Consider the following 56,565-nt stretch of genomic DNA (forward strand, 5'->3'; position numbering starts at 1 on the left):
GGGGCCGCGGGGGCGTTCGGCTAACTGCGGGAATGGGCTATTTGCTCAATGTGTTCGGCTGAGATCGGAAATCAACCATGGCGTATACACGAGAGAGATATGGAGGTGCAGTGACAGAAAAAATTTATCTTAACAGGGTTGCTTTTGGGAATTTGATATGCTATACTATAAAAATTCAAGCAAAGGAGTTTATCAATATGCGGCAAGGTATTCTTAAATAAAATTTGATAATGGGAACAAAGACAAACGTCCTCAAGGAGAGGGCTTGGTTTTTGTACCCAATTTAAGAATACTTTTGCCTTTTCATTTCATATCGTGATAGACAACGGCCAGCCTTGGCCGCAGTTTTCATGTGTGTCCTACCTATCATCCCCAGCGGTAAAAGTATTTGTCGCTGGGGATTTTTGCGCCCTTCTGGGCCTTGTATGGAGGACAATCATATGAAAATCATCAATATTGGCATTCTTGCTCATGTAGACGCAGGTAAGACGACCTTGACGGAGAGCCTGTTATATACCAGCGGAGCAATCGAGGCGCCCGGCAGTGTGGATCAGGGAACAACGAGAACGGACACCATGTTTTTAGAGCGGCAGCGTGGAATCACCATTCAAACGGCGGTCACTTCCTTTCAGTGGCACGATTGTAAGGTCAACATTGTGGATACTCCTGGGCATATGGATTTCTTAGCGGAGGTCTATCGCTCCCTTGCCATTCTTGACGGAGCGATTTTGGTTGTTTCTGCAAAAGACGGCGTTCAGGCGCAGACCCGTATTCTGTTTCATGCTCTGCAAGTAATGAAAATCCCAACTGTTATCTTTATTAACAAAATCGACCAGGACGGGATTGACCTGCCAGGTGTGTATCAGTCTATCCGAGATAAGCTCTCCGCAAATATGATTATTAAGCAGAACGTGCAGCTTTCCCCGGATATATCCATCATGGAAAACATGGGGCTGGAGAATTGGGATACCGTGATTGCGGACTGTGATGAATTGTTGGAGAAATATATTGCCGGAGAACCAATGGACAAAGAAGAACTTCTGCGGGAGGAAAACAGGAGAATCCAAAGCGTCTCTCTGTTTCCGGTCTATCATGGCAGTGCCAAGGTAAACTTGGGAATCCGACAACTCATTGAAGCGGTCACAGATACATTCCAATCACCCACCGGGCAGAACAGCTCTGAATTGTGCGGAACTGTGTTCAAAGTTGAGTACGCAAACCAGAGCCAACGCCTTGCCTATCTGCGGTTGTATAGCGGTACGCTTCATTTGCGGGATTCCGTAGCCTTGGCAGGGAAAGAAAAACTGAAAATTACGGAAATGCGTATCCCCTCAAAGGGTGAGATTGTCCGAACAGAGATTGCCCATGCGGGCGAGATCGTCATTGTACCCTGCGACAGTTTGCGGCTGAATGATGTGCTGGGAAACAAACTGCTGCTGCCCCGTGAAACGTGGAGCGACAATCCTCTCCCTTTGCTGCGGACAACAATTGCACCAGAGAAACCAGAACAGAGGGAACGCTTGTTAAACGCCTTGACAGAAATTGCGGATACCGACCCGCTTCTGCGCTATGAAATAGACGCTGTGACCCATGAGATCATTCTCTCCTTTTTGGGCCGGGTACAATTGGAAATTATCTCTGATCTTCTGGTGGAAAAATATCAGCTCAACACAACTGCAAAAGAACCTACCGTCATCTATATGGAGAGGCCATTGAAAGCGGTAAGTCACACCATTCATATCGAAGTGCCGCCCAATCCATTCTGGGCGTCCATCGGGCTGTCCGTCACCCCTCTCCCCCTTGGCACCGGAGTGCAGTATGAGAGCAAAGTTTCCGTTGGATACTTGAATCAGAGTTTTCAAAACGCTGTATTGGATGGTATCCGCTACGGTCTGGAACAAGGCGTGTATGGATGGAAGGTAACGGACTGTAAAATCTGTTTTGAGTATGGGCTTTATTATAGTCCGGTCAGCACTCCCGCAGACTTTCGGTCATTGGCACCTATTGTATTGGAGCAGGTGTTGAAAAAGGCGGGGACGCAGCTATTGGAACCATATCTTTCTTTTACACTCTATGCGCCGCGGGAATATCTCTCCAGAGCTTATCATGACGCACCAAAATATTGCGCGAGTATTGAAACGACCCAGGTTAAAAACAGCGAGGTGATTTTTACTGGCGAAATCCCTGCCCGCTGTGTGCAAGAGTACCGCAATGACCTCACCTTTTATACAAACGGGAGAAGCGTTTGTTTAACAGAATTGAAGGGGTATCAAATCGCCAGCGGCGAACCAGTTTTTCAGCCACGCCGCCCAAACACCCGGATTGATAAGGTGCGCCATATGTTCAACAAAATTCTCCCATCAATGATGGACTTATAAAATCCCTTTGGAACAAAGGGCGCACTTCTATACATGGTCTGCGACCATGTATCGTGCGCTCTGCGAGGCTACGGCCCGGACTTCCGAAAGTCCGGGCCGTTTGCGTCGCTCCGCTCCGTACAAGGGGCTGCGCCCCTTGCGCCGCTTTGCGGCTATCCCTGCGCCCTCGCTGGAAAGGTACATCCGCTCTGCGTCTGCACCTTTCCAGCGAGGCTAAAACCGAATACCGTTACCCTTGACCGTTTACCCGACACAGCAGGTAGACGGTCTTTTGTTTTGCCAAGAAGGAGGTCAAACACGATGGACAAGTCACGCGAAGAATTAGAGAAAGAGTATGCTGAGGCCACCGCTAAGTTGGAGCAGTACCAGCACAGAGGCCAGCGGTATGAGAACCGCATCCGCTACTACACCCAAGGCGAAAGGAAGAAGCGAAACCACCGACTTATCACCCGTGGCGGAGCGGTGGAGAGTATCGCCCCGGAGGTGCGCGGCATGAGCGAAAGGGCCTTTTTTCTTTTGATGGAAAAGGTCTTTTCCCTGCCGGAAGTTGCCGCCCTGGTGAGCCAAGCCACTGACCAGCAGGAAAGCGGATAATTGGCCCTGTTCCATCTCCACGTTACCCAGGTCAAACGGAGCGCGGGACAGTCGAGATCAGGAAGCTGCTGCCCAAGGGCCGCGGCCTCAGGTTCGACCGGCTCGCCCCGGCCGACCTGGCGCTGGCCATGTCGCACGTGAACTCCGAGCCCCGCGGCGCGCTCGGCTTCGCGACGCCCGCCCGCGCCTTCCGGGCGATGCTCGGCGGCGACGCGGCGGCGCTGCTCGAGGCGTACGGCGTGGAGGACGTGCCCGTCGAGGAGCTCGACCTGACGCCGGGGCTCATCGAGCGGGCGCGCGCGGAAAGGGGCGATGCCCCGCTGTCCTAGCCTAGAAGGAAAAACGGAATAGACGGACCGACCGTCCGGCTGAGTCTGGGAAGAGGCGCCGGGCGGCGGGCGGAGCATGGCCACCGGACCCATCGAAACACATCTCCACCGTTCCTTCAACTGGGAAAATGCCGCCCCCGGACCCCGGGAGGGGCCGCGGGGGCGTTCGGCTAACTGCGGGAATGGGCTATTTGCTCAATGTGTTCGGCTGAGATCGGAAATCAACCCTCTGGAAACCGAATCCCATTAGAAATGACGAGTTGTTTACGCTTCTTTTGGGCTCACCGTACTATCATGGTTCGAATTGAGTGTGAATGATGATGGGGAGCGCCTTTTTATGATTGAGCTGCTCAGGCGTTTTGGTGGCAAGTTTCGCCGGTATATGGTGATTGGCCCTGCGTGCAAGCTGATCGAAGTGATTTTTGACCTGCTGACGCCGCTGGTGATTGCCCAGATGATCGATAAAGGCATTGGGGCGCACGATGTGGACGCCGTTATCCACTACGGCATGGTACTTGGCGCCATGGCTGTGATTGGCATCTCGTTTACGCTCGTCTGCCAAAAGATGGCGGCGCTCACCTCGCAGGGCATGGGCACCGACATCCGCGGCGCGCTCTACGGGCACATCAACAAGCTGAGTTACGCCGAGCTCGACCGCTTCGGCACGCCGTCGCTCATCACCCGCATCACCAACGACGTTAACCAGGTGCAGCTCGCTGTGGCGCTGGGCGTACGCATGCTCATCCGCTGGCCTTTCCTGGCGGTGGGCTCCATGGTCGCGGCCCTTGCCATCGACCTTAAGCTCGGCATCATCTTTTTGATCTGCACGCCCGCTATCGGCCTGGTGTTTTGGTTTGTCATGGCGCGCTGCATTCCCTACTACAAGCAGCTGCAGGCAAAGCTCGATTGCATCGCGCTTATCTGCCGCGAAGGTCTTTCGGGCGCCCGCGTGGTTCGTGCGTTTGTGCGCGAAGACCACGAGCGCGAGCGCTTTGCCCAGGCCGCCGACGACCAGGCCAATACCGCCATCGTGGTGGGCAAGCTTTCGTCGATTCTCAACCCTGTCACGTTTCTCGTGATGAACCTGGGCGTGTGCGCCATCCTGTGGGTGGGCGGCATCCAGGTCAACGTGGGCGAGCTCACGCAGGGCCAGGTCATGGCGTTTGTGAACTACATGACGCAGACCCTGACCTCCATCGTGTATGTCGCCAACCTGGTCGTGGTCTTTACCAAGGCGAGCGCCAGCGCGTCGCGTATCAACGAGGTGCTCAATTGCGAGCCGAGCATCACCGACGAGGGCAACGAGCCGGTTGCACTGCCCGAGCCGGGCAATGTCGCTCCAGTTCCTGCGCTGAGCTTGAGCCATGCGAGCTTCTCGTTTGGCGCCGGCGCGGCAAATGCCGTGAGCGATGTGACCCTGGAACTGCCGCTGGGCAAAACGCTCGGCATTATCGGCGGCACGGGCAGCGGCAAGTCCACGCTCGTCTCGCTCATTCCGCGCCTGTACGATGCGAGCGCCGGCAGCGTGAGCGTGATGGGCGCAGACGTGCGCGCTTGGCCACTCGATCAACTGCGCCACGTGGTCGCGACCGTCCCGCAGCGCGCGTCGCTGGTGAGCGGCACTATTCGTAGCAACCTGACCTGGCGCGACGAGGCAGCAACCGACGAGGAGCTCTGGGCGGCGCTCGATATGGCGCAGGCCAGCGAGTTCGTGCGTAACAAGCCGCAGGGACTCGATGCCCCGGTCGAGGCGGGCGGCAAGAACTTCAGCGGTGGCCAGCGTCAGCGCCTGACTATCGCGCGTGCCTTGGTGGGTTCGCCTCAGATATTGATCATGGACGACTCCGCCTCGGCGCTCGACTTTAAGACCGATGCGGCGCTTCGCCATGCCATTCGCGAGCGCAGCGTGCGCGGTGCCGCCGAGGTCGGGCTGCCGCTGGCTACGGTCATCGTGAGCCAGCGCGTCTCGACCGTGCGCGACGCCGACATGATCTGCGTGCTCGATCACGGCTCGGTCGCGGGCCTGGGTACGCACGATGAACTGTACGCGACCTGCCAGCTCTATCGCGAGATCTGCCAGTCGCAGCTGCGCCGCGAGGAGCTCGAGGGTCAGCAGGGGAGTGCGGCGCCCACGTCCGCTCCGATCGCCTCCGCATCCGTTTGCGCAAAGGAGGGCTGCTAAATGAATCCGTATACTTCTTCCGGTTCGGTCGCCACGATGACGGCCAACGTGTCCGGCAACGATAACCTCAACGACTTGGGTGACGGCCCGCGTCAGCCCGGCGACCCCGAGCGCTACCCCGTGGGCGCGGTAACTCGCCGCCTGCTGGGCTACGTCCGCCCGCATCGCATTTCGTTTACGGCGTCGTTTGTGAGCGCTGCCATCTCGGTGATCTTACAACTCTATACGCCCATCCTCATCGGCGAGGGCATCGACCTCATCGTTGCCGCCGGGCAGGTGGACTTTGACGCGCTGCTGCCGCTCGTCACCAAGCTTGCGATTGTCGTGGTGGGCGCGGCGGCCTTCCAGTGGCTGCAGGGCTACTGCGTCAACCGCCTGTCCTACGAGACAGTGCGCGACATGCGCGTGGAGGCGAGCGACAAGCTCAGCCGCATGCCGCTCAGCTTTATCGACAGCCATGCCCATGGTGACCTTATGAGCCGCGTAGTCAACGACGTCGACCAGGTGGGCGATGGTCTGCTGCAGGGCTTCACGCAGCTCTTTACCGGCGTTATCACCATTGTGGGCACGCTCGCGTTTATGCTCTCCATCAACCTGACCATGACGCTCGTGGTGGTGCTCGTCACGCCGCTTTCCATCTTTGCGGCCGGCGCCATCGCCAAGCTTTCCAACAAGAGCTTTACTGCCCAGCAACGCATTCAAGGGCAGCTCGGTGGTCATATCGAGGAGTACGTAGGCGAGCAGAAGCTTGTCGACGCCTTTGCCTACGGCCCCAACGCCCAAGTGCGCTTCGACGCGCTCAACGCCGAGCTCTATACGGCAGGTGAGCGCGCGCAGTTCATGGGTTCGCTTTCTAATCCCGGCACGCGCTTTATCAACAACATCATCTACGCCGTTGTCGCTGTGATCGGCTGCGTGGGCGTGATCACGGGCGTGCCGGCGGCGCTCACGGTGGGCGGCGTGCAGATTTTCCTGTCCTACGCCAACCAGTACACCAAGCCGTTCAACGAGGTCACCAACGTCATTACGCAGATCCAGACCGCGTACGCCTCGGCGCGCCGCATTTTTGCACTGCTCGATGCCCGCGAGCAGGAGCCCGATGCGCCAGATGCCGTGGAGCTTGCCGCCCCGCAGGGCGAGGTGACCTTTGAACACGTGGACTTTAGCTACGTGCCCGACCGCAAGCTGCTGCAGGACATCTGCATCGAGGCTAAGCCCGGCATGCGCTTTGCCCTCGTTGGCCCCACAGGCTGCGGCAAGACAACGCTCATCAATTTGCTGCTGCGTTTTTACGATATCGATGCCGGTCGCATTGCGGTCGATGGCCGTTCCTCGCGTGACTACACGCGCGCAAGCCTGCGCCGCGCCTTTGGCATGGTGCTGCAAGATACCTGGCTGTTTGAGGGCACGGTGGCGGAAAACATCGCCTACGGCTGTCCCGACGCCACGCGCGAACAGGTTATCGAGGCCGCCAAGCGCGCGCATGCGCACAAGTTTATCGTGCAGCTGCCAGGCGGCTACGACACGGTGATCGGCGAGGACGGCGGCACGTTTAGCCAGGGCCAAAAGCAGCTGCTGTGCATCGCACGCGTCATGCTTACCGACCCGGCGATTTTGCTGCTGGACGAGGCGACCTCGAGCATCGATACCCGCACCGAGTTGCAGGTGCAGGCGGCATTCGACGAGCTCATGGCCGGTCGCACGAGCTTTGTCGTGGCGCACCGCCTGTCGACGATCCGCAACGCCGATTGCATTTTGGTCATGCGCGATGGCGAAATTATCGAGCGCGGCACGCACGACGAGCTGCTGGCGGCAGACGGCTTCTATGCCGAGCTCTACCGCAGCCAGTTCGCCCAGTGAGCAAGCCCGTGGGGCAAATTAATCAGGTTTGTTTGTCCCATAGAGCGATCTTGTTATATAGCGTTCTACCAGCGCGTGAAACATTTTGACGATACTCCGTGACGCAATTTGACGGCGTTTTGTGAAACAGTTTTTCGGCCATTCGTGAAACGTTCTGTGGCGGTTTCAATCCGAAGTACATACTGTTCGAAATCTGTCCAAAGATGTCGTCTGCGTCGCCAATCGACAGACGGTGGTTTACATCTGTCACGTTAGTACTAAGATATTCATCTAATAAATTGCATTAGTGGCTTTAGTTTTGGGGGAAACGAGGCAACGTGACTATGACGTGCTCTTTGGTGGTTAACAGCAAGAGCGGTAATACCAGGATGGTTTCGGGCGCGATCAAGCGCGCTCTGCAGGCTGCGGGTGTTGAGTTTGTCCATGCCGCGGCGTTGAGCGACGATGCGGATGCAGATCAGGTTGCGCTCGAGGCGCAGGGCGCCTGCACGGCCGACACAGTGCTCGTCGGTTTTTGGTGCGACAAGGGCGCGTGCACGCCTTCGGTCGCGGCGTTGCTCTCCGCCTTGCACGGCAAGCGCGTCTTCCTGTTTGGCACCTGCGGCTTTGGGGCCGACCAGAGCTATTACCAGCAGATTATCGATCGCGTAACTTCCAATTTGGCTGGGGATGCCGAGCTTGCGGGCTGGGCGATGTGCCAGGGCAAGATGGGTCCTGCCGTAAAGCAGCGCTATGAGGCAATGCTCGAGCAAGATCCCGACAATGCCCGCTTTAAGATGCTGCTCGACAACTGGGTTGCCGCGAAGGATCACCCCACCAAGGAGGATCTGGACAACATGGCTGCGGCCGCTAAGAAGGCCGTGCTGGGCGAGTAGACCTACCGCTGTCGTGCGTGCGAAATAATACTAGAAGTGAAAGCCTCGAAATCCTCGAGGCTTTTTTCTTGACACTCGCGGGCGCAACCGTGGCAAGCGTTTGGGACGACATTTTCCATCACCCCGATGACGAGGCCGTCCTGGACGACACACTCGCATGCGTTCTCTGGATGTATTCAGAGTGGGACGGTCTTCCCGGATGCAAAAAAGGCCACATGACGTGGCCTTCAACTTATATATGTTGCAGTTACCACCCCATGACAGGCCGCGCTCCAACAACAAGGCGTCTGTCCGGGCGGAGGTATGTAAGGTTCATCGCGAGTTCCGCACGCAAAGGAGGCCACTTAATGTGGCCTCCGTCTTGCGCAGGACTGTTCGAGCAGGGAACCTTACATACCTCCGCCCGGACAGACGTTTCAGTTATGAACTCGCAGCTAGTCGCTATTTGATCTTGGTCGTACCCGGCGCCAGGTTGGGGTCGGTCTCGTTGGCCTCGGTCTGGAAGTGCTCCGTATAGACGTTCTTGCCGTCGCGGAACATCTCGTAGTACTGCATCTTGGCGTAATCCTCGCGCGCCTTGGTGGCGGCTGCGGCAGCGGCGTCGTCACCGGTGACGTTGGAGGAGAGCGCCCAGCGCAGGCTGGCGTCCTCGTAGCCCACGGAGTTGATGGCGGGCAGCGACTCGCGCGGCGTCATATGCGCCTTCTGGTAGTCGGTCAGCGGTGCGCCGATCAGCTGCATAAGCTGCGTGGACAGGTAGTTGGTGGACAGGTCGTCGACCTCGCTCGTCTGGTCGCAACCGGCAACGTCGTAGTTGGCCCAGATGATGTAGTCGGTCTGCCACAAGCGCTCTTGGTGGGTGGCGTCGTCCTCGCCGGTAAACCACTTATCGTTGAACTTGGACGGGAAGAACGGCTGGTGGTCGCCCCAGAACACCACGACTACCTTACGGTCGAGCTTGCTCAGGGCGTTGAGGAAGTAGCGAAGCGCCTGGTCGGACTGCTCGATGCACGAGACGTACTCGTCGACATCGGACAGCGTGCCGTCCTCGACGGTCTTGGCGTCCAGATCGGTCGTGTCGATGTTGAGGTGCATCTGCTTATCTGCCGGCAGCAGGCCCGTGTCGTAGCCCGAGTGGTTCTGCATGGTCACATCGAAGATGAACTGCGGGTCGGCGTTCTGGTCGAGCAGCTCCAGAATCTTGTCGTAGGTAGCCTGGTCGGTCACCATGCCGCGCAGGGTATCGGCGCCCTGGAAATCGTTGATGGACAGGAACTGGTCAAAGCCAAAGTCCTTATAGACGTTCTCGCGGTTCCAGTTGGTGGCGTGGTTGGGGTGCATGGCCGTGGTGGAATAGCCGAGCGATTTGAACTGCTCTGCCAGGTTCCCAGTCGTTTCCATGTTGTAGATGGTGTAGGGGTACACGCCCGAGCCCAGGTTGGCCATGGAGTTGCCGGTCATAAACTCAAACTCGGTATTGGCGGTACCGCCGCCGTAGGCGCTCACATAGAGCTTGCCGCGGCTGAGGCAGTTGGACAGGTTCTTAAAGTACTGCGGGCCCTCGTAGCCGGCGCGCATGTTCTGGTAGATGGACAGGTCCGAGAAGGTCTCGTTCATGATGGCGATGACCGTGGGCTTCTCGCTGTCGAACTGCTCCTTTGCGGCGGTGCGCTCGTCGCTCTTGGCGGCGTCGGACTTGTCGTAGGCCTTGGCGTATTTTTTGAGCGTGGCCTTGGCATCGTCGACGGAGTAGTCGGCGGGTTTGGGCGGCTTGATGGACTGTGCTGCACTAATAAAGGCAGGCAGATAGCCCTCGCGCCAGTAGCTCTCGAGCGGGCGCCAGGTGTAGACGGTGATGCCGAGAGTGTTGTAGTAGTCGATAAGCGTGACATGCGCGGTCACGCCGCCCAGGCACAGCACCGCCACGAGCAGGTTGATGAGCAGCATGCGCTTGGCGTTGGCGGCACCCTTTTGACGGTGCGGTGCCACCAGGCCGGCGTACTCGCATAGCAGCATGGCGATGGCGGTAAAGCCCATGGACAGCACGCAGAACAGCGAGATGGAGAAGGTGTAGCCGTTGCCGGCGACTGCGGCGGCGGTGGAGATGGCCGAAAGGTCGCCCGGCTGGATGGGCATGGATTTAAACGTGATGACAAAGAACTCGGCAATGCCCAGGACAAAGAGGGCAAAGGCCAGGACCGCGGGAGCCGCGCCGTGGCGCTGGAACAGGAAGAACAGGCCGACCATGAGCGTGGTGATGATGGCCCACTCGAGCAGGATGCACAGGGGGTAGACCCAGGTAAAGTCGTGGTTGGACGAGACCTCCATGCCCAGCAGCGCAAAGACGCCGGCGAGCAGCAGGCACAGGACGGCGGCGACGAGCGGTTTGCCCACAAAGGCGCCGCGCAGACGGGCGAGCTTGCCGGTGGGAGCGGGGGCGTCGGGCGCGGCGAACGCAAAGACGCGCGGGGCGATGCGGTCGCGTGCGATGCTGGCCCAAGCGCAGCCGGTGAGGATGGCGTTGGTCAGGATGAGCATCACAAAGGCGAGCGGCTCGTTTTGAGCGACGAGGCCCACGGCGCCCCAAATAGTCAAAAAGACCTGGAACAGGCCGAAGACGACGCTCCACCCAAGAGCGCTTTTGGCAACGGTTCCCGACTGAGCGCGAATGGCCTTGGCCTCGCGCAAGACAAGGTAGACGGTCGCCGCAAGACCGACGAGCGAGATGGCGGCAGCGAACATGCTGAGACTCCTCACAAACTAAAACCTACGAAAGCGGGGGTTTACCCGATTGTTACCAAGATATGCGCTGCATTTGGTGACTGCGCACAACAACCAGCCATATTAACGCGCGCGTGTGGCAGTGTTGCGCAATGTTGTGGCGACCTGCGCGATAATGGACGGGAATTACACGGAAACGTAAAGGCTTCTTAAAGAAATGGCAGGGATGGGGCTATGAGCGAGCAGATGAGCGAGCAGGTTTGTGCGACGGCTGTGGATGTGTGCGGCTATCCGGTCGAGACTACGGGCAACGCGGTACTGGACGCGCTGGAACACCGCTCCTCGACGCGCGCTTTTGCGCGCGATGACGGCGGCCGTCCCGTGGCAGTGACCGACGAGCAGCGAGCGGCGATTTTGCATGCGGCGAGTCGCGCACCGTCGGCGGGTGCCATGATGATGTATTCCATCGTGAGCATTCGCGAGCAGGCTACGCTGGACCGTCTGGCCGACCTGTGCGATCACCAGCCCATGATCGCCAAGGCGCCCTGGGCACTTATATTTGTGGTCGATTATGCCAAGTGGATCGATCTGTTTGAGCACGTGGGCTGCTTTGAGCACGATTTTGTCGAACGCACGGGCAAGGCGCCCCGTCGTGCACCGGGTCTGGGTGACTTTGCCATCGCGGCGCAGGATGCCGTGATCGCCGCTCAAAACGCCGTGGTTGCCGCCGAGGCCCTGGGGCTGGGGAGCTGCTACATCGGTGATATCGTCGAGAACGCCGAGGAAGTTGCCGCACTGCTGGACTTGCCTGCCTATACCATGCCGCTGTCGATGCTCATCATCGGCACGCCCCGTAAGGAGCGCCCGGCAATCGCGCATCCCGTGGTGAACCTGGTGCACGAGGAGCGTTATTGTCGCGCCGACGCCGCGACGATGGATGCGCAGGTGGCCGAGATGGATGCGATGTTTCGCCCGCACGCCCGCGAGGTGGGCGAGCGCGTCATCGACATCTACACCCGTAAGCACACGAGCCCCTTTATGGCCGAGATGAGCCGCTCTATGGAGTGGTGGTTCAAAAACTGGCTCGGAAAATGACGAATGTGACAAAGGGGGCATCCCTTTGTCACATTCCATATCGCCGCGGTGGCCTAAAGGCCGCATAAATGTTTATCTAGCTGGGAAAACGGTGCCATTAAAATATGGGCTGATTACATATAATCCCGTCGAACGTTAAAATTGGGAGGAAACCGGCTTATGGAACAAAAGGCAAAGGAAGTAGCCTCGCACGCTGCGATTCCTGTGAGCATCTCGGCGATGCTCGTCACGCTGGGCGTGGTGTATGGCGATATCGGCACCAGCCCCATGTATGTAACCAAGGCGCTCGTTGCCGGCAACGGCGGCATCGGAAGCGTCACGCAGGAGTTCGTGCTCGGCGCGCTCTCCCTTGTCGTGTGGACGGTCACGCTGCTGACGACCGTCAAGTACGTGCTGATCTCGCTGCGCGCCGACAACCACGGCGAGGGCGGCATCTTTGCCCTGTACAGCCTGGTCAAGCGCTGCGGCAAGTGGCTCATCATCCCCGCCATGCTGGGCGGCGCGGCGCTCCTCGCCGACGGCATCCTGACGCCTGCCGTTACCGTCACCACGGCCATCGAGGGCCTGCGCACCATCCCGGCGGTCCATGCCGTGCTCGGTGACGACCAGGGTCGTGTCGTCGCCATCACGCTTGCCATCATCATCGCGCTCTTCTTGGTGCAGCGCATCGGCACGGCCAAGATCGGTCACGCCTTCGGCCCCATCATGACGCTGTGGTTTTTGTTCCTGGGCGGCACGGGCCTGTTCTTTGTCTGCCAGTATCCCGCGGTGCTGCTGTGCCTCAACCCGTTGCGTGGCATCGCTTTTCTGCTGAGCCCCAACAACCACGCGGGCATCATGATTCTGGGCAGCTGCTTCCTTGCCACCACCGGTGCCGAGGCGCTCTACTCCGACATGGGCCATGTGGGCCGCGGCAACATCTACGCCACCTGGCCGTTCGTTAAGTGCTGCCTGCTGCTGTCCTACATGGGCCAGGGCGCGTGGCTTATCAACAACGCCGGCAACCCGGAGCTCATGGGCATCGCCGACCTCAACCCCTTCTACCAGATGCTCGCCCCGGGTCTGCGCCCCTTTGCCGTCGGCCTTTCCACCGTCGCGGCCATCATCGCCTCGCAGGCGCTCATCACCGGCGCATTCTCACTGGTGTCCGAGGCCAGCCGCCTGGACCTCATGCCGCATATGCAGGTCTTCTATCCTGCCGAGACCAAGGGCCAGCTCTACATCCCCATGGTCAACAACGTCATGCTCGTGGGCTGCGTCGTCGTGGTGCTGCTGTTCCAGAACTCGGCGCACATGGAGGCCGCCTACGGCCTTGCCATTACGCTGACTATGATGTGCACCACGCTGCTGCTCTTCTTCTATCTGCACGTGGAGCGCAAGCTCAAGATCGCGCCGTGGATCTTTGCCGTCTTCTTCCTCATGCTCGAGGGTTTCTTCTTTGTGAGCTCGCTCACCAAGTTCTTCCACGGTGGCTATTTCACCATTCTGATGGCCATGCTCATCATGGGCATTATGGTGTGCTGGTACAACGGCACGGCGGTCGAGCAGCGCCAGTTTACGCTGCTGCCGCTGCGCAGCTACCTGCCGCAGCTCAAGCGTCTGCGCGAAGACGACCGCTACGAGCTCATGAGCGACAACATCGTGTACCTGACCAAGGACTCCAACACCGACTATATCGACCGCGATATCGTCTACTCGATCTTGGATAAGCATCCCAAGCGCGCTCGCGCCTGGTGGTTCGTGAATGTCGAGACCATGGAGGAGCCGCATACCTTTGCCTACTCGGTCGAGACGTTCGGCACCGATTACGTGTTCCGCGTGCACCTGTATCTGGGCTACAAGATCAACCAGCGCGTCAATGCCTATCTGCGTCAGGTTGTTCAGGATCTGGCTGCCAGCGGCGAGTTGCCGGCGCAGACGCATGACTACTCTGTCTACAAGGACCCGGGCAACATCGGTACGTTCAAGTTCGTCATGATCCGCAAGCTGCTGGCGCCCGAAAGCGACGTGGAGCCCAGCGAGCGTACGGCCATCACACTCAAGTACATCATCCGCCGCGCCGCCGGCACGCCTGCGCGCTGGTACGGCTTGGAGAACTCCAACGTGAGCTTTGAGTACGTGCCGCTGTTCACCAAGTTTAAAGCCGTGAGCAAGATGCAGCGTCTGGCCCCCGACGAGCGCCCGTAGTCGACGTCTGCTGTTTGTCTAGCGACCGCAGGCTGCAAAGGCTATACACTTGAAACCACCACAAGGAGGCCACCACCGCAAAGGTGCCAGTCCCCTTTGTGGTGGTTTTTGTTTTTGAGAGAGGGGCGGGGCGCTGATGGACGTCCGTGCGGACGGCGATATTGCCGAGAACTTTTGGTGGCGGCGTACAACGCTGACGCGTCGCAGTCCTCTGTATGACGCCTGCGTATCGGCGGGGCTGCTAGCCGCGGCGACGATTGTGGGCGCGCTGCTCGACCATCCGGGGCTCGCGCCGAGCATCATGATCGTCTATGTGTTTGCCGTGCAGCTGTGCGCTTTCTTTACCTGGAGCCGCCTGTACTGCCTGCTGAGCTCGGCTGCCGCCGTGGCGCTCTACAACTTCTTGTTTGTCGACCCGCGCTACGCGCTGTCGTTTATCGACCGCGTCTATCCCGGCATGTTCTTTATCATGTTTGCGGTCTCGCTCGTATCGAGCTCGATCGCGCTGGCCCTGCGCCGCGCCTTGGCGCAGGCCGCCGCCAGCGACCGTCGCACGCAGATGGTGCTCGAGACCAACCGCATGCTGCAGCGGTGTGGCGATCAGCAACAGATTGTGCACGCTATGGCAACGCAGCTGGCGCGTCTTTCGGACTGTCCGGTCGTGTGGTATAGCGCCGATGCCGATAACGATGACCTGCTGCCGCGCACGACGTACACGGCCGTGGGCGATGCCGCGCCGGTACACCAGCTGGCGCCGCAGATGCCGCCGCGGCTCTCGGCGTCCGCCTATGTGGGAACGCCGCTCGATGCCACCTATGGCGCCTCGGCGTTCTACGGCATATACCTGACCGTGCGCTCGGGCGACACCATGGTGCGCGCGGGCGATCCCGCCTCGGTGGTGGGGGTGTTCGCCATTGTCGCCGAGCCCGATGCGCTGACGCCCGAGGAGCGGACGCTTGCCGATGCCATCGTGAGCGAAGGCGAGCTGGCGCTCGATCGCGCCCGCGCCATGGAGGCTCGCGAGGAAGCGGCGGTGCTCGCCAAAAACGAACAGCTGCGTGCCAACTTGCTGCGCTCCATCTCGCACGACCTGCGTACGCCGCTCACCAGTATTTCGGGTAATGCCGACGTGTTGCTCGACCAGGGCTCGACCGGCACGGCCGTGCTCGACGACCAGACACGCCGCGGCATGCTCCTATCCATTCGCTCGGACGCGCAATGGCTCAACGCCACTGTCGAGAATCTGCTCGCCATCACCAAGCTCGAGGGCGACGGCATGCATCTGTCGACTACGCTCGAGCTCATGGACGATATCGTCGAGGAGGCGCTGCGCCACGTAAACCCGGCCGTGCGCGAGCACGACCTTAAGGTGGTGGCGTGCGATGAGCCGGCGCTTGTCAACGTCGACGCGCGCCTGATGGTGCAGCTGGTGGTCAATCTGGTGAACAACGCCATCGCCTATACGCCTGCGGGCTCGCATATCGTGATCTCGATTGGCGTCCATGATGGATACGTGGCGTGCTCGGTGGCTGATGATGGCCCGGGCATTGCGCCCGAGGACCGCGAGCGAATCTTTGAGTCGTTCTACACCGCCAACCATGGCCTGGCCGACAGCTGCCGCAGTGTGGGCTTGGGGCTTTCGCTCTGCCGCTCCATTGCGCTGGCACATGGCGGTAGCATAGAGGTTACCGCGGCGGACCCTCACGGTTCGGTCTTTACGATTGAGCTTCCCGCCGCCGACGTTTCGTTTGATAAGGAGTAACGCTGTGCCGAACTCTGCTGTGAAACCGCTTATCTTGGTCGTTGAGGACGATCCCGCCGTCCGCAACCTTATCGTTGCCGCGCTCGAGGCGCACGGCTTGCGCCATATGGCTGTGGAGACCGCCCACGCCGCCATCGCCGCCGCCTCGTCGCAGGCGCCGAGCATTGTGCTGCTCGATCTGGGCCTGCCCGATATGGACGGCGTCAAGGTGGTGGAGTCGGTGCGCGCGTGGTCGGGCATGCCGATCATCGTGGTCTCGGCACGCAGCGAGGACGCGGACAAGATCCGTGCGCTCGATGCCGGTGCCGACGATTACCTGACCAAGCCGTTTTCGGTCGAGGAACTGCTCGCACGCATCCGCACGACGCTCAGGCGCCTTTCGTATGCGCAAACGGGCGGTGTTGCCTCCGAGGGCTCGTTCGATACCGGCGAGCTGCATATCGATTTTGATGCCGGCATCGCCACGATGGATGGCGAGGAGCTGCATCTGACGCCGATTGAGTACAAGCTTTTGTGCTTGCTGGCGCACAACGCCGACAAGGTGCTGACGCACCAGTTTATCTTGCACGAGATTTGGGGCACGGCGACCAAGAGCGACCTGGCGAGCCTGCGTGTCTTTATGGGCACGTTGCGTAAGAAGATCGAGTCCGACCCCGCGCATCCGCGTTACATCCAAACCCATGTAGGCATTGGCTACCGCCTGGTCACCCAAGGCTAGATCGCCAACCACCATCCCAATATGAGTTGCGGTGAAATACGGTCTAAATTTGCCTAATTCCAGGCAAAACAGTCCGTATTCCACCGCAACTTTGTTATCTGCCCTTAGGCTTGCTGGCGTAGAACTTCTTCTTTTTGGGCTTGCCGGCGGGGGAGGGTTTGCCGGCAAAGTTGGACTTGCCGTTGCCGGCCTGCGCGTGCGCGGGTACTGCCGCACGGGGCTTGCGGGCCTCGGGGTTGCGCAGCTCCTCGGTTCGCTCGGCAATTTCCTCGGCGCTAAAGCCGACCTCGGCCATGGCGTCCTCGATGGGCAGGCGGCGCACGATATAGCAATGGTGCACCTTCTGGTTGCGTGCGAAGTCCTCGGGGATGGTCTGCGCCGTAATGTCCTCCAGCACCACGCCCGCGCGTGCGAGCTTGCGTGTCTCGGGGCGGAAGCCTCGCAGGTTGCAGCTAAAGATGGCATGGCCGCCCTGTGCGAGCAGGCGCGATACGCCGGCCAACAGCTCAACATGGTCGCGCTGGACATCCCAGGTGCGGCGGCCCATCTTGGACGAGTTCGAGAACGTGGGCGGATCGACAAAAATCAGGTCCCAGCGGTTGCGCGTCTGGCGCTGGTCGCGAATCCAGGCGAGCACGTCGTCGCGCACAAAGTGGTGTTGCGATCCCACAAAGCCGTTCTGGCGCATGTTGCGCTCGGCCCAGTCCAGGTAGGTGTTGGAGAGGTCGACCGTCACGGTTTCCTCGACGCCGCCGTCGGCCGCATAGCAGGTAGCGGTGCCGGTGTAGGCGAACAGGTTGAGGAAGCGGCGCGCATGCTTGGCGTGCTCGCGCACCAGATCGCGCGTGACGCGGTGGTCCAAGAAGATACCCACGTCCAGGTAGTCGTCAAAGTTGACGGCAAAGGTAAGACCGCCTTCCTCGATGAGCGGCAGGCGGCGGCGCGCGATGTTGGCGCGCTCGCCCGAGCCGCCCTTGCCGGCGCCCTGCTTGCCGTACTGCGAGCCACCGCGCGAACGCATGCGGGCCTTGGCGTGCACATGCTCGGCCGGAACATCCAGGATGCGCGGCGCGATGGCCAAGATATCGAGCATGCGGGCCTGGGCCAGCGCCGGGTCGATGGTCTTGGGTGCGGCGTATTCGGCGATGACGAGCCAGCGGCCCGGCGTCTGCGGGCAGCCCTCGTATAGGTCGATGGCGGCGGAGTAGTCGGGCAGGTCGGCATCGTAGACGCGGTAGCAGCTCACGCCTTCGCGCTTTGCCCACTTGCGACGCAGGCGGGCGTTTTTGCGCAGGCGGTTGGCGAATTGCTCGGACTCGGGAATGAGCACGGGCAGCGGCTTGCCGTCACCCAGGTCGAGTGTGGCGGCAGGTTCGGGCATGGCGGAAGCGGCGGCTTCATCGTTGACTTCGTTGGCATCCGCAATCTCGGCCTCGGCATCCGCACCGGTCGCAGCCTCAAACGCTGCGGCGGCGTGGTCGAGCGAGGGCCAGACTTCGACGGTCGCCTCTTCGTTGTTGGGCATGACGGCGATCGAGCACTCGGGCTCGGTGTGGAGCGCGCGCGCCAGCAATCCGTCGTGGGTGAGCGCGGCGACCGGTGCCGAAGCGAGTTCGGGCGCGCGGCGCAGCTCGCCGACCAGCGTCATGGCGTCGTGCATGAGCGAAAGCGGTGTCTCGGTCGTATCCGCGACCACGGCGGCGCCGGCGACAGCGCCCGCGTGGTCCAGTACGGTGGCGGACTTGGCGGCGCAAAAATCGACAAAGCGCTTGTAGCCGGCACATTTAACCATGCGCTCAGCGGTCTTACGGGCGGCGGGGTCAACATCCACGGCCACGATGCGCGCCTGGCGCTCGCGCGCTGCCGCCTCGCGCTCGCGCGCCTCGGCAAGCAGCTGCTCCCACAGGGCGGCATCGTGCAGCTGCCAGCCCTCAAAGCCCCAGCGCTCGCGTGCGGCGCCCGGGGCGCGGTCGGTCAGAATGTTCACGGCCTCCAGCAGCAGACCGCCGCCGGCGCACGAGGCATCGATCAGCGTGGGAAGGGCTTCGTTCTCGTAATCGTCGGCCGTCAGCTCGCGCTCGCATAGTGCGGTCCAGCCGACCTGCGCCAGCACCAGGGCGGCGTAGTCGGGGCGCAGCACGTGCGCGCCCTCGCCGGCGCGGGTCGCTGCGGGCGGTAGGCGTTTGAACAGCGGGTCGCCCGAAAGGTCCAGGCTGATGCTCGCGCGGCGCTGACGCAGCGAAAGCAGCAGGTGAACATCGGGATCGGCGGCGTCGACATCGGCGCGACGGCCCGTGGTCTCGGCCAGACGGTCGCACAGCGCGTCCTTGGCGCGCAGGGCCGAGAAGCGCGTGTTGCGCAACTGCTCGGTCACGCCGCGGGCGGTAATGGCGATGGTGGCGCCGGGGCGGACGATGCTCTCCCAGGCGATGTCGTAAACGCTATCGTACAGTTCATCGGCATCCTGCGCCTCAAAGCGCCCGAGCACCGCGAACACGCGGCTCGCCAGGCGCGACCACAGACAGGCGCGGTAGCCTTCTTCGAGCTCGCCCTCAAACGTAGCGCGGCCTTTCAGGCGGCGGACATGCGAAAGCCCGAGGCGTTTAAGCTCATCGGCGAGTGCGGACTCAAAGCCCTCGGGGCAGCTTGCGTAAAATTCCATGGGTGACCTCTCTGGTTGCGTCGCTCCATTATATGATGGATGCTTCGTTTGCCCTTATCCTCGAAAGGAACCCATATGATTGATGCGTGCCCCGATCCCGCCGTACTCTTTTTTGACGTGGACGGCACGCTGACGTCGTTCGATCCCGACGATATGACCGATAAGGACTTTTCGGCGGTTCGTCCCTCGCAGACGGTGATCGAGGCGTTTCATCGTCTGCGCGACGCAGGGCACAAGGCGTTTATCTGCACGGGTCGTCCCCTGTGGCTCATCGCCGATAGCTTGCGTGCGCTCGACCCCGCGGGCGTCGTTGCCATGGCGGGCGCCACGCTCGAGGTCGAGGGCCGCGTGGTGCATGAGGATTGCTTTGACGAGGACATTGTTGAGGAGCTCGCGCGTCGCATTACTGTGGCGGGCGGCGAGGCGTTGTTCGAGACGAACGGTGCCACCTATTCACTTGAGCCAGTTGGTGTCGAACAGTCATTTCTGCTAGGCGCCGGCGTGGTGCATGGCGTTGATCAGATGCGTGTCGATGGCCGCTTGCGCGTGGGCAAGGTGTGCATTAACGCGTGCAACCTGGCTCGCGTAGCCAACGACGACGGCTTTATCGATCGCGAGTTTGAGCTGTGCAACACCGGTGGTCAGAATCGCGAACTGAGCCCCAAGGGCATCGACAAGGGCGTGGGCGTGGCGCGAGCGCTGGCATATCTGGGCCGCGAGGGAAATGCGCGCACCTTTGGCTTTGGCGATTCGGGCAACGACCTGGGCATGCTCGCTGCCGTCGAGACGGCTGTCGCCATGGGCAACGCCATGCCCGAGGTCAAGACGGTCGCCGACTACGTGACCGACGACGTCGCGAACGACGGCACCGTCACCGCGATGCAACATTTCGGCCTCATCTAATGAATCTCGCCTTCTGACGTTTGCTCAAACTGCGACTCTTTGCTTTTGCATGCTCAATCGATTTATCAATCCAAACACTGAAGCGATTATACCGTTCGCCGAGAAGATAAAAAACCGCAGTTCACGCCTTGATAAACGTAGGTAAAGTGTTTAGCAGTTTAACGCCCGTGTGCAAGCGAAAGGAATCAGGCAGATGGCAATCAAGGTGTTCGCTGACGGTGCAAACCTCGAGGGCATGCTCGACATGTACGAGAACGGCAACGTTCAGGGTTTCACGACCAACCCGTCCCTTATGAAAAAGGGCGGCGTGACGGATTACCGCGCCTTTGCCAAGGAGGTCCTGGCCCATATCACCGATGTGTCTGTGTCGTTTGAGGTCTTTGCCGACGACGTCGAGACCATGGAGATCGAGGCCCGCGAGATCGCTACCTGGGCCGAGAACGTCTATGTCAAGATTCCGTGCGTGACCACCAAGGGCGAGTCCACCGCCGAGCTGGTGCGCGAGCTTTCCGCCGACGGCATTAAGGTCAACGTCACCACCATCTTCACGCCCGCGCAGGTCGACGAGATGGTCGAGGCCGTTGACGCCGAGACGCCGTCCATCATCTCGCTCTTTGCCGGCCGTATCGCCGACACCGGCGTCGATCCCATTCCGTTTATGACGGAGTCGGTCAAGAAGGCCGCCGCCAAGCCAAACTGCGAGGTCCTGTGGGCGTCCACGCGCGAGCTCATCAACATTTACCAGGCCGAGGCCTGCGGTTGCCAGATCATCACGGTGCCCAACAGTATCCTGGCCAAGCGCAAGAACATCGGACGTGACCCGTACGAGGTCTCGCTCGATACCGTGCGCGGATTTGCCAAGGATATCGCCGCTCTGGGCTTCCATATCCTGCCGTAAGCAAGGGTACCCCCTGCGGCGACGTGCAAAATCGCGAATATTCAGCACGGTAAAGGCTTTTACCAGCTGGTTGAAGCACGGAACGGCCCCCGTTTTGGCTCTAATTGACGCTAAAACGGGGGCCGTTTTTGCTTTTATGGCTCTCTGAGGCACCGCGGGGCTATCGAGAGATGCTGAATATTCGCGATTTTGCACGTCGCCAAGAGGGGGAAGTCGGGCCCTACTCTGACCACTCGGACGTACTCTTACCCGAACCCGCTGCTTCATGGGACGGCATGTCATGCGTCTGAGCTGCGGTTTTCATGCAGCGGGTAGTCGGATTGCTGCTGAGTTGCTCGAACCTACTCGAACCTACTCTGTTCGAGCGGGGCCCAAATGGTAAGGGGCTATTAGGGGGCTGAAGAGCTATAGGGAGCTCGAAGAGATGACATCGGCTCCCGAGCGCATGACTTCCCCCAGCATCCTGATTCCTCGGTCAAGCTCGATCTGCTTTTCGAAATAGTCGGCGTGCCCAAGGAAGCGCTCGCGCAGGGTGCGCAGGCCTGCCGCCTTTTCCGACCTCGCGTCCGCATCGCTGACAATTCTATCGAAGCAGAGCACGAGTGCGGTGAAGTCGTGGATGACGGGGAAGCGCTTCGTAAGGGCGACGAGCTCCTGGTCGATTCCGAGCTCCTCCCGCGCGGCCGTCGCGATGGAGCCGACGGGCTTCTGTAGACGCTGCCCGATCGTGTTCAGAACGTTGCCGTTATGAGCGGCCGCGTTGCGCAGGGCCTTCACGGGGAACAGGAGCTGCTTGACGGATTCGGCCTCCTGGCTGCGTTCCCTCCTGAGGTCGTAGAAGTAGAACTTGTAAAGCGCGATGATTCCCCCGAAGGAGACGAGTTCCAGGTAGTTCCAGACGTACATGTCCTCGCGTCTGCCGTACTTATTCGCGAGGTCCCGGGTGTAGTTCGAGTCTCCGAGGTACGAGACGCTGCACTCGAGGTGCTCCGGGTCTATCCCCAAAGTCTGATCCTCGGCGATGTGGAGCATCTCGAGGAAGAGCATCACCCGATCGCTGCCGCCCACCCCATCTAGCCGGTCGGCGATGGCCTTCATCCTCTCGACGGTGGCTTCTGACCCGCTTGGATCGAACCGCTCCTCCAGCATCCTCTCCTTACGCAGCCTTTCGTGGGCGAAAAGGAGGTCGAGGACCTCCTTCCCGTCGGCGCCGTCGTCCATCATCGTCCGGTTTAGATGGACCTTCATGTAGTGCTCGATGTCAAGCGTCATCGAGAGGATGTGCTCGCGGAGGTGGTGGTCGAGTCTGGTGAGCTCGGTGAGGTAGGCGAAGTCTAGGTTGACGTAGCGTCCGTAGCCCTCCGACGCGGGGCTACGATACGTTGAGAAGCACTTCGCAAACGCCTTGACCTTGAAGAAGAAGTTCTTGTCGCGGAGGAACGCGACTGCATCCTTGGGGCTCATTATGTCGAAGCGGACGCCCCGCTCTGCGAGGTGGGCGACCTGTTGTTCTGCCGGGATGAGCGGGCGCTCCTTCATGATCGTTCCTCCAAAACGAAAAATGCGGCTGTAGGTACAGGTACCCGCAGCCGCTAAAAGCCCGAAGGCTTTTCACACTGCGGACAGTATACCCCACTTTGCCGAAGGGGCAAAGAGCGCGGGGAACGCCCGCCCTCTTTGCGACACTTGCCGCGAAGAGGGGATATCCGCTTTGGCGGTTTACTTTCCTTGCACCATGGTGAGGGAGATCTTCTTGCGGTCGCGATCGACCTTCTCGACCCACACCTTGACCGTGTCGCCGACGCGCACCACGTCGCTCGGGTGCTTGACGAAGCGGTTGGCCAGCTTGGAGATATGTACGAGGCCGTCCTGGTGCACGCCTACGTCGACGAAGGCGCCAAAATCGACAACGTTGCGCACCGTGCCCTTGAGCTCCATGCCGGGTTCCAGGTCGTCGATGGAAAGCGCCGAGCGGCTAAAGACCACCTCGGGCGCATCGTCGCGCGGATCGCGGCCGGGTTTCTTGAGCTCGTTGACGATGTCGATGAGCGTGAGGGTGCCGCAGTCCAGGTCGCTTGCCAGCGCCGAGATGCTGCCCAGGCGGCGCTCGATATCGGGCACGCCGCCTCGGCTGAGCTCACTGGCCGCCACGCCGGCGCGTTCCAAGACGGACGTGGCCACCTCGTAGCTCTCGGGGTGGACGCTTGTCGCGTCGAGCGGGTTCTTGCCGCCGCTGATGCGCAGGAAGCCCGCGGCGTTGAGGTATGCCTTGGGTCCCAGCTTGGGGACCTTCTTGAGCTGGCGGCGATCGGTAAAGGCGCCGTTTTCCTCGCGGTATGCCACGATGTTCTTGGCCACGCTCGGCGTAATGCCCGACACGTAGCCCAGCAGGCTTGCGCTCGCGGTGTTGACGTCGACGCCCACACGGTTGACGACGTCTTCCACCACGTGGCCCAAGGTGCGCGAAAGCTCGGCCTGGTCAAGGTCGTGCTGGTACTGGCCAACGCCGATGGACTGGGGCGGAATCTTGACGAGCTCTGCCAGCGGGTCCTGCAGGCGGCGGCCCAGGCTCATGGCGCCGCGCACGGTGACATCCAGATCGGGATACTCCTGGCTCGCGAGCTCGGAGGCGGAGTACACCGACGCGCCCGCCTCGTTGACGATGGTGTAGCGAAGGCTGGGCGCCTGCTCGGCAATAAACTCCGAGACGACTTCCTCGGTCTCGCGGCTGGCGGTGCCGTTGCCGATGACGATGGTGTTGACGCCGTTCTTCTTGACGAGGCGGGCGAGCTCACGCTTGGTGCCGGCGACGTCGTGGCGCGGCTTGGTGGGGTAGACCACGCCGTGGTCGAGTAACTTGCCGGTCTCGTCCATGACGGCGACCTTGCAGCCGGTACGGTAGCCCGGATCGAGCGCGAGCACGCGGGCGCCGCGCACGGGGCGTGCCGAGAGCAGGCCTTCGAGATTCTTGGCAAAGACGTTGATGGCCTCGGTCTGGGCGCGAACGGTGAGTTTGGCGCGGGCCTCGCGCTCCAGCGAGGGGGCCATGAGGCGCTTGTAACCGTCAGCGATGGCGGCATCGAAGATGGGAGCAAACACGCCCTGGCGGCGGGGCCAGCGGCTGCCGAGGCGTGCCGTGGCGGCTGCGCCGTCGACGTCCACGCGCACGCGGAGCTTGCCCTCGCGCTCGCCGCGGTCGATAGCCAGCACGCGGTGGTTGGGTATACGGCGCAGTGGCTCGTCATAGCTGTAGTACGGCTCGTAGGGAGTCTTCTCGGCGGGGTCGGTGGCCTCGACGACGATGTCGGCGGTGTTTTGCGTAAAGGCGCGCAGGTCGGCGACGTTCTCCGGGTCCTCGGCTACCGTCTCGGCCACGATGTCGGCGGCGCCGGCGAGCGCCTTCTCGGGCGTGTCGAAGCCGGCCTCCTCGTTGACGTAGTCCGCGGCGGCGTCGAGCGCGCTGCCCTTGGCCGAAGCCTGCATGATGATCATGTTGGCGAGCGGCTCCAGGCCGGCCTCGCGTGCCTTCTGCGCGCGGGTCATGCGCTTTTTGCGGTAGGGCTTGTAGAGGTCCTCGACACGCTGGAGCTGTGTGGCCTCGCGAATCTGTTGCTCGAGTTCGGGCGTGAGTTTGCCCTGGGCATCGATGAGCAGGATGACGTCCTCTTTACGCTGCTCAAGATTGCGCAGGTAGGACAGGCGCTCGTCGAGTGCGCGCAGGGCGACGTCGTCCATGCCGCCCGTGGCTTCCTTGCGGTAGCGCGAGATAAAGGGAATGGTGTTTCCCTCGTCGATGAGCTTGACGGCCGCCTCGACGTTGGCGGCCTTAAGGTTGAGCTCGCGGGCGAGCTGGGCGATAAGATCCATGGGACTCCTTGCGTTTAAGGTGCGTTTGCAGCACAGAGCTACCAAGGATACCACCTGCCACTTCGCCCAAAAAAGACTGTTTTGGCGCGGAACCACGAAAGCGGCCTATCTACTACGTTTGAACCGTGTGGGTCGACCATCCCCCGGTTTTCCGAAAATGCGCAAGCCGTTTACCTGCGGTTTTTATTTCGCGAAATTCTGTATGGTTGAGGGTGATTGGTTAAACGTAGTAGATAGGCACATTTCGTGGCGAACGAATCAAGCTAAGGTGCAAAAAGTCCCCCGTCCCAGAAAAATCATTGGCAACGTAGCAAAATGCCCCGCGGGCAGGAAGCTGCTCGCGGGGCAAAGAAGAGGGGCTTATTTGTGGCGGACCGAGGGGCCCGGCATGGGGTTTCTGCCGCGGCCTGTCCTAAGGTGCTACAGCTCGACGAGCTGGCCGGTCTCGGCGGCCTCCTTGATGGCGTTGAGAAGCGTGAGCGTCTTGACGTTGTCGGCGGGGGTTACGACGGGCTCGACCTCGCGGCGGACGACCTTCACAAAGTGCTTGAGCTGCATCTTGTGCGGCAGCGCCGGGTCGACGGCCGGAATCTCCATCTGCAGCGGCTTGTGCCAGTTGGAGGCGCCGTCGTAGGAGAACTGATGCAGGCGGGGCAGCGAAAGGGCACCCAAGGTTCCGCCGATAAAGTAGGCGTCGGCGTCGAAGGGGCGGTACTGCGGATCCTCGCGAGCGGTTGCCTCCCAGTTCCAGGGGCTGGCGGTGGCGTCGGAGATGGTCATGCTCGCAAGCGCGCCATCGGCAAAACGGACGTTGACCACGGCGGAGTCCTCGGTCTCAAAACCGCGGGCGGCGCTGGACTGCATGCCCTGGACGGCGACGGGCTCGCCCAGCAGGTAGCGGAGCAGGTCCACGTCGTGAACCAGGTTGACCAAGATCGGTCCGGCACCCTTCTTGCGGCGCCACTCGACATCGAAGTACTCGTCATTCTTATAGATCATGTAGTGGAAGCTCGACACGGTGAGCTTGCCCAGCTCGCCGGACTCGATGATCTCCTTGGCCTTGTTGACGAAGGGGTTGTGGCGACGGTGCTGACCCACGAGCACGGGCACGCCGGCGGTCTCGGCCTCGGCGGCGAAAGCCTGGGCATCCTCGAGGTCGTTGGAGATCGGCTTTTCGACCAGCGGCACGATGTTGCGCTTGATGGCCTCGCGGGCAACGCCCAGGTGCAGGTCGTTGGGGGTGGCGATGATGACGGCCTCGGGCTTGACCTCGTCCATCATCTGGGCGGGATCGGTAAAGAACGGCACGCCGGCAGCCTCGGCCGTGGCGCGGGCGCCCTCAAAGGCGTCGGCGATGGCGACAAGCTCGGCCTCGGGCTCCTCGGTGACAAAGCGGATGTGGTTGCGGCCCATGGCGCCGGCGCCGATGACGGCAATGCGGACGGGGTTGAGCTCAGACATTTCGACTCCTTAATGCTGGTGGCTGGTGGAATGTGACAAAGGGACAGTCCCTTTGTCACATCGGTAAAACTAGGCGGACTTCTTCTTGCTGTCGGAGACCATCATGTAGAGGGTGAGCACGACGGCGATGGCGGCGATCACGATGGCGCCGTAGAAGGACTGCTGGTAGGCGGCGCTGCCGGCCTCGGCGTGATACAGCACGGCAGTGATGGGCTGGCTGATCCAGGTAGAGGCGGCGTAGCCCAAAAACATGATGCCGTAGTTGACACCGATGTTGCTGGTGCCAAAGGCGCCACCGGTGAGCGGCGGGTAGATGACGAGCAGGGCGCCAAAGCTAAAGCCGAGCAGAGCGAGCGCCACAAAGAACATGCTCTGCGTAAAGCTCATCGACATGATGACGAGCGCGACGATGGTCACGACAAGGCTGATGAGCAGCGACTTGTAGGCACCGATCTTGTCGATGATCTGGCCAAAGGAAAGGCGACCGACCAGGTTAGCGCAGGTGTTGACGGAGACGACCACGCCGCCGAGGGCGACGGCCGCGGCACTCGTGGGGTCGGCGAAGAGCTGGACGGCGGCGATGGAGGCAACCTTGCCCACAAGCAGGGTGCCCGCGGTGGCGGCAAAGGCGAAGGTGACGATAAGGACCCAGAAGCGCGGGGTCTTGACCATCTCGCCCGGGGTGAGGTCGCCGAAGGTGCCGGCATGTGCGCCGCCCTTGGGGGCCTCAAAACCCTCGGGCAGCCAGCCGCCCTCGGGGGCCTTCAGGAACAGGGCGGAGGCGGCGATCATCACAAAGAAGATGACGCCGAGTGCCTTGAGGGCGCCAAAGATACCGAGGCTCGGGATGAGCAGCGAGGCGAGCACCGGGGACAGCACGGCGGGGCCGGCGGTCGAAGCGGCCAGGGTGATGCCGGAGGCGAGGCCCTTCTTGTCGATGAACCATTTTTGGCCCGTGGTGAGCGCGGGGTTGTAGCCCAGGCCGTTGCCGATAGCGGCGACGAGCGAGAACCACAGGTAGAACTGCCACGGCTCAGTGACGGTGCCGGACATGAACCAGCCCACGCCGTAGCACACGGCGGCGGCAATCACGACGTTGCGGGGGCCGATCTTATCGGAGATGCGGCCGGCGAAGATGCCCGTCACGGCCATGATGGTCTGAAAGACCGGGAAAGCCCAGGTAAGGGCGCTGGACCACTCGGGGTAGACGGCGAGCAGGTTCTTGCTCACGACGGAATACAGAGCGATGGAGCTGATGAAGAACATGGTGACGCACGCGGCGGAAAGCACGACGGCGCGACCCTTGTTGGAGTTGGTGGAAGCCATTGGACTCTTTCTAATCGATGCGGGGGAGGGGCGGACACGTCCGCGGGGCCTCCCTGTCAGGCTGGTTTACTGGTCAGTGGGCTTTGCGACGCCAGACTCGTCGGACCAAAGCTCGACACCCTTGTTCTTGAGGTAGTTGTCGGCAAAGGCTCGACGGCCGCCGGGCTTGGCGGTGAGGTCGCCCATCATATTGGAGAAGCCGCCGTCGACTTTGATGGCGTCGCCGGTGGTGAAGTCCGAGCGCTTGGACGCCAAGAACATGACGGCGTTGGCGATATCACTGACCTCGCCGATGCGGCGCGTGGCGATGAGGCGGCTGCGGCTCTTCTCGACCTCGGGGTCGGCGTAAAAGTTGGTCGACATCGGGGTCTTAACGAAGCAAGGCTCGACGCAGTTGGAGCGGACGCCGTAGGGGCCCCACTCGGCGGCGAGCATCTTGGACATCATGTTGACGCCCGCCTTGGTGGAGCTGTACACGCCCGAGAACGTCTCGGGGGAGTGGCTGGCAACGGTCGAGATGTGCACCAGGCGGCCCTGGCCGGCCTTGATCATCTCGCGACCAAAGCGCTGCGAGGTGATGAAGTAGCCGGTGAGGTTGACGTTGAGCACCTGCTCCCAGTCGCTTAGCGGCAGGTCCTCCATGGCGGCGAAGCGCAGGATGCCGGCGGTGTTGACGAGAACGTCGACGCGGCCGAAGTCGGCGATGGTGGCGTCGACGGCGGCCTGAACCTCGGCCTCGTCGGTGGCGTTCATCTTGTAACCCTCGGCGTGGATGCCAAACTCGGCAGCGAGGTCGGCGGCAGCGGCCTTGACCTTCTCCTCGTCCAGGTCGAGCAGGACGACGTTAGCGCCATTGCGGGCGAACTCGCGGCAAATCTCGACGCCCATGCCGCCGAGCGCTCCAGTCACAGCGCAAACATCGCCCTCGAGCTTAAGCCAATTGCTCATAGGAACTTCCCTTCTTATGCCTCCCGGTGGGTCGCTCCCATTAACCGACCCACGTGGTTTTCGCTGGTTATCGTATGCTTTGCATTTGCGCAGGTGAATTGCATATTTGTTAGAATGGCATTAACCATAGGTTTACACTGTGCGATGCAGTTTATTCTCAATTGAGCGCATGACCTGCGAAACAACCTCCTGTGGCACCATGTGGCCACGGGCGCGAAAACGGGAGATTGACGTGTACGATCGACGACTTGAGGCCATATCGGCCGCTGCGGAGCTGGGAAGCTTCTCGCGTGCGGCGGCACAATTGCGCGTGTCGACTCCGGCGCTCGTCAAGCAGGTGTCGGGCTTCGAGGCCGAGTTCGGCATCACGCTGTTCGAACGCTCGCACTCGGGCGTCAAGGTGACGCCGGCGGGCGCTCTGCTGGTGGACGACGCGCGCTCGATCATGCGGCAGTCCGAGGACGCGCTGCGCCGTGCCCGACGCGCGGCGGGCGATGGCGGTGCCGTGCGCCTGGGCGTGTCGATGATGTGCCCTGGGCGCCAGACGCTGTCGATGTGGACGAGTGTGCACGAACTGGAGCCGTCACTGCGCTTTGAGATTGTGCCGGTGAGTGACCTTTATGATGAGCGCGAGACCGTCATGCGCAGCTTGGGCCGCGAGGTCGATGTGGTGCAATCGAGTTTTTCTACCCCACGCTGGGGTGATGCCTGCCAAAAGCTCCTTATCGTCAACGTACCGTTTTATATTGATGTGCCGCGCACGAGCCCGCTTGCGCGCAAGACGCGCATCACAGTTGCCGACCTGGAGGGCATGCGCCTGCGCGTGCTCCGTCACGGCAACGACGCCATGGACAGCCTGCGCATCGACCTTTTGGCCGACGGCGGCGTGGACGTGATCGACGTGGATAGCTTCGACTTTGCGCTCTTTAACGAGGCGGAGGAAAAGGGCGACGCGGTGCTCACCTGCGGAGCTTGGTCAGGCGTACACCCGGCCTTTGTAGGCGTGCCGTTCCTGTGCGGCCGCGAGGTGCCGGTATACCTGCACTACCCGCTCGAGCCCACCCTCCAAGTCCAAAAATTCGTCAACGCCATGGCCCAACTCCTCAACTAGCTCATTTAGGACGGGGCTTTTTTAGCTACTTTCGCCGCACTACCAGCACAATACGAAAAATGATGCGAAAAATGACTGCAAATCGGTCACGCATGATTTTGCTTTTGCCCTGGGCTGGTTGTAGAATCAAAAAGCTTAAACGAACTACTTGTGCAGCTTGCGCGAAAGCCCGGGCTGCGGCTGGGGGGGATGCGCCCGTGCAGGGTCCTTTCGGTCATATTGCGTCGATGCGCCGCACCTTTGTGATGTTGCTGGCGACCTTATGCGTGTTCGTTATGGCCGGGGGGGGGTTGCCCTCGCGCGCGTACGGTGACGATGGCAACCTTATAACGAACCCAAACTTTATTAACCAAGCTGCTGGTTGGTCGACGACCTCTCCGAGAAAGAGGATCGGCGAGACGTCGTACCTCGCAACTCCTACGCAGCTCCTCAAGCCCCAAACGAACACCAAACAAGCTAACGGTAATCACTTTGCGCTTGCGTGGAATCTTAGGCCACAGGGTACCAATAATTATTTTGAGCCTGGATCAACCTACACCACCTTTTCCACCCAGAGCGGCGCCGCGTACGAGTGGGGCCTCAACCATCGCGCCGCAACCGACCACGACGTGCTGATGCTCACGATGGGTCCTCAACAGGAGAATTTGTCGGTTAACAGCGCAGGCCAAGACCAGCTTATGCAGCTGCGGACTTGGCTTAAGGCGCAGGGCAAGATGCCCCAGGGAAATACCGTTGAGCGGTACACCGTCTACAGCGATCCCTTTGCCGAAAATGGCGGCTTTGCTGGTAACAGCGCTGATGGATCCCACTTCTCGTTTGAGCGGAGCGACGGCCGCATCGCGCTTTCGGTGTGGCTCGTAAGCTCTAACGGACAGGGTTGGTTCTCCTTTGGTACCAACAGCACGCATTATTATCGAGATCTTCCCGAGGAAGACGATGAGTTTGCCTATCGGGCGGACTATACCGCGGCGTCCGACAAAACGATGCTTGCGCTGACCTGCTACGATTCAAATCTTACGGGGGAGAACAGACAATACCGGGAGTGGTTTGGCAATCTGGTCAACGACGTTCACGTGGAAAAGCAGGGCACACGCGACATCTATAGTGATTTTGCCAAGGTGTATCAAGAAAATTCGTCCGAGACCATGACAACGCTCACGAGCTATGCGTTCTCGACCTCGAATCTTAAGAACGAGAATACGAACATTGCTAACGGCAGTTTTGAAGACGATATACATCTGGGGAACCAGGGGCGCAGCAAGTTTACGCTGTGCTCGCCCCATTGGCGCACGACCGAGACGGACCATCGTATCGAGATCGTTGCCCAGAACAACTATTATATCGACCCAACTGGGCATTCTGTTACGTTTACGCCCTCCGATGGTGACTACGCGGCCGAGCTCAACGCACATGAGTCGAGTTCGCTCTACCAATATGTGACAACCGAGCCGGGAAAACAGTATGAGTGGGGGCTCGACCACCGCGGCCGCTCGGGTCGAGACGCCATGGCCCTTATCATCGGTCCGCGACAAGAAAACGAGCCGTACAAGGACAATCAAAAGGCACTCGATCAGTACCAGCAAATTGTTCAATGGATTCAAATGAGCGTCGATAACTATGTCGGCTTGGATGTGGCCAATTTTTCCCAATCGGGCTGCAGCAAAAAGATCATCCTGTATTCAACCAAGTTTGACAAAGTGGGCGGATTTGCCAATGCGTCCAGCGGAAGTGCGTTCTCATGGACGGCCGATGCGGAGCATACCGAAAAATGGTGCGTATGGATTATGGCGTCCGAAAACGACGCGTGGGCTTCCTACGGTTCCAACGCGCTCGAGCAGAACAAAAAGGTTGACTACGACTATACCTACACCATTCCGGATGGCCAAAACCAGAGCGTCTTTGCTTTTGTGGCCTACAATACGGCCAACAAGAGCAATTCGACCGGCAACTTCCTCGACAATATCTCGTTTAGGGAGTTCTATCGCATCGAGACATACACGACGCCCAACGGAAGCGGAACGTATTTTTATAACTCCGAAAACGAGACGGCGGACTTTACGTATGCCAAAAACTACGTAGGGAAACAGGAGAAGAACTCCTACTTTATGGTCGATGCCAAACGCGATGACGGGGCAGTCTTTATCGGCGCTCTGGTCAACGGCGAGTTCTATCCCGCGGAAGATACTGCGCATTGGAGCAAATCGGACGATGGCGCCTACCGCTTTAAGGTCGACAAGGTCACAAAGCACTACAAAGTGCACCTTGTGTTTTCCAAGGCGGGCGTTCAATACGATGTGAACGGTGGCAAAGCGTATCACTATGATCCGTCCAATGAGTCCACGGGCGATTTCGTGCAGCTCTCTAGTGCTGGGGCGAGCTATACCTCCCATGCTGCCGAAGGGCAAAACGACGGTTGGAAGTTTATGGGCTGGGAGTACGCGGGCTCGGGAAAAGCCATTCGTTTTAGCGCAGAGCACACGGTGACCCATACGGCTCCCGAGGGCACCACGGATTCCGGCACTCTTACCATTAAGGGCAAGAAGGTCGATTCGGATACCGGTGCTGCGGGCGATGAGGTAACGGTCAAAAACATTCCCGAGAGCCAAGGCGCGACGTTCGTGGCGCAATGGAAGTATCGTCAGGCCTTTGTTGCTCAGCTTAAAAATGCCGATGGCACGTGGAGCAACGTAACGACGGGCGGCACGGTCAGCTCCAAGCTTAAGGGGGCAAAGGGCTCCATCAATGCGGGGGATGGCTCGGGCAAGGACGCCGACGCGTACGAAAAATCGGGCGTTGCCTACTTTGTGGACGACGGCACGTTTGTGGAAGCGGTGGCCGCTCCCAAGGAGGGCTATCACTTTGAGGGTTGGTACGACCTATCGAATCCGGACGCCCCGGAGCTGCTGTCGTCTTCACCCACCTATACGTACAACGTAAAAGACCGCCATACGGGATGCGTATACGCACGATTCACCCCGCGCACCTACACGCTCAAGGTTTCCAAGAGCGTTACGGGCAATATGGGCGACAAGCGTGCCTACTTTAAGATGACGGCGACCTTTACGGGCCTCAAGGCTGGTCAGACCTACGCCATCGAGTATTCGGATGCGTCTGCCCAAGGCAGCCATGCGCTCGTGGCGCGACCGAATGATCGGGCCGAGACCGTGGAAAACAAGACGGCCTTTACGGCCGATGGCCAGGGCGAGGCGACCGTGCCGTTTGCCGTTAAGGACGGCCTGACCGTTTCGATTAAGGCGCTGGATTACAACGCGGTCTATACCGTGAGCGAAGACGATTATTCTTCGTTGGGGTATCAGGCTAGGCTTACGGGTGCGAGCGGCACGCTCAACGGTCCGCGTGTGACCGTTGCCGTTGAAGCTAAGGCCACCAATTCCCGACAGGTCGCGGTGCCTACGGGCATTACGCGCAACCCCATCTATGCCCTGGCGATTTTGGCCGCCGGCGTGCTGTTGGCTACGGGCATGGTTGCGCTGCGTTTACGCCGCGGCTCCAAGAGGGGTGGGCGCCTATGAGAAGACATGGCGCCAGCAATGCTGGTGATGGGCCAGCCGCACGAGCGGCCCCGCAGGGAAGACCCCGGGGCTCGCGGTATTCGGCCGTGTCGAACGTGAGGTTGGGCGCCCATGCGGCGCCAGATCTGGGAGAAGCGGACGACCGGCGCGATATCGTGGGTTTTCTGGCGCGCTTGGCATTTTTTGTCGTGACGCTCTGGCTGCTCTTTGGCGTGGTCTTGGGCGTGGGCGCAGTCACGACTGGCGAGATGGCCCCCCGTATCTGTTCGGGTGACGTCATGCTCTACTGGAGGCTCAGCCAGAGCTTCAACGAGGGTGACGTGGTGGTATACACCGCGGATGGCGCAGAGCGCCTAGGCCGCGTGGTTGCCCGTCCCGGTGATGAGGTCACGATTACCGAGGAAGGCGAGCTCATGGTTAACGGGGCTGTTGTGGTGGAAAGCGATATCACCACGCCGACGCCGCGCTACGAGTCTGCTGTGGACTATCCCGTACACCTGGCAGCGGATGAGTTCTTTGTGCTGGCCGATCTGCGCGAAGGCGGGCACGACAGCCGCCTGTACGGGCCGATTGCCCGTTCGCAGATCAAAGGCAACGTGATCAGTGTGCTGCGCAGGTCGAACCTGTAGGCACGGAGATTGGTTTTATTAAGGGCATATGCCCGAGAGGAAGGATACAACATGAAAACTGGAAAGAAACGACTGACAGCATTTGCAGTTGTGGCTGCCACGATGCTGCTGGCTTTGGTGGGAGTTGTCGCGCCCGCGTGGGCGGAGGAGGGCTCTACTTCTCCGCATCTGCCGGTAAAAGACAACAAGGTCACGATCACCTCGACGCTTACCATGAATGAGAATGCCGTGGTGCCTAATGCGACGTTTAACTATTCGATTGCGCCGGCGGAGGAGGAGAGTGAGCTTACGAGCACGAGCGGTATGCCCGTTTATGCTGGAGTGAAAGACGCCGTCACGCTTTCGCCGACTTCCGTTAATTACTCTGATAAAAAGCTTACTCCTGAGACTACCGACGGCATTACGACAATAACCGCTCATTTGAGTGCCGTCCTTAATACCTCAAAGTTCACGGCTCCGGGTATCTACCGATACAAAATTACGCAGGAGAAGCCGGTCTTGGATGGCCTCAACGTTACACATGAGGCGCTGTTCCTCGATGTTTACGTTGAAAATGGTGGCACGGACTATGTTGTCAAGGGCTGCACTCTTAGCGCAGAAGCAGGCTCGGGCAAGAAGGCCGATGGCTTTGTAAACGATTATGCCACCCATAAGCTGACCATCAAAAAGGTTGTCAAGGGCAACCAGGGTGACAAGAATAAGGACTTCCGGTTTAGCGTCAGCCTTAACGGCGTTGCCGGGGAAACCTATAAGTACGTCACTGTGAAAAAAGACGGTACTTCTACGCCCGAAGCTGTAGCCAATTCGGGATCTACGGTTTCGGTGAACCTTAGAGACGGCGACTCCGTCACCTTTTACGGTCTTTCATCGGAGGACAGGTATGCCGTAACTGAGGACGACTACAAGAAGGAAGGTTATGAGACGTCGTATAAGATTGGCGAAACTGGCAACGAGACAAAGTCCAATACTATTGCCGCGAAGGGTATCGGCACTTCCGACACATTTGTGACCTTTACCAACACCAAAGAGGCTACCGTTCCCACCGACGTCATTCGGACGATCGTTCCCTATGCGGCAATCGTCGCGTTTGCTGCCGTGATGGGCGTGGTCTTCTTCCGTCCTCGTCGTAATCGTCGTTAAAACAGCGAGGATTGCAGCCGATGGAGCTTAAACGCATAGCTCGGCTGGCGCGAGCCGGCGACCGCGTGCTTACGTGGTTTGCCGGCTTTCTCGTGCTGCTCATGCTGCTGTACGGGGGCTATTCGCTGTGGGATACAAATAACGTTATGAACGGCGGGTTCATCAGCGATGAGCTGCTGCACTACAAACCCACCGGGGCCAACGATTGCGCACGCCTGCAGGAGCTGATGGCCAAAAATCCCGACGTGGTCGGATGGGTCACCATCGATGGCACCAACATCGACTATCCCTTTGTTCAGGGAAAAGATAACCAGGAATACCTCAACAAAAACGTGTTGGGGGAGTCCGCGGTTTCGGGAGCGGTGTTTTTGGATACGCGCAACAGTCGCGCGATGACCGATTCCTACAATCTGCTCTATGCGCACCACATGGATAACGGCGCGATGTTTGGCGATGTCGACCGGTTTTTAGACAGGGGCTTCTTTGAGGTGCACCGCACGGGCACGCTCTACACAAAGGATGGGGCGTTCCGCCTGCACATTGTTGCCGTGTGCTCGTTTGCTGCGAGTGATGACATTATCTTTGGGCCGGGAAACCTGGACCAGGCTTCGATGCAGACGCTGCTCACGCATATCTCGCAGACGGCGGTGCACGTGGACATGGATGACGTTGGCCCTGATTCGCGCATCATCGCGCTTTCTACCTGCAGTGATAAAACAAACGGGCGTAGAGCGCTCATAGCAGAGATCTTGTAGTTCATTTAGGACGGGGCTTTTCTAGCTACTTTTGCCGTCCTACCTGCGCAATGATTTTTCTGGGACGGTAACGACGCCATGGACAGCCTGCGTATCGATCTTTTGGCCGACGGCGGCGTGGACGTGATCGACGTGGACAGCTTTGACTTTGCGCTCTTTAACGAGGCGGAGGAAAAGGGCGACGCGGTGCTCGCCTGCGGAGCGTGGTCGGGTGTGCACCCGGCCTTTGTGGGCGTGCCGTTCCTGTGCGGCCGCGAGGTGCCGGTCTATTTACACTACCCGCTCGAGCCCACCCTCCAAGTGCAAAAAATCGTCAACGTCATGGCCCAACTCCTCAAGTAGCTCATTTGGCGTCGAGTAGCTAATATAGGACGGGGCTTTTTTAGCTGCATCGGGCATGGTCCCGGATAAGGGGTCGAATTATATCGGGGCCTGTTTATTCGGCAAGTAGCACCTGCAGGTAATCGCGTTTTCCGTGGAGAACACGGTCAATATAGACCTTCTGGTGAAAGCGGTAAAACGCGAGATAATTGTCACAGATCACGAACCGGTAATCGGAGCGTAGGGGATAGATCGATGAGAGTGGCGTGCCCGACTCCGGGAAGCTGGAGAGCAGGTCTATCCGAGCGAGGATGCCCTCTACGATTCTCTCCGCTGCTGCGGGATTGTCCTTTTCGACGGCAATATAGTCCCAGATGTCGTCGAGATCTTGCAGAGCCAGCGGAGAGTAGACAACCTCGCAGCTATGCATGGCTTGCGGCCTTGTGGCGGAAGTGTGCGGCGACGTCATTCGACGAGACCCATCCGCCCTGCTCACCCGAGTTGCGCCCGCGCTCAAGCTCCGTCATCAGCGTGCTGATGGCGCAAAACCGGTCGTAATCTTTCATGTCGAGTACCGCGTAGCAACCGTGCCCGTTTTTGGTCAGGAACACTGGGGAGCCCTCGCGGACATCGGAGAGCACCTCGTTGTAATTGCGTAAATCGGAAACAGGCTTAATGGCAGGCATATAAGGCTCCAATCGATGTACGGGAACTTACGATAAATTATACGAATAATATGCAGTACCTGCCAGCCAAAGCACCCACACAAAACGAGGCCTAGTCCCCTGGTAAAGAAGAAGACCCACAACGGATGCGTAAGAAAATAGCCACAGAAAGCCCGCTTTCCCTATGAAAACTGCCAAAACCCACAGGGGCGCGTGCGGTTCCCGTCGAGGTGAAGTTGGGGACTAACCTTAAGGCGAAGAGCCTGGCGGCGAGTATTAAGCGATTTGGTTATGATTTGGCCATTCGTTTCTCGGCGGGTAAGCCATCTCGGGACGGTGTAATCATCGACTTGCCCCTCTACGCGGTGGAATCGCTCCCAAAGCTCCGCCCCAACGACTGCATCACGTTTGAGGCTCTCGGTCCATCATGGTAGAGTTGTCCGCGCGTGAATTTCGGTACACTGCGCGCTATCTGCGCTTTTACTGTTTGGAGGAGTGAGCTTGTGAATGCTTCTGTCGCCAAGAAGGCCAGCCGGGCGGTGCGCCTGCTCATGATGGTGCTCACGGCAGTTCTCATCTTCTTCTTCATCAATGTTATGCTGCTCGTCTCCGACATCCAGGGCACGGCACGCGTGGTCAACTACGCCGGTCTGGTGCGCGGCACCACGCAGCGAATCGTTAAGCTCGAGGACGCGGGCCAGCCACAATATGACCTTCTCAAGGCTGTGGATTCATACATTAATGGTTTGCGCTACGGAAGCGACGACCTCAATCTCGTCCGTCTGGATGACGATGAGTATCAGGCAAAGATGACCGAACTCGCGAGCTATTTTGACAAGCTTCGCACCGAGATCGCCCGTGTGCGCGAAGTCGGCTACGAGAACACCGACATCATTGCCATGAGCGAGGAATTCTTTGGCATTTGTGACGATGCCACGAGGCTTGCGGAGGACTACTCCCAGGAGAAGGCCACGGCGCTCAATCGCCTTGAGGGTTTGGTGATCATCGACATCGTGGGCCTGGTGGCGACCTTTGCGGTCGAACTTGCTCGCGCGGTGCGCACTGCCGCGCTCAATCGCGAGCTGCAGGACAAAGTCTATCTCGATGAAGCCACGGGACTGCCCAACAAGAATAAGTGCGAGGAAATCTTGGGGCAGGGGCATCCCGTTTCCGCTGAAGCGCCCGTTGCGCTGTGTGTCTTCGATCTTAACAATCTGCATACGGTCAATAACCGCTTTGGCCACGAGAAGGGTGACGAATACATTCGTTCTTTTGCCCAGCAGCTGGGCCGCGTGGCGTCCGAGGCCTGCTTTGTGGGCCGCGACGGCGGCGATGAGTTTATCGCGGTTCTGTGGGATGCCGATCGAGCTGCCGTGGAGTCCTGTCTCTCTCGGATTCGTGCGAACGTGAGCGAGTATTCCGAGGCTCACCCCGACATGCCTATCAGCTATGCGGTGGGCTATGCGCTTTCCAGCGATTTTGATGAGCCGCCCACGATGCGCGAGCTCTTTTCCCAGGCCGACAAAAACATGTACATCGACAAGAACCGCATAAAGACGACCGAGGCAGCCGGTCCGCAACGCGATGGCCGGTAAGCCTGCAACAGAGGGCATAGAAAAGCCTCCGCAGCTCGTGTGGTTGCGGAGGCTTTATTCGTTGCGGCACATTGTGTTTGGGTCGCTGAGATGAGTCGATTTGCCCCGAAAGAGGAGGGCATTGACCTTAGGGTCATGCCCGACGAATGAGCGGCAAATCGGCCATCTCGGCGGGCCGAACTACTCGAGCTCAAACGCACCGGTATACAGCTGGTAGTAATACCCGCGCTTGGCGATCAGCTCGTCGTGGTTGCCGCGCTCGATGATGCGGCCGTGATCCAGGCAGATGATCGCGTCGGAGTTGCGCACGGTGGAGAGGCGGTGCGCGATGACAAACGTCGTGCGGCCCTCCATGAGCTTGTCCATGCCCGCCTGCACGATGGCCTCGGTGCGGGTGTCGATGCTCGACGTGGCCTCGTCCAGAATCATTGCCGGCGGATCGGCGACGGCAGCGCGGGCGATTGAGATCAGCTGGCGCTGACCCTGCGACAGCTGTGCGCCGTTGCCGGTGAGCATCGTGTCGTAGCCGTCGGGCAGGCGGGTGATAAAGTCGTCCGCACCCGCGAGCTTGGCCGCCGCGATGCACTCCTCGTCGGTCGCATCCAGGTTGCCGTAGCGGATATTATCCATCACGGTGCCGGTGAACAGGTTCACGTCCTGCAGCACGACGCCCAGCGAGCGGCGCAGATCTGCCTTGCGGATCTTGTTGACGTTGATGCCGTCGTAGCGGATCTTGCCGTCGGCAATGTCGTAGAAGCGGTTGATGAGGTTGGTGATGGTCGTCTTGCCGGCACCGGTGGCGCCGACAAACGCGACCTTCTGGCCCGGCTTGGCAAACACGGACACGCCGTGCAGCACCTCGTGGTCGGGCGTGTAGCCAAAGTCGACGTTGTCCATGACCAGGTCGCCGCGCAGCGGTACGTACTCGATCTCGCCGGTTGCACGGTGCGGATGTTTCCACGCCCACATGCCGGTGTGGTGGTCAGCCTCCTCGAGCTGCCAGGTGTCGGGGTTGACCTGCGCGTTGACGAGTGTCACGTAGCCTTCGTCGGCCTCGGGCTCCTCATCGATGAGCTCAAAGATGCGGTCGGCGCCGGCGAGGCCCATGACCACGGCGTTGATCTGTTGCGAGATCTGGCCGATCTGTCCGCAGAACTGCTTGGTCATGTTGAGGAACGGCACCACGACGGCGATGGACAGCGCCATGCCTGAGATACTCAGGTTGGGAACGCCCAACGCCAGGAAAATGCCGCCGGCAAGGGCCACCAGCACGTAGAGCAGGTTGCCCAGGTTCATGAGGATGGGCATGAGGATGTTGGCGTACATGTTGGCCTTCTGCGAGACCTCGAAGAGCTTTTCGTTGCGCTCGTCAAAATCGGCCTCGGCGGCAGACTCGTGGCAGAACGCCTTGACGACCTTCTGACCGTTCATGACTTCCTCGATATGGCCCTCGACCACGCCGAGCTCGGTCTGCTGCGCAATGAAGAAGCGCGCGGAGTTGGAGCCGAGCAGCTTGGTCATAAAGGTCATAAAGGCGACGCCGGCGATGATGACCAGGCACATCCACACGCTGTAGTACAGCATGATAAAGAACACCGTGACGATGATGATGATCGTCATGAGCAGGTTGGGCAGCGACTGGCTGATCATCTGACGCAGCGTGTCGATGTCGTTGGTGTAGTGGCTCATGATATCGCCGCGCTGGTGCGTGTCGAAGTAGCGGATCGGCAGGTCCTGCATGCGGTTGAACATCATCTCGCGCAGCTTCTCGAGCGAGCCCTGCGTGACGATAGCCATGGCGCGGTTCCAGAAGAGCGAGGACAGGACGCCGACGCCGTAGATGCAGGCGAGGGTGGTCACGAGCTGTGCGATCTTGGGCTGCGCGGCTTCCCAATCGCCCGACTGCCACGATTCGCCAATAATTTGCAGGGCGCTCTGCAGGAAGGTCGCGCCGATGGAGTTGATGATGGCGCAGAGCACCACGCCGGCGACGACGAGGGGCAAAAGCACGGGATAGAAGCCAAAGAGCGTCTTGATGAGGCGCGACATGGTGCCGCCCTTGCGGTTGAGCGCGCGCTCGGCGGTCGTTGCCTTACTCATGGGCCTCGCCTCCTTCCTGGGTCTGAGCTTGCGTTGCGGTCATGTCGGTGTTGTCTGCCGCCGTGTTCGCGTCGCCAGAGACGTCGTCGGCGTCTTGCGTACCTTCGGCAGACATCTTGTTTTGCGAGGTAAAGGTCTCTCGGTAGATCTCGCTCGTCTTGAGCAGCTCTTCGTGGTTGCCGATCTGTGCGATACGGCCGCCCTCCATGACAATGATGCGGTCTGCGTCCTGCACGGAGCTGATGCGCTGGGCGATGATGATCTTGGTCGTGTTGGGCAGATAGCTTGCCAGCCCCGCGCGGATCTTGGCGTCGGTCTTGGTGTCGACGGCGCTGGTGGAGTCGTCCAGGATCAAGATCTTGGGGCGACGCAGCAGGGCGCGTGCAATGCACAGGCGCTGCTTCTGACCGCCCGAAACATTAGAGCCGCCCTGTTCGATCCAAGTGTCGTAGCCCTTGGGGAAGCCATCGACAAACTCATCGGCGCAGGCCAGATGTGCCGCCTCGCGGACTTCCTCGTCGGTGGCGTTCGGGTCGCCCCAACGCAGGTTCTCGGCGATGGTGCCGCTAAACAGCACGTTTTTCTGCAGCACCATGGCGACCTGGTGACGCAGCGCGTCCAGGTCGTAGTCGCGCACGTCCACGCCGCCCACGCGCACAGCGCCTTCGGTGGTGTCGTACAGGCGGGCGATGAGGTTAACGAGCGTGGACTTGGCCGAACCGGTGCCGCCGATGATGCCGATGGTCTCGCCGCTCGTAATGTGCAGGTCGATATCGTCGAGCGCCTGGCGTTTCGCATGCGCGGAATACTTAAAGCTCACGTGGTCAAAGTCGATGGAACCGTCGGCAACCTCGAGCACGGGCTCGGCGGGATCGGCGATCGTGGGCTCGGCGGCCAGCACCTCGGCAATGCGGTGTGCCGATTCGTCGGCCATGGTCACCATGACAAAGATCATCGACAGCTGCATCAGGCTCATCAGAATCTGGAAGCCGTAGGTAAAGGTCGAGGACAGCTGGCCCACGTCGAACAGCGTGCCTTGGCTCGTGATGATGAGCTTGGAGCCCAAGTAGATGATGACGACGAACGCGCCGTTGACGCAGATGTTCATCATGGGGTTGTTAAAGGCAAGGAGCTTCTCGGCGCGGGTGAAGTCCATCTGTACGTCGTGCGCAGCGGTCGCGAACTTTTCCTTCTCGTAGTCCTGGCGCACATAGCTCTTGACCACGCGCATGCCGGTGACGTTTTCCTCGACGGATTCGTTAAGGGCATCGTACTTGTGGAACACGCGCGAGAAGATGGGGCGCACCTTAAAGATGATAAAGAACAGTCCAAAGCCCAGCAGCGGAATGATGACCAGGTAGACCATGGCGACGCTGCCGCCCATGATAAATGCCATGGTAAAGGCGAAGATCAAGACCAGCGGCGCGCGCACGGCGATGCGGATGATCATCATAAAGGCCTGCTGCACGTTGTTGATGTCGGTGGTCAGGCGCGTGACGAGCGAGGAGCTCGAGAACTCATCGATGTTGGCAAAGCTGAACGTCTGGATTTTGTAGAACAGGTCGTGACGCAGATTCTTGGCGAAGCCGCAACTCGCATGGCTGCAGGTGATGCCGGCCGCGGCGCCAAAAGCAAGCGACGTAAGCGCGATGAGCACCAAAAAACCCGCGGTGGGAAGCATCTCGGCTACGGTGGCACCGTCTTTGATGGCGTCGATTAGGTTGGCGGTGATAAATGGAATCAGCATCTCGCAGAGCACCTCGCCAAGCACGAGCAATGGCGTGGCAACAGTGACTTTCATATAGTCGCGGATGCTGCCCATGAGGGTTTTAATCATCCAGTTCCTCCCAGGTTACACGGATTTTCTCGAGCATTTCGGCGAGCTGCTCGCGCTCGTCGTGGGTGAGGGCACTAAAGGCTTGCTCTCTAAAGCGAATGCGGGCCGCCTGGTCGATGCGGGCGTTTTCCCGGCCGGTTTCGGTCAGGCGAATGGTGAGCTGCCGTCGATCCTTGGGGTTACGGCTGCGCTCGATGAGGCCGTTGAGCTCGAGCTTGGACAGGATCTCGGAAAGCGACCCCGGCTTGAGGTCAAAGTGCATGCCGAGTTCCTGCTGCGACATCTCGCCGCCGGGTTGCTTGGCCAGCAGGCAGATGATGGGCGCCTTGCCGGACACGCCTCCGCCATGAAAATGCATGTAATGGCCGCAAAAGCCCAGGCCGCTCAGGATGCGCTTGGCGAGTTTGTCTTCGGCGCTGACCGCTTCGGGTATGTCTACCGGTTGCGACGGGTCACCGCCGGGCTCATGCGGAAGGACGAGTGGTTCAACACACATATCTAAGCTTCGCTCCTTTCTTTAGTTAGGTAGTGCAATTGTTTTGTGCCTAACTAATTTAGGAGTGCAAGAAATAAATGTCAAGGTACCAAACTTATTAAGTTACGGCGTTTTACCAAACGCCGTAACCGCTCGACGCTGCAAACGCTCCTAAGCGGCAATCTGATCCCTTGGGGACGAAGGAAAAGGTATCGTTTTGGGCTGCGATGATGCCTTTCGAAGCGGCCTTGCCAAAAACTATGCCTAATTACTACGATGAATCCAGCATCGCTGACCACAACAGCTGTTTCTGAAAAAACGCAAGCTATCTACCTGCGGTTTTGTTGGAGAGAAATTCGCTGTGGTTGGAGGCGGGCGGTTAAACGTAGTAAATAGGCATAGTTTTGAAATGGAGCTATATGAGTAGCATCAACTAGGCCGCTATGGAGCAAACAGCCCCCATTTCCGAAACCTTTCCGCAACAATTTGACCTCCACGGTGCCAGCGCCCGTTCACAACGTCCCCTGCGCTACACTTAGTCGCACTGTGGCGCTGCCGCGCCGCGCCCGAAACAAGGGAGACCCTCATGAAGAATACTCAGCTGCTGCTGATTAACGATATGTGCGGCTACGGCAAGGTCGCGCTTTCCGCCATGCTGCCGGTGCTGTCGCACATGGGCTACCGTATCCATAACCTGCCGACGGCACTTGTGTCCGATACGCTCAACTATCCCAAGTTCTACATCCACGACACCACCGAGTACGTGCGCCAGAGCCTCGCCATCTGGGAGGAGCTCGGCTTTGAGTTCGACGCCATCTCCACCGGTTTTATCGTGACCGAGGAAGAGACGCGTATCATCTCGGACTTTTGCCACCGCCGCGCGCAAAAGGGCACCAAGGTGTTCGTCGATCCCATCATGGGCGACAACGGCAAGCTCTATGCCGGTGTGCCCGAGTCCACGATTGGCCTTATGCGGCACCTGCTGGAGTGCGCAGACTACGCGGTGCCCAACTACACCGAGGCCTGTCTGCTCGCCGATACGCCTATTGCAGAGCAGATCACGCCCGATGAGGCCCGCGCCCTTGTGGACGCCGTGCGCGAGCTGGGTGCCAAGTCGGTGGTCATTACGAGCGCCGTGGTAAATGGCACGAACGCGGTTATCGGTTACGACCATGTGGCGGGGGAGTACTTCACGATTCCCTTTGAGCTCATTCCGGTCTATTTCCCGGGCACGGGCGATACGTTCTCGGCGGTGCTCATGGGCCGCGTTATGGCAGGTTGGAGTCTGCAGCGCGCGACGTCCGATGCCATGCGTGTGGTGGCTGAGCTTATCGAGCGCAATGCCGACCAAGAGGACAAGTCGGCCGGCCTTCCCATCGAGGCCTGCCTGGATGTGATTGACCATGAGTAACGCTGGCGAGGGCGGCGTCAAGCCTGCGGGCGAGAACAGGCCGCTCGGCGCGCCGCGTGGCAAGCGGCCGCGTATCCGCGTGAGCTGCGTGGACCAGCTGGGGACGTGCCGCTGCCACCATGGTCACAAGCCGGGCGACGTCTTTGACTTTGACCGAGACCGCGGCAAGATGTGCGCCATGGCCTGTCACGTGGGCTTTCCCTATATCGATATCCTGCGCTATGGCGGAACCGTGCCTGGCAACGAGCCTGGCACGGCAAAGTTCTGCTGCCCCGAGATTGATACGCTGAACGTCTGGCTTGCCGAGATCGTCGACGAGTAACCGAGCGAGGATTTTCTCCCGTCGAAATATCGAGCGTGGATTATCTCCCGTTTTGGGCGCAATTTCGCACTCAAAGTGGGAGATAGTCCTCGCTCGATTTGTATGCGAGAATCCCGACCTCACTTATGCCCATGCTTAGGCGCACGCGTCGTTGTTCTGTGCGCGAGTAAGCTCAAATTTCTGCATTTCATCCAATTTCGGTACTAAAAATCTCTGCATTTCATCGATAATAGTCGATATAAATATCTGCATTTCATTTATCGAGGCGATGGGAGAGCTTATGTTGCGCAGGAAAATCGCTGATGATCTTGATTGTTGGCAGAGATCCATTGAACGAAAGGCGTTGTTCGTCACGGGTTCTCGCCAAATCGGTAAGAGCTACTCGATTCGCGAGTTCGGTAAGTCAAACTACGCAACCTATATCGAGCTCAATCTCGCGGAAAATCGCCAGGCAAAAGATGCTCTTCTCGAGGCACGGGATGCCGATGATTTCATCAGCAGGGTGACGCTTCTTTCGGGAAAGCCGATAGCGCCAGGCAAAACGCTCGTGTTTATCGATGAGGTCCAAGAGGCCCCCGACATCATGACGATGGCAAAGTTCCTTGTTGAGGACGGGAGGTGCCACTGGGCGTTTTCGGGGTCAATGCTCGGGACCCAGTTCAAGGGCGTTAGGTCCTATCCTGTGGGATATGTTCACGAGCTTAGGATGTTCCCGCTCGATTTTGAGGAGTTTTGCTGGGCGATCGGGGTGAGCGAGGGAGCTCGCCAAACGATACGCGATGCGTGTATCAGCGAAAAGCCCATTCCTGATTACATTCATGACGCGATGATGGCAAACTTCAGGACCTATACCGTTGTCGGCGGAATGCCGGAGGTCGTGCAGCGTTTCCTTGACACGCAGGGCGACCTTGCCTCTGTTCGTCAGCTACAGTCAGAGCTCAACGAACAGTACCGGCGGGATATCTCTAAGTATGCAAGCGGGCGAGCCCTTCAGGTGCAGAGCATTTACGATCAGCTCCCTATTATGCTCGAGGGCGAAAACAAACGCTTCGTGCTCAATTCCATTGACCCCAAGGCGCATTACGACAAGTACCAGCGAGATTTTGTCTGGCTTGTCGATGCCGGCGTTGCTCTCAAGGCCGATATCGTAACCGAGCCAAAATCGCCCCTGCTCAAGACGGCGCGGCCATCGCAGTTCAAGCTATATCAATCGGATACGGGCATGTTGATGGCGCGCTACCCCGTTGGAGTCGCCCAGGCGGCGTATCTTGATAGCAAGGAGCCCAATCTGGGCGGCATTTACGAAAACGTGGTGGCCCAGCAGCTGGCTGCCCAGAATCGCCAGCTTTACTACTATCAGACGAAAAAGCGCGGCGAAGTGGACTTTGTGGTCGACGGACCGGATGGGACGGCTGTCCCGATCGAGGTTAAATCGGGCTCCTATTACCACGCGCACGCTGCGCTCGGCCATGTGCTTGATACGGCCGAATATGGCGTAAGGCTCGGGATTGTTTTCTCGAGAGGCAACGTTGAGCGCAACGGAGCTGTTCTTTATTTGCCGCTATATGCGACCTGGGTCCTTTCGGATGTTTTGGGCGACTCTTGTGCCGAGGGGATAAAGCTGGAGGTCAAGCCGGTCTAGGGCCAGTCCCGAATGTGACAAAGGAGCAGTCTCTTGGTCGTATCGAGTTCCACTGCCCGAGAAAATGAGCGTGGATTTTCTCCCGTTTAGAGCGCACTTGAACGCTCAAAGTGGGAGATTTTCCACGCTCGATCTGTATACGAGAGAAAATCCACGCTCGATGTATACCGATGACGCGGTTCGCGCGGTTTGTGCGCCCGCGAACCTACATCTGCTCGAGCATGGCAGTGCAACCGGCGAGCACATCGCGGTAGGTGGCATCGAAGTTGCCGGTGTACCAGGGATCGGCCACGTCGCCGGGGTGCTCGGTCCAATCGAGCAAGCGCGTAATCTTGCCGTCGGGGTCGTCGCCAAAGATGCGACGCAGGCCGCGCGCGTTCTCAGCATCCATATAGACAATGTGATCCCAGTTGCCATACTCTGTGCGACGCACCTGGCGGGCACGGTGCGCAACGACGGGAATCCCGACCTCGCGTAGCTTGGCAACGGTACCGTGATGTGGCGGGTTGCCGATCTCCTCGGTCGAGGTCGCGGCGGAATCAATGACAAACTCGCCCGCGCGCCCAGCGCGGTGCACCAGCTCGGTAAACACCGACTCGGCCATCGTCGAGCGGCAGATGTTCCCATGGCAGATAAACAGTACGCGTTGCATATGCGGTTTCCTTTCGATCGTCATCATCGAGCTCGAGTATCGCATCTACGCCTGCGCCTACGCCTACGCCCTCGCCCGCTTGCGCTCCCAGCGAGCCAACTTAATCGTCACCAGCGTGAGCATCCAGGCCGCAAGCGAGAACGCAGCGCCCACGGCACCCACGTACGCAATGCCAATTCCGTTTACCACGGCGCCGCCCACTGCGGTGCCAAACGAGATACCGACGTTAAACGCCATGGGCTCAACCGAACTCGCGAGCACCATCGACTTGGGATGGCGGCTGCGCGCCACGTCCATAAAGTGTGTGATGCACGACACCGAGAACAGGTACATGAGCATCGCCAAGCTAAAGACAAAGACCAGCGCGAGCGGCATGGTGCCGCCCACAGCAAACAACCCGAGTAACGCCACAGCCTGCAGCACAAACGTCACGAGCAGCGCCTTCATGCCAAAGCGCGCATCAATCCATCCGCCCAGGATGTTCGAGATCAGGCAGAACGCGCCGTAGGCCATGAGCGTGGTGCTGGCTTCGACCGTGCCCATGCCCAGCACCTGCTCCAGATAGGGCGTCACATAGCCGTAAAACACATAGACCGATCCCACGCCAAACAAGAAGATGAGCATGCCGGTGATGATACTCGGTTCGCGCAGCAGACCCGCCTGTTCGCGGAAGGTGGCGGGTTCGTCGGTCTGTCCGGCGCGCGGCATAAACACCACGAGCGCGGCGCAGATCAGAACGGCAAAGGCCAGCGTGCCGTACATGGCAACGTGCCAGTCGAGCGTGTCGACCACAAACTTGCCGATCGAAGTGACAAAGACCATTGCTACGGAAAACGCACCATATACCACCGAGATGGCAAGCGAAGTTTGCTGCGGGGACAGCAGCTCGGGGATGTACGTCACGCCCACGGCGAGCAGTGCGCCCGAGACGGATCCCAGGACAATGCGCGAGATAAACAGTACCTGGAAGTTGGGCGCCAACGCCATGACCAGATTGCCGAGCACAAAGATAATGCTGTAGCACACGAGCAGCTGGTAACGACGGAAGCGCCCCGTGCTGAGCGCAAGCACCGGCGTCGCGATAGCGTAGACCAATGCAAAAACGCTGATGAGCTGGCCCGCAGTGGCAAGCGATATGCCGAGTTCCGTCGCCAAGTCACTTTCGATGCCGATGACCACGAACTCCGAGCAGCCGAGCGAGAAGCCCAGCAGCACGAGCAGCGCCAGGCAGAGCTTGGTGCGCGCGGGGGAGAGCGCGGCGGCGGTTGACTTACTTTTAGGCGTGGTTGCGGCGGTCAAGGTTGTCACTCCAATGTCGCATGAATAAGCGGGATTCAATCCCTGCAACTCTAACAGAATGTGTCAGGTGCCTGCCCCCCTTTGTCGCAGGCTGCGCTTGCCTGTATAGTCGCAATACAGGCGAAGATGGTCTCAGGTACATCGCGGGCGACAGGAGATCCCATGGGTATGCACACGACAAAGGTTGCAGTGGGCGAGGGCAAGTTTGCGCTCGAGGCCCAGCTGACGGTGACACCGCGAGGCATGGCGGTGTACGCCTGCTCGCCGGAGTTCGCGCACCTGGGCGCCACGGCGCAGGCCATTCCGCGCCCCGAGCCCGGCCGCACGGCGACAGTGAGCATCCTGGCTGTTCCGTGCCATCGAGACGAAATTCCGGCGCACGATATCGCGGCGGCGCTGGCCACGCGCTTTGGCGTGCCGGTCGTTGCGAGCACGGGCTTTCATGTTGAACAGGCGAGCGGGGGCGACCTGCGGCGCGTGCTCGACACCACCAAGGAGCTCATCGCCGCGCTCGAGGAGGCCGCAGCCCGCATTCTGCGCGCCGGCTGGGATGAGGGCGGCGCGGGCGCCGAGGTCGTGGCGGTCAATGCCGCGACCGGCGAGACGCTTAGCCCCGTCGACCGCATCGATGCCCATGCCGGTGAGGGCATTCTGCATCAGGCATTTCTGACGCTTCTGGTCGAGGGCCAGGGCGAAGACGCACGCCTGCTGCTCTGTCGTCGCAGTCCGCTCAAACGCCTGTGGGGCGGGGTGCTGGCCGATAGCTGTGCCGGCCATCCGCTCCCCGGGGAGGACGTTGTCGCCGCGACGGCGCGCCGCATCAACGAAGAGCTCGGCATCACGCGCGCACCCGACCAGCTCAAACACCTCGGTCACGTGACCTACCGCGAGGACCACGGCGACGGCCGCTGCGAGTGCGAATGGTGCGAGGTCTACCTTGCCCATGTTGAGCCGGGCGAGCTGCATATCAACCAAGAGGAGATCTCGGAAGTGCGCCGCGTGGCCCCGTCCGAGCTTAAAGGCTACCTGCAGGGTCACCCCGAGCAGCTGGCCCCCTGGCTCCGCGAGGCTCTGGAGGTTCCCTCCATCCGCGCAGCCCTCGCTATGTGAAAAAAGACAGTCCCTTTGCCACATCCAAACCGTCACAACATTTGATGAAAATCTCGAAAACGAGGAAAAGCGTCGAATGTTGTGACGCTTTTTGTCCAGAGGATCGCTTCTCATCCAAAAATCCCGCTTGACTGTATTGCCACAACACAGCGCAACGTAAGGGGTGTCCGATAACGGGCGCCCCTTTTTAAGTGGCAACGTGGCCGCGAATCCGGAGCGCCCCCAACAAGAAAGGTGGGGAGATGGAAGCGGAAAAGAAGGCGTTTAAGATCACCAAGCGCGAAATTGGCTTTGTGCTGGGTATCGTTGTCTTTTTGCTGGTGAAGTTTCTTCCTTTGGCGGAGCTGAGCTCGACGGTCGAGCTTACGGTCGGCGGTCAGACCTGTCTGGCGTTGACGCTCGCCACGGTGGTGTTCTGGGCGTGTGGCGTGGCACAGCCGGGCTTTGTGGGCCTGCTCTATTGCGCGCTGCTCGTTCTGTTCAAGGTGTGCGTGGACGACACGGGTGCCGCGAGCATCTCGGCGACGGTCGCCTCCACGTTTAGCTCGTGGACCAAAGCCACCATGTGGCTCGTCATCGGCGCCTACCTCATCGCCAGCGCGGTCAAGGAGTCGGGCCTGGGCGAGCGCATCGCCTATGCGTTTATGCTCAAGTTCGTGCGCGATGCCAAGTCGCTCATCATCTCAATCTTCGCGCTCACCTTTGTGCTGTCGCTGCTGATCCCGCATCCGTTCCCCCGCGCCTTCCTCATCCTCGCCGTCGTCTCGGTCATCGCCGAGTCCGCCGGCTACGGTGACGACGACCGCGGCAAGCTCGGCTTCCTCGTGTTTGCCGCTGCCGCCCCGGGCTCCATGTTCTTCCTGACGGGCGACTCCACGCTCAACCCGCTCGTTGCGCAGTACAGCGCCGAGGCCGGCGGCATGAGCCCGTCCTTTGTCGACTGGTTCCTGTGCATGAGCGTGCCTATGCTGGTCGCGCTGCTGTGCACCCTGTTCCTGGGCCTCTTCCTCTTTAAGCCCAGCAAGGAGCTCGTCTACGATCGCGAGCAGATCGTGGCCAAGCAGGCCGCGCTCGGCAAGCTCTCCGTCAAGGAGATTCGCACCATCGTGTGGCTTGTCATCGCCATTGCGCTGTGGCTCACCGTCTCGGGCGATTACATCGGCTGGGTCACCCTGGCCATCGGCGTCTCTCTTGCCATGCCCATCATCGGCGAGGTCCTCACCCCCGCCAGCTGGAATGCCGTCGACATCAAGTCCCTCATGTTCCTGACGGCCGCCATGGCCGTGGGCTCCGTGGGCGGTGCCACCGGTATGAACGCCTGGATCGCCGATGTTGTGCTTCCCAGCTCCGTGCCCGAGAACATCTTCCTGTTCGCCCTGCTTGTCGCCGCGCTTTCCATGATCATCCACATGTTCATGGGCTCGGTCATGGCCGTGCTCGGCGTGTGCGTGCCGGCGTTCATCAGCTTTGCGGCCGGCTCCAGCGTGAGCCCGCTCGCCGTGGCGCTCATCGTCTTCACGTCCATCAACATCCACTACATCCTGCCGTTCCATAACCTGCCGATCCTTATCGGCGAGGGCAAGGACGCTGGCGGCTACACCTCCAAAGAGGCTATGCGCATGGGCATTCCCCTCACTGCGGTCGTCTTTATCGTCGTGCTGGTCGAGGCCGCCTGGTTCCACCTCTTTGGCCTGATGTAAGCAGTCGAGTGCTTGGCTGTAATTAGCCGAGTGCTTGAACTGCGAGTGCCCGAGCGCCCCATCTATGAGCGCTGCGGCCCCATTACGTTACCAAGCCGGCGGCACTCCCGCCGCCGGACACTCTCCCGAAAGGAGCACGCTATGTCCACTACCGATGCTTCCCAGATCCACGATCTGCGCTCCGCGCTCGACTTTTTGCGCGAGATGCCGGGCCAGCTGCTCGAGACCGACACCCAGGTCGACGCGGACGCCGAGGTCTCGGGCGTCTATCGTCGCGTCGGTGCCGGCGGCACCGTTATGCGTCCGACCAAAGAGGGCCCGGCGATGGTCTTCAACAACGTCAAGGGCTTTGACGATGCCAAGGTCTGCATCGGCATGCTTGCCAGCCGCAAGCGCGTTGCCGCCCTGCTCGACCTCGACGAGGAGCACCTGGGCCTCGAGATCGGCAAGCGCTTCGAGAACCTGATCGCGCCCGAGCAGATCGCCGAGGGTGCGCACGTCGACTGCCAAGAGGTCGTGTACAAGGCGACCGACGAGGGCTTTGACCTGCGCAAGATCGTTCCCGCTCCCACCAACACGCCCGTCGACGGCGGCCCCTACATCACCATGGGCCTCGCTTATGGCACGAGCCCCGACGGCTCCCAGTCCGACGTGACCATCCACCGCTTCTCCTGCGTCGACAAGGACAAGCTCGCCATGTGGATCACTCCGGGCAGCCGTCACCTTGGCGCGTTCTTTGACGAGTACTGCCAGCGCGGCGAAGACATGCCCATCTCCATCTCCATCGGTCTGGACCCCGCCGTGTACATGTGCTGTGGCTTCGAGGCGCCAACCACGCCGCTCGGCTTTAACGAGCTGCAGATCGCCGGCGCCCTGCGCGGCCACGCCGTCGAGCTTGCCGACTGCGTCACCGTTCCGCAGAAGTGCATCGCCAATGCCGAGTACGTGCTCGAGGGCTACCTCATGCACGACGAGACCATCAACGAGGACGTCAACGGCCACGGCTACGCCATGCCCGAGTTCCCCGGCTACACCGGCGGCGCCAAGGTCTGCCCGGTGATCAAGATCACCGCCGTCACCACGCGTGTCAACCCCATTATGGAGAGCTGCATCGGCCCTTCGCACGAGCACGTGTCCATGGCCGGTATCCCCACCGAGGCTTCCATCTACAAGATGGTCGAGACCGCTATCCCGGGCCGCCTGCTCAACGTCCACGCTGCACCCTGCGGCGGCGGCAAGTTCGTTGCCATCATGCAGTTTAAGAAGTCGAGCAAAAATGACGAGGGCCGTCAGCGCAACGCCGCCATGCTCGCCTTCTCGGCATTCTCCGAGCTCAAGCATGTGATCTTGGTTGACGAGGATGTCGACATCTTTGATATGAGCGACGTGATGTGGGCCATGACCACGCGCTTCCAGGCCGACGTCGACCTCATCACCATCCCCGGCTGCCACTGCCACGTGCTCGACCCGTCCAACGACCCTGCGTTCGACCCCACGATTCGCGAGCACGGCATCGCCTGCAAGGCCATCTTCGACTGCACGGTTCCGTTCGACCTCAAGAAGAATTTCATTCGCTCGCAGTTCATGGAGATCGACACAGACAAGTGGGCCAAGGAGATTGCTTTCTAAGGTTCCGGCGTTCTACCGAACGTCGGACCACTCGACGCTGCGCCCGCGCCTGGCGGGCAATCTGCCCCTCAACTGCGAAGGCATGGGCATAAGCCCTATGCCTTCTTGTTTCGGGGCACCTTGCCTCGCCAGACGCGCGCTCGCTGACATTGCCCGACCTATAGCTGCCATTTTGTTGTTAGGAGTTGTCATGCCTGAGTCTTCTGTCCGTCCCCGTCGCATTGTCGTTGGCGTGTCTGGCGCCAGCGGTGCCGCGCTGGGCCTTGAGTGCCTCAAATGCCTGCGTCAGGCCGGTGCCGAGTCGGCGCTTGTCGTCACGCGCGGGGGAGAGATCACCATCGAGCAGGAGCTCGGCATGACGCTCGACGAGTTTGCCACGCATGCCGATGTGGTCTACGACAACAAGAACATCGGCGCCGCCATCGCAAGCGGCACCTATCCGGTCGACGGCATGATCGTGGCCCCGTGCTCCATGAAGACGCTCGCCGGCATCGCGAGCGGCTACAGCGACAATCTGTTGCTGCGTGCGGCCGACGTGCAGATGAAAGAGCAGCGCCGCCTGGTGCTCATGGTGCGCGAGACGCCCTTCAGCGCCATTCATGTCGACAACATGGCGCGCCTGGCGCGCGTACCGGGCGTCATGCTCATGCCGCCCATGCTCACGTTTTACAACGGCCCCGCCACGCTCGATGACGCGGTGCATCACATCGCCGCCAAGGCGCTCGAGGCCGTCGGCGTGTCATGTGCAAACTATAAGCGCTGGTCATAGGCGTCTTTAGGGTAGGATACGAGGAGTGTTTGAGCCCGCTGCCCCTGTGGGCGGCGGGCTTTTCGCGTCAAAGGATGTGTCGGGAGGATCTATGCAGACGGGCATGTATGCGATTAGCGAGATGGCGAGCTTGTTTAACGTTTCGCGCCAAACGCTCATCTACTACGACAAGATCGGCCTGTTTAAGCCCGCCGTGGTTAACGAAAAAGGCTACCGTTTCTATTCGCCCACGCAGATCCCGCTCATGCGTCTGATCTGCATGCTGCGCGACCTGGGGCTCGAACTCGACGAGATTGACCGCCTGACCTCGACGTTCGACATTGGCGAGATGACCGATCACCTGCGCTCGCGGGTGCAAGCGCTCGATGAACAGATCGCCGGCCTCAAAGCCGAGCGCGCGAGCGTGCAGGAGCGCCTGAACTTTTACGACGAGGCGGTTTACTGGCGCGAGCGCGAGGGCAGGCCGGAGCTCAAGCAATTTGAGCGTCGCTACGTGGTCTTTGAGGAGTTTCCAGGCGATATCGAGCGCGGCCGCTCGATGCTTCACCCCACGCTCATGCGGGCCATCCTGCGCATGCGTGCGTTGACGGGCACGCGCCCCATGCGCGGCTGGGGTGCCATGCTGCGTTGTGAGGCGCTGCATTCCGACGACCCTATCGCCGGCGCGGGCTCCTTTGCCGTGCTGCCGCGCGGTGCCGAGGAACTGCTGCCGAGCGATCCCGCCGAGCTGGCAGAGATCGGCATCGAAGTGCTGCCCGAGGGCACATACCTGTGCATGAGCCGCTGGGGTATGCCGTACGAGCCCGAGGGCATCCGCGCCATCGTTGCCTGCATGGACGAGCACGCGCTCCAGCCCGTTGGCAACGCTTTCGACTTTTGCTACCTCGATACCACGAGCTACGACGAGTCCCACCAAGAGGACTTTTGCTGCATCCAAATCCCTGTTACCCTCCAGATGTGACAAAGGGACAGTCCCTTTGTCACATTCGTGGTGTGGCTGCTGCCCAAACCGTCACAACATTTGATGAAAATCTCGAAAACGAGGAAAAGCGTCGAATGTTGTGACGCTTTTCCTGTCTGTGCCGGCGAGCTCCCGTGCCATCTGGGGGTATAAGACTGGCAAGTGTTTATTTGCGAGGCTTAAGGGGCGCCCCGTATGGATATCGATAACTTTGAATGGTGGTATAGCGAGGGCGAGGCTCCGGACGAGGAGTGGGACGAGCCCGCGCCGCGTGACGTGTCGAGCGACGAGGACGAGGCCGGCAACGATGCTGCTGTCGAGCCTGACGCCGCCTCCGATGCCGCCGAGCCCCTGACCTTTGAGCAGGCTTGGGCCCAGGCTGAGGCCGACGAGGCAAAGGCCGATGCCACGGCCACACTGGGTGAGCCAGCCGACATGTCCATCTCGCCGGCAAAGACCCCGCAGCCGCGTCACACTATCGATCCCGACAGCACGGCATCCTTCAGCATTCTCGACGTGCCCTCGCAGGGTGCCCAGGCGCCTGCGCCCACGCATCGCCCCGATCTGGCTCGCGAGGAAGATGCGGGACGTCGCTCTCCGCTTGGCCCCATCCTTATCGCCTTTATGGCCGGCGTTATCGCATGCTCGGTAATTGGAAACGTCTGGAGCCATGTTGAACAACAGCGCAAAGACGCCGCCAAGGTCGAGATGTCTGTCGAGCAATCGCTCAGCCGCACGCGCTCGGTGCATGTATCGGTCGAGGTCAAGGACGGCGCGACGTGGGACACCGCGCGCGGCGACAGCCAGATGCTCGTCCATATCGTGGGTCGCACGCTCAAGGGGCAAGCGATCGACGAGTACCAATACGTCAATTCCGAAGGTGACGGCATCGAGCTCAAGCCCGGCGACTACGAGCTCACGGTCGATGAGCCGCCCGTCGCCACCGACGGCACGCGTTACCGTGCCTCAAAGCGCATGGTTCCGGTGAGTTTTAATTCACAGGCGCCCGATACGGTCGATAGCACGCCGCAGGGCGGGTTTGACCTTTACGCTATTGCTCAATAACTGCACCTGTCGCTCAACCCCGCCGCCAAGAGTGGGACAATAGCCCTCGACACCGCTGTTTACTATTGGAGGAAGTAGCATGTCCACCGTCACTACCATCAAGCGCGGCGGCCTCACCGCGGCCATCGATTCCATGGGCGCCCAGCTCACGAGCCTTGCCCTCAACGGCAACGAGTATCTGTGGCAGGGCGACCCGGCCTTTTGGGGCAAGCATGCGCCTATCCTGTTCCCCATCGTGGGATCGCTGCGCAACAACATGGCGACATCTGCGGCCGGTACCTGCGAGATGCCGCGCCACGGACTCGCTCGCATCGTCGAGCACAAGTTGGTCGAGGTTTCGGAGGACGGCTCCTCGGTAACGTACGAGATCACTGACACGCCCGAGTCGCTCAAGGCGTTCCCGTTCCACTTTAAGCTCAACATGACCTATGCCCTGACCGGCGACGCCACGCTCACGCAGACCTTTGCCGTCACCAACACCGGCGACGTGGCCCTGCCGTTCTCGGTGGGCGGTCATCCTGCATTCAACTTGCCCGCCCCCGGTGCCGAAGACGAGGCGTTCGAGGATTACGAGCTGGCGTTTACCGAGGCTTGGACTAACGAGGCCCCCATCATCACGCCCGACGGTCTTATGACGTTCGAGGGCAGCTACAAGGCTCCCGATAACTCGGACGTGCTGCCCATCACGCACCGCAGCTTCGATAACGACGCCATCATGTTCACCGATGCCCCGGGTTCCACGCTCACGTTGCGCGGCCGCAAGTCGGGCCACGGCGTCAAGATCGACTTTGAGGGCTTTAAGTACATCGGCGTGTGGTCTGCCGCCAACGACGCCCCGTTTGTGGCGCTCGAGCCCTGGACCGGCCACACCACCATGGACACCGAGGACGACGTCTTTGAGCACAAGGTCAACACCATTACCTTGGCACCGGGTGAGACGGACGTTCGCAGCTTTAGCGTTACCCTGCTCTAGAGGTTCCGCCGTTCTAACGAACGACGGACCGGTCGACGCTGCGCGCCACCCAGAGCGACAATTTGGCATGAAAAAGGCAAGGCATGACCAGAAGGTCTATGCCTT

At 60.1% G+C, this 56,565-nt stretch carries 43 protein-coding genes; 29 read left to right on the forward strand and 14 right to left on the reverse strand.

Annotated elements, in window-relative coordinates; translation table 11 throughout:
- Positions 1-440: 440 nt before the first annotated feature.
- The 6 genes from tet to bilS all read left to right on the forward strand — a co-directional run bounded on the left by tet (position 441) and on the right by bilS (position 8,218).
- Positions 441-2,378, forward strand: coding sequence for a TetM/TetW/TetO/TetS family tetracycline resistance ribosomal protection protein (gene tet / locus PMX72_RS05890; protein ID WP_271729929.1), 1,938 nt, complete (start codon positions 441-443; stop codon positions 2,376-2,378).
- 300 nt (positions 2,379-2,678) lie between these two features.
- Entirely contained in the window at positions 2,679-2,972 is a 294-nt protein-coding gene (locus PMX72_RS05895; RefSeq protein ID WP_021631985.1) for a DUF3847 domain-containing protein, read from the forward strand.
- 128 nt (positions 2,973-3,100) lie between these two features.
- Positions 3,101-3,301, forward strand: coding sequence for a hypothetical protein (locus tag PMX72_RS05900; RefSeq protein ID WP_271746185.1), 201 nt, complete (start codon positions 3,101-3,103; stop codon positions 3,299-3,301).
- 337 nt (positions 3,302-3,638) lie between these two features.
- The gene (locus PMX72_RS05905; RefSeq protein WP_271729468.1) at positions 3,639-5,483 is read left to right on the forward strand and encodes an ABC transporter ATP-binding protein; all 1,845 of its coding nucleotides are present in this window, start codon (positions 3,639-3,641) and stop codon (positions 5,481-5,483) included.
- Complete coding sequence (locus PMX72_RS05910) at positions 5,484-7,343, forward strand: ABC transporter ATP-binding protein (RefSeq protein WP_271729467.1); 1,860 nt, start codon at positions 5,484-5,486, stop codon at positions 7,341-7,343. It abuts the gene before it with no gap.
- A 323-nt stretch (positions 7,344-7,666) separates the two neighbouring features.
- A complete protein-coding gene (gene bilS, locus PMX72_RS05915) occupies positions 7,667-8,218 on the forward strand; it encodes a flavodoxin family protein BilS (RefSeq protein WP_271729466.1) in 552 nt (183 codons plus the stop codon).
- A gap of 441 nt (positions 8,219-8,659) precedes the next feature.
- Here the strand turns inward: bilS and PMX72_RS05920 are convergent, their stop codons facing one another.
- Entirely contained in the window at positions 8,660-10,960 is a 2,301-nt protein-coding gene (locus PMX72_RS05920) for an LTA synthase family protein (RefSeq protein WP_271729465.1), read from the reverse strand.
- Positions 10,961-11,173: 213 nt separating this feature from the next.
- Here PMX72_RS05920 and PMX72_RS05925 point away from each other — a divergent pair, with 213 nt between their 5' ends.
- The 4 genes from PMX72_RS05925 (at position 11,174) to PMX72_RS05940 (ending at position 16,701) form a co-directional block, all read left to right on the forward strand.
- Complete coding sequence (locus PMX72_RS05925; protein WP_271729464.1) at positions 11,174-12,034, forward strand: nitroreductase family protein; 861 nt, start codon at positions 11,174-11,176, stop codon at positions 12,032-12,034.
- Positions 12,035-12,193: 159 nt separating this feature from the next.
- Positions 12,194-14,221, forward strand: a complete 2,028-nt coding sequence (locus tag PMX72_RS05930; RefSeq protein ID WP_271729463.1) for a KUP/HAK/KT family potassium transporter — start codon at positions 12,194-12,196, stop codon at positions 14,219-14,221.
- A gap of 136 nt (positions 14,222-14,357) precedes the next feature.
- On the forward strand, positions 14,358-15,983 hold the full coding sequence (locus PMX72_RS05935; RefSeq protein ID WP_271729462.1) for a sensor histidine kinase: 1,626 nt from the start codon (positions 14,358-14,360) through the stop codon (positions 15,981-15,983).
- Between the two features lie 4 nt (positions 15,984-15,987).
- On the forward strand, positions 15,988-16,701 hold the full coding sequence (locus PMX72_RS05940; protein WP_117648427.1) for a response regulator: 714 nt from the start codon (positions 15,988-15,990) through the stop codon (positions 16,699-16,701).
- Positions 16,702-16,795: 94 nt separating this feature from the next.
- On the opposite strand, the gene rlmKL is transcribed toward PMX72_RS05940, so the two are convergent.
- On the reverse strand, positions 16,796-19,363 hold the full coding sequence (gene rlmKL, locus PMX72_RS05945; RefSeq protein WP_271729461.1) for a bifunctional 23S rRNA (guanine(2069)-N(7))-methyltransferase RlmK/23S rRNA (guanine(2445)-N(2))-methyltransferase RlmL: 2,568 nt from the start codon (positions 19,361-19,363) through the stop codon (positions 16,796-16,798).
- A 75-nt stretch (positions 19,364-19,438) separates the two neighbouring features.
- On the opposite strand from rlmKL, the gene PMX72_RS05950 reads away from it, so the two are divergent.
- The gene (locus PMX72_RS05950; RefSeq protein ID WP_271729460.1) at positions 19,439-20,266 is read left to right on the forward strand and encodes an HAD hydrolase family protein; all 828 of its coding nucleotides are present in this window, start codon (positions 19,439-19,441) and stop codon (positions 20,264-20,266) included.
- A gap of 193 nt (positions 20,267-20,459) precedes the next feature.
- Positions 20,460-21,164, forward strand: a complete 705-nt coding sequence (locus PMX72_RS05955; RefSeq protein WP_271729459.1) for a transaldolase — start codon at positions 20,460-20,462, stop codon at positions 21,162-21,164.
- A 405-nt stretch (positions 21,165-21,569) separates the two neighbouring features.
- Here PMX72_RS05955 and PMX72_RS05960 read toward each other — a convergent pair whose 3' ends face one another.
- From PMX72_RS05960 to PMX72_RS05980, 5 genes are all read right to left on the reverse strand, one after another.
- Positions 21,570-22,703 carry an Abi family protein gene (locus PMX72_RS05960; protein ID WP_271729458.1) on the reverse strand — a complete coding sequence of 378 codons (1,134 nt, stop codon included), beginning with the start codon at positions 22,701-22,703 and terminating at the stop codon, positions 21,570-21,572.
- Positions 22,704-22,883: 180 nt separating this feature from the next.
- Positions 22,884-25,031, reverse strand: a complete 2,148-nt coding sequence (locus PMX72_RS05965) for a Tex family protein (RefSeq protein ID WP_117800278.1) — start codon at positions 25,029-25,031, stop codon at positions 22,884-22,886.
- Between the two features lie 420 nt (positions 25,032-25,451).
- Positions 25,452-26,492 (reverse strand): Gfo/Idh/MocA family oxidoreductase, encoded by a 1,041-nt coding sequence (locus PMX72_RS05970; RefSeq protein ID WP_118094311.1) that lies wholly within the window; start codon positions 26,490-26,492, stop codon positions 25,452-25,454.
- A gap of 69 nt (positions 26,493-26,561) precedes the next feature.
- Complete coding sequence (locus PMX72_RS05975; protein WP_117800280.1) at positions 26,562-27,818, reverse strand: MFS transporter; 1,257 nt, start codon at positions 27,816-27,818, stop codon at positions 26,562-26,564.
- Between the two features lie 66 nt (positions 27,819-27,884).
- Positions 27,885-28,766, reverse strand: a complete 882-nt coding sequence (locus tag PMX72_RS05980) for an SDR family NAD(P)-dependent oxidoreductase (RefSeq protein ID WP_117800281.1) — start codon at positions 28,764-28,766, stop codon at positions 27,885-27,887.
- Between the two features lie 232 nt (positions 28,767-28,998).
- On the opposite strand from PMX72_RS05980, the gene PMX72_RS05985 reads away from it, so the two are divergent.
- The 6 genes from PMX72_RS05985 to PMX72_RS06010 all read left to right on the forward strand — a co-directional run bounded on the left by PMX72_RS05985 (position 28,999) and on the right by PMX72_RS06010 (position 36,276).
- Complete coding sequence (locus PMX72_RS05985) at positions 28,999-29,877, forward strand: LysR family transcriptional regulator (RefSeq protein WP_271729457.1); 879 nt, start codon at positions 28,999-29,001, stop codon at positions 29,875-29,877.
- Between the two features lie 713 nt (positions 29,878-30,590).
- On the forward strand, positions 30,591-33,410 hold the full coding sequence (locus tag PMX72_RS05990) for a DUF7601 domain-containing protein (RefSeq protein WP_271729456.1): 2,820 nt from the start codon (positions 30,591-30,593) through the stop codon (positions 33,408-33,410).
- 86 nt (positions 33,411-33,496) lie between these two features.
- Positions 33,497-34,039, forward strand: a complete 543-nt coding sequence (gene lepB / locus PMX72_RS05995) for a signal peptidase I (RefSeq protein WP_271729455.1) — start codon at positions 33,497-33,499, stop codon at positions 34,037-34,039.
- 51 nt (positions 34,040-34,090) lie between these two features.
- Complete coding sequence (locus PMX72_RS06000; protein ID WP_271729454.1) at positions 34,091-35,179, forward strand: DUF7601 domain-containing protein; 1,089 nt, start codon at positions 34,091-34,093, stop codon at positions 35,177-35,179.
- Positions 35,180-35,199: 20 nt separating this feature from the next.
- Entirely contained in the window at positions 35,200-35,934 is a 735-nt protein-coding gene (gene srtB, locus PMX72_RS06005; RefSeq protein ID WP_271729453.1) for a class B sortase, read from the forward strand.
- A 78-nt stretch (positions 35,935-36,012) separates the two neighbouring features.
- Positions 36,013-36,276 carry a hypothetical protein gene (locus PMX72_RS06010; protein ID WP_271729452.1) on the forward strand — a complete coding sequence of 88 codons (264 nt, stop codon included), beginning with the start codon at positions 36,013-36,015 and terminating at the stop codon, positions 36,274-36,276.
- Between the two features lie 94 nt (positions 36,277-36,370).
- On the opposite strand, the gene PMX72_RS06015 is transcribed toward PMX72_RS06010, so the two are convergent.
- Positions 36,371-36,685 carry a type II toxin-antitoxin system RelE/ParE family toxin gene (locus tag PMX72_RS06015; RefSeq protein ID WP_271729451.1) on the reverse strand — a complete coding sequence of 105 codons (315 nt, stop codon included), beginning with the start codon at positions 36,683-36,685 and terminating at the stop codon, positions 36,371-36,373.
- Positions 36,678-36,941 carry a type II toxin-antitoxin system prevent-host-death family antitoxin gene (locus PMX72_RS06020; RefSeq protein ID WP_271729450.1) on the reverse strand — a complete coding sequence of 88 codons (264 nt, stop codon included), beginning with the start codon at positions 36,939-36,941 and terminating at the stop codon, positions 36,678-36,680. The genes PMX72_RS06015 and PMX72_RS06020 overlap by 8 nt, the downstream gene beginning before the upstream one ends.
- A 482-nt stretch (positions 36,942-37,423) precedes the next feature.
- On the opposite strand from PMX72_RS06020, the gene PMX72_RS06025 reads away from it, so the two are divergent.
- The gene (locus PMX72_RS06025; RefSeq protein WP_271729449.1) at positions 37,424-38,515 is read left to right on the forward strand and encodes a GGDEF domain-containing protein; all 1,092 of its coding nucleotides are present in this window, start codon (positions 37,424-37,426) and stop codon (positions 38,513-38,515) included.
- 180 nt (positions 38,516-38,695) lie between these two features.
- Here PMX72_RS06025 and PMX72_RS06030 read toward each other — a convergent pair whose 3' ends face one another.
- From PMX72_RS06030 to PMX72_RS06040, 3 genes are read right to left on the reverse strand one after another with little or no spacing between them, the layout of a single operon-like run.
- Positions 38,696-40,615 (reverse strand): ABC transporter ATP-binding protein, encoded by a 1,920-nt coding sequence (locus PMX72_RS06030; protein ID WP_271729448.1) that lies wholly within the window; start codon positions 40,613-40,615, stop codon positions 38,696-38,698.
- Positions 40,608-42,452 (reverse strand): ABC transporter ATP-binding protein, encoded by a 1,845-nt coding sequence (locus PMX72_RS06035; RefSeq protein WP_271729447.1) that lies wholly within the window; start codon positions 42,450-42,452, stop codon positions 40,608-40,610. The genes PMX72_RS06030 and PMX72_RS06035 overlap by 8 nt, the downstream gene beginning before the upstream one ends.
- Positions 42,445-42,948, reverse strand: coding sequence for a MarR family winged helix-turn-helix transcriptional regulator (locus PMX72_RS06040; protein WP_117800283.1), 504 nt, complete (start codon positions 42,946-42,948; stop codon positions 42,445-42,447). Before PMX72_RS06040 ends, PMX72_RS06035 begins: the two co-directional genes overlap by 8 nt.
- 565 nt (positions 42,949-43,513) lie before the next feature.
- Here PMX72_RS06040 and PMX72_RS06045 point away from each other — a divergent pair.
- The 3 genes from PMX72_RS06045 (at position 43,514) to PMX72_RS06055 (ending at position 46,302) form a co-directional block, all read left to right on the forward strand.
- A complete protein-coding gene (locus PMX72_RS06045) occupies positions 43,514-44,338 on the forward strand; it encodes a PfkB family carbohydrate kinase (RefSeq protein ID WP_117773877.1) in 825 nt (274 codons plus the stop codon).
- Entirely contained in the window at positions 44,331-44,660 is a 330-nt protein-coding gene (locus PMX72_RS06050) for a TIGR04076 family protein (RefSeq protein WP_199412187.1), read from the forward strand. Before PMX72_RS06045 ends, PMX72_RS06050 begins: the two co-directional genes overlap by 8 nt.
- Before the next feature lie 268 nt (positions 44,661-44,928).
- Positions 44,929-46,302, forward strand: a complete 1,374-nt coding sequence (locus PMX72_RS06055; RefSeq protein WP_271729446.1) for an ATP-binding protein — start codon at positions 44,929-44,931, stop codon at positions 46,300-46,302.
- A gap of 205 nt (positions 46,303-46,507) precedes the next feature.
- Here the strand turns inward: PMX72_RS06055 and PMX72_RS06060 are convergent, their stop codons facing one another.
- Positions 46,508-46,954, reverse strand: a complete 447-nt coding sequence (locus tag PMX72_RS06060; RefSeq protein WP_271729445.1) for a low molecular weight protein-tyrosine-phosphatase — start codon at positions 46,952-46,954, stop codon at positions 46,508-46,510.
- A 63-nt stretch (positions 46,955-47,017) separates the two neighbouring features.
- Entirely contained in the window at positions 47,018-48,262 is a 1,245-nt protein-coding gene (locus PMX72_RS06065; protein WP_271729444.1) for an MFS transporter, read from the reverse strand.
- 153 nt (positions 48,263-48,415) lie between these two features.
- On the opposite strand from PMX72_RS06065, the gene PMX72_RS06070 reads away from it, so the two are divergent.
- The 7 genes from PMX72_RS06070 (at position 48,416) to PMX72_RS06100 (ending at position 56,460) form a co-directional block, all read left to right on the forward strand.
- Positions 48,416-49,363, forward strand: a complete 948-nt coding sequence (locus tag PMX72_RS06070; protein WP_271729442.1) for an isopentenyl-diphosphate Delta-isomerase — start codon at positions 48,416-48,418, stop codon at positions 49,361-49,363.
- A gap of 242 nt (positions 49,364-49,605) precedes the next feature.
- Positions 49,606-51,063: an SLC13 family permease gene (locus PMX72_RS06075; RefSeq protein WP_199569341.1), complete on the forward strand. Its 1,458-nt coding sequence runs from the start codon at positions 49,606-49,608 to the stop codon at positions 51,061-51,063.
- Between the two features lie 141 nt (positions 51,064-51,204).
- Positions 51,205-52,692, forward strand: coding sequence for a UbiD family decarboxylase (locus tag PMX72_RS06080; RefSeq protein ID WP_117648415.1), 1,488 nt, complete (start codon positions 51,205-51,207; stop codon positions 52,690-52,692).
- A gap of 190 nt (positions 52,693-52,882) precedes the next feature.
- On the forward strand, positions 52,883-53,461 hold the full coding sequence (locus PMX72_RS06085) for a UbiX family flavin prenyltransferase (protein ID WP_055252424.1): 579 nt from the start codon (positions 52,883-52,885) through the stop codon (positions 53,459-53,461).
- Between the two features lie 76 nt (positions 53,462-53,537).
- Complete coding sequence (locus PMX72_RS06090; RefSeq protein ID WP_271746187.1) at positions 53,538-54,422, forward strand: MerR family transcriptional regulator; 885 nt, start codon at positions 53,538-53,540, stop codon at positions 54,420-54,422.
- Positions 54,423-54,617: 195 nt separating this feature from the next.
- Positions 54,618-55,487 (forward strand): hypothetical protein, encoded by an 870-nt coding sequence (locus PMX72_RS06095; RefSeq protein WP_271729441.1) that lies wholly within the window; start codon positions 54,618-54,620, stop codon positions 55,485-55,487.
- 79 nt (positions 55,488-55,566) lie between these two features.
- Entirely contained in the window at positions 55,567-56,460 is an 894-nt protein-coding gene (locus PMX72_RS06100) for an aldose 1-epimerase family protein (RefSeq protein WP_118376856.1), read from the forward strand.
- Positions 56,461-56,565: the final 105 nt, after the last annotated feature.

It is taken from the genome of Collinsella aerofaciens (assembly GCF_028207065.1).
Taxonomy (GTDB): domain Bacteria; phylum Actinomycetota; class Coriobacteriia; order Coriobacteriales; family Coriobacteriaceae; genus Collinsella; species Collinsella aerofaciens_AR.

What these genes read in the sequence shown, in the direction of transcription:
- tet (WP_271729929.1), top strand. Translation starts at nt 441, where the DNA reads ATGAAAATCATCAATATTGGCATTCTTGCTCATGTAGACGCAGGTAAG.
- PMX72_RS05895 (WP_021631985.1), top strand. Translation starts at nt 2,679, where the DNA reads ATGGACAAGTCACGCGAAGAATTAGAGAAAGAGTATGCTGAGGCCACC.
- PMX72_RS05900 (WP_271746185.1), top strand. Translation starts at nt 3,101, where the DNA reads ATGTCGCACGTGAACTCCGAGCCCCGCGGCGCGCTCGGCTTCGCGACG.
- PMX72_RS05905 (WP_271729468.1), top strand. Translation starts at nt 3,639, where the DNA reads ATGATTGAGCTGCTCAGGCGTTTTGGTGGCAAGTTTCGCCGGTATATG.
- PMX72_RS05910 (WP_271729467.1), top strand. Translation starts at nt 5,484, where the DNA reads ATGAATCCGTATACTTCTTCCGGTTCGGTCGCCACGATGACGGCCAAC.
- bilS (WP_271729466.1), top strand. Translation starts at nt 7,667, where the DNA reads ATGACGTGCTCTTTGGTGGTTAACAGCAAGAGCGGTAATACCAGGATG.
- PMX72_RS05920 (WP_271729465.1), bottom strand. Translation starts at nt 10,960, where the DNA reads ATGTTCGCTGCCGCCATCTCGCTCGTCGGTCTTGCGGCGACCGTCTAC.
- PMX72_RS05925 (WP_271729464.1), top strand. Translation starts at nt 11,174, where the DNA reads ATGAGCGAGCAGATGAGCGAGCAGGTTTGTGCGACGGCTGTGGATGTG.
- PMX72_RS05930 (WP_271729463.1), top strand. Translation starts at nt 12,194, where the DNA reads ATGGAACAAAAGGCAAAGGAAGTAGCCTCGCACGCTGCGATTCCTGTG.
- PMX72_RS05935 (WP_271729462.1), top strand. Translation starts at nt 14,358, where the DNA reads ATGGACGTCCGTGCGGACGGCGATATTGCCGAGAACTTTTGGTGGCGG.
- rlmKL (WP_271729461.1), bottom strand. Translation starts at nt 19,363, where the DNA reads ATGGAATTTTACGCAAGCTGCCCCGAGGGCTTTGAGTCCGCACTCGCC.
- PMX72_RS05950 (WP_271729460.1), top strand. Translation starts at nt 19,439, where the DNA reads ATGATTGATGCGTGCCCCGATCCCGCCGTACTCTTTTTTGACGTGGAC.
- PMX72_RS05955 (WP_271729459.1), top strand. Translation starts at nt 20,460, where the DNA reads ATGGCAATCAAGGTGTTCGCTGACGGTGCAAACCTCGAGGGCATGCTC.
- PMX72_RS05960 (WP_271729458.1), bottom strand. Translation starts at nt 22,703, where the DNA reads ATGAAGGAGCGCCCGCTCATCCCGGCAGAACAACAGGTCGCCCACCTC.
- PMX72_RS05965 (WP_117800278.1), bottom strand. Translation starts at nt 25,031, where the DNA reads ATGGATCTTATCGCCCAGCTCGCCCGCGAGCTCAACCTTAAGGCCGCC.
- PMX72_RS05970 (WP_118094311.1), bottom strand. Translation starts at nt 26,492, where the DNA reads ATGTCTGAGCTCAACCCCGTCCGCATTGCCGTCATCGGCGCCGGCGCC.
- PMX72_RS05975 (WP_117800280.1), bottom strand. Translation starts at nt 27,818, where the DNA reads ATGGCTTCCACCAACTCCAACAAGGGTCGCGCCGTCGTGCTTTCCGCC.
- PMX72_RS05980 (WP_117800281.1), bottom strand. Translation starts at nt 28,766, where the DNA reads ATGAGCAATTGGCTTAAGCTCGAGGGCGATGTTTGCGCTGTGACTGGA.
- PMX72_RS05990 (WP_271729456.1), top strand. Translation starts at nt 30,591, where the DNA reads ATGCCCCAGGGAAATACCGTTGAGCGGTACACCGTCTACAGCGATCCC.
- PMX72_RS06000 (WP_271729454.1), top strand. Translation starts at nt 34,091, where the DNA reads ATGAAAACTGGAAAGAAACGACTGACAGCATTTGCAGTTGTGGCTGCC.
- srtB (WP_271729453.1), top strand. Translation starts at nt 35,200, where the DNA reads ATGGAGCTTAAACGCATAGCTCGGCTGGCGCGAGCCGGCGACCGCGTG.
- PMX72_RS06010 (WP_271729452.1), top strand. Translation starts at nt 36,013, where the DNA reads ATGGACAGCCTGCGTATCGATCTTTTGGCCGACGGCGGCGTGGACGTG.
- PMX72_RS06015 (WP_271729451.1), bottom strand. Translation starts at nt 36,685, where the DNA reads ATGCATAGCTGCGAGGTTGTCTACTCTCCGCTGGCTCTGCAAGATCTC.
- PMX72_RS06020 (WP_271729450.1), bottom strand. Translation starts at nt 36,941, where the DNA reads ATGCCTGCCATTAAGCCTGTTTCCGATTTACGCAATTACAACGAGGTG.
- PMX72_RS06030 (WP_271729448.1), bottom strand. Translation starts at nt 40,615, where the DNA reads ATGAGTAAGGCAACGACCGCCGAGCGCGCGCTCAACCGCAAGGGCGGC.
- PMX72_RS06035 (WP_271729447.1), bottom strand. Translation starts at nt 42,452, where the DNA reads ATGATTAAAACCCTCATGGGCAGCATCCGCGACTATATGAAAGTCACT.
- PMX72_RS06040 (WP_117800283.1), bottom strand. Translation starts at nt 42,948, where the DNA reads ATGTGTGTTGAACCACTCGTCCTTCCGCATGAGCCCGGCGGTGACCCG.
- PMX72_RS06045 (WP_117773877.1), top strand. Translation starts at nt 43,514, where the DNA reads ATGAAGAATACTCAGCTGCTGCTGATTAACGATATGTGCGGCTACGGC.
- PMX72_RS06050 (WP_199412187.1), top strand. Translation starts at nt 44,331, where the DNA reads ATGAGTAACGCTGGCGAGGGCGGCGTCAAGCCTGCGGGCGAGAACAGG.
- PMX72_RS06055 (WP_271729446.1), top strand. Translation starts at nt 44,929, where the DNA reads ATGGGAGAGCTTATGTTGCGCAGGAAAATCGCTGATGATCTTGATTGT.
- PMX72_RS06060 (WP_271729445.1), bottom strand. Translation starts at nt 46,954, where the DNA reads ATGCAACGCGTACTGTTTATCTGCCATGGGAACATCTGCCGCTCGACG.
- PMX72_RS06070 (WP_271729442.1), top strand. Translation starts at nt 48,416, where the DNA reads ATGGGTATGCACACGACAAAGGTTGCAGTGGGCGAGGGCAAGTTTGCG.
- PMX72_RS06075 (WP_199569341.1), top strand. Translation starts at nt 49,606, where the DNA reads ATGGAAGCGGAAAAGAAGGCGTTTAAGATCACCAAGCGCGAAATTGGC.
- PMX72_RS06080 (WP_117648415.1), top strand. Translation starts at nt 51,205, where the DNA reads ATGTCCACTACCGATGCTTCCCAGATCCACGATCTGCGCTCCGCGCTC.
- PMX72_RS06085 (WP_055252424.1), top strand. Translation starts at nt 52,883, where the DNA reads ATGCCTGAGTCTTCTGTCCGTCCCCGTCGCATTGTCGTTGGCGTGTCT.
- PMX72_RS06095 (WP_271729441.1), top strand. Translation starts at nt 54,618, where the DNA reads ATGGATATCGATAACTTTGAATGGTGGTATAGCGAGGGCGAGGCTCCG.
- PMX72_RS06100 (WP_118376856.1), top strand. Translation starts at nt 55,567, where the DNA reads ATGTCCACCGTCACTACCATCAAGCGCGGCGGCCTCACCGCGGCCATC.